This is a genomic window from Winogradskyella eximia (genome assembly GCF_003386165.1).
GTDB lineage: Bacteria > Bacteroidota > Bacteroidia > Flavobacteriales > Flavobacteriaceae > Winogradskyella > Winogradskyella eximia.
The window spans coordinates 1-57,671 of sequence record NZ_QRDV01000003.1 but is presented as its reverse complement, the minus strand read 5'-3'; the positions used below and the strand labels follow the sequence as shown (position 1 = coordinate 57,671).

Annotated in this window: 42 protein-coding genes (1 of these 42 running past the window's edge); 34 read left to right on the top strand and 8 right to left on the bottom strand. The window is 32.7% G+C overall.

The genetic code is table 11. The features are described from left to right. The 5 genes from DFQ10_RS08415 to queG all read left to right on the top strand — a co-directional run. On the top strand, positions 1-242 hold the 3' end of the coding sequence (locus DFQ10_RS08415) for a cytochrome c oxidase subunit II (protein ID WP_115816976.1). The gene continues 817 nt to the left of window position 1, outside the view; only the last 242 of its 1,059 coding nucleotides appear in the window; the start codon falls outside the window, past its left edge; it ends in the stop codon at positions 240-242. A gap of 35 nt (positions 243-277) precedes the next feature. Continuing rightward, positions 278-2,074, top strand: coding sequence for a cytochrome c oxidase subunit I (locus DFQ10_RS08410; RefSeq protein WP_115816975.1), 1,797 nt, complete (start codon positions 278-280; stop codon positions 2,072-2,074). A gap of 172 nt (positions 2,075-2,246) precedes the next feature. Next, a complete protein-coding gene (gene ruvB / locus DFQ10_RS08405) occupies positions 2,247-3,269 on the top strand; it encodes a Holliday junction branch migration DNA helicase RuvB (RefSeq protein ID WP_115816974.1) in 1,023 nt (340 codons plus the stop codon). Positions 3,270-3,278: 9 nt separating this feature from the next. Then, the gene (locus tag DFQ10_RS08400; RefSeq protein ID WP_115816973.1) at positions 3,279-4,613 is read left to right on the top strand and encodes a cytochrome P450; all 1,335 of its coding nucleotides are present in this window, start codon (positions 3,279-3,281) and stop codon (positions 4,611-4,613) included. Next, on the top strand, positions 4,613-5,539 hold the full coding sequence (gene queG / locus DFQ10_RS08395) for a tRNA epoxyqueuosine(34) reductase QueG (RefSeq protein WP_115816972.1): 927 nt from the start codon (positions 4,613-4,615) through the stop codon (positions 5,537-5,539). The genes DFQ10_RS08400 and queG overlap by 1 nt, the downstream gene beginning before the upstream one ends. On the opposite strand, the gene DFQ10_RS08390 is transcribed toward queG, so the two are convergent. Then, the gene (locus tag DFQ10_RS08390; protein ID WP_115816971.1) at positions 5,536-6,564 is read right to left on the bottom strand and encodes a LacI family DNA-binding transcriptional regulator; all 1,029 of its coding nucleotides are present in this window, start codon (positions 6,562-6,564) and stop codon (positions 5,536-5,538) included. The two genes, queG and DFQ10_RS08390, sit on opposite strands and share 4 nt — an antisense overlap. Before the next feature lie 164 nt (positions 6,565-6,728). Between DFQ10_RS08390 and DFQ10_RS08385 the strand changes: the two genes are divergently transcribed. From DFQ10_RS08385 to DFQ10_RS08370, 4 genes are all read left to right on the top strand, one after another. Then, complete coding sequence (locus tag DFQ10_RS08385; protein WP_115816970.1) at positions 6,729-9,359, top strand: TonB-dependent receptor; 2,631 nt, start codon at positions 6,729-6,731, stop codon at positions 9,357-9,359. Positions 9,360-9,506: 147 nt separating this feature from the next. After that, on the top strand, positions 9,507-10,841 hold the full coding sequence (locus DFQ10_RS08380; RefSeq protein WP_115816969.1) for an MFS transporter: 1,335 nt from the start codon (positions 9,507-9,509) through the stop codon (positions 10,839-10,841). A 14-nt stretch (positions 10,842-10,855) separates the two neighbouring features. Further along, positions 10,856-11,794 (top strand): carbohydrate kinase family protein, encoded by a 939-nt coding sequence (locus DFQ10_RS08375; RefSeq protein WP_245940658.1) that lies wholly within the window; start codon positions 10,856-10,858, stop codon positions 11,792-11,794. A gap of 12 nt (positions 11,795-11,806) precedes the next feature. Continuing rightward, positions 11,807-13,546 carry an alpha-amylase family protein gene (locus tag DFQ10_RS08370; RefSeq protein ID WP_115816968.1) on the top strand — a complete coding sequence of 580 codons (1,740 nt, stop codon included), beginning with the start codon at positions 11,807-11,809 and terminating at the stop codon, positions 13,544-13,546. 2 nt (positions 13,547-13,548) lie between these two features. Here the strand turns inward: DFQ10_RS08370 and DFQ10_RS08365 are convergent, their stop codons facing one another. Further along, positions 13,549-15,882, bottom strand: a complete 2,334-nt coding sequence (locus DFQ10_RS08365) for a DUF5686 family protein (RefSeq protein ID WP_181897609.1) — start codon at positions 15,880-15,882, stop codon at positions 13,549-13,551. Positions 15,883-16,021: 139 nt separating this feature from the next. Here DFQ10_RS08365 and DFQ10_RS08360 point away from each other — a divergent pair, with 139 nt between their 5' ends. The 23 genes from DFQ10_RS08360 (at position 16,022) to tsaB (ending at position 44,802) form a co-directional block, all read left to right on the top strand. Further along, positions 16,022-18,304 (top strand): NADP-dependent malic enzyme, encoded by a 2,283-nt coding sequence (locus tag DFQ10_RS08360; RefSeq protein WP_115816966.1) that lies wholly within the window; start codon positions 16,022-16,024, stop codon positions 18,302-18,304. Between the two features lie 77 nt (positions 18,305-18,381). Then, a complete protein-coding gene (gene ruvA, locus DFQ10_RS08355; protein ID WP_115816965.1) occupies positions 18,382-18,963 on the top strand; it encodes a Holliday junction branch migration protein RuvA in 582 nt (193 codons plus the stop codon). Between the two features lie 5 nt (positions 18,964-18,968). Continuing rightward, a complete protein-coding gene (gene sov / locus DFQ10_RS08350; protein ID WP_449489486.1) occupies positions 18,969-26,396 on the top strand; it encodes a T9SS outer membrane translocon Sov/SprA in 7,428 nt (2,475 codons plus the stop codon). Between the two features lie 60 nt (positions 26,397-26,456). Then, on the top strand, positions 26,457-26,837 hold the full coding sequence (gcvH, locus tag DFQ10_RS08345) for a glycine cleavage system protein GcvH (RefSeq protein WP_115816963.1): 381 nt from the start codon (positions 26,457-26,459) through the stop codon (positions 26,835-26,837). A gap of 10 nt (positions 26,838-26,847) precedes the next feature. Next, entirely contained in the window at positions 26,848-27,192 is a 345-nt protein-coding gene (locus DFQ10_RS08340; protein WP_181897608.1) for a VanZ family protein, read from the top strand. Between the two features lie 65 nt (positions 27,193-27,257). Beyond that, complete coding sequence (locus DFQ10_RS08335) at positions 27,258-27,986, top strand: energy transducer TonB (RefSeq protein ID WP_115816961.1); 729 nt, start codon at positions 27,258-27,260, stop codon at positions 27,984-27,986. Between the two features lie 116 nt (positions 27,987-28,102). Then, positions 28,103-28,900: an energy transducer TonB gene (locus DFQ10_RS08330; protein ID WP_115816960.1), complete on the top strand. Its 798-nt coding sequence runs from the start codon at positions 28,103-28,105 to the stop codon at positions 28,898-28,900. 124 nt (positions 28,901-29,024) lie between these two features. Continuing rightward, complete coding sequence (locus DFQ10_RS08325; protein WP_115816959.1) at positions 29,025-31,133, top strand: gliding motility protein RemB; 2,109 nt, start codon at positions 29,025-29,027, stop codon at positions 31,131-31,133. A 155-nt stretch (positions 31,134-31,288) separates the two neighbouring features. Continuing rightward, positions 31,289-32,182, top strand: a complete 894-nt coding sequence (cyoE, locus tag DFQ10_RS08320; RefSeq protein ID WP_115816958.1) for a heme o synthase — start codon at positions 31,289-31,291, stop codon at positions 32,180-32,182. Continuing rightward, positions 32,183-32,782 carry a cytochrome c oxidase subunit 3 gene (locus DFQ10_RS08315; protein WP_115816957.1) on the top strand — a complete coding sequence of 200 codons (600 nt, stop codon included), beginning with the start codon at positions 32,183-32,185 and terminating at the stop codon, positions 32,780-32,782. A 37-nt stretch (positions 32,783-32,819) separates the two neighbouring features. Next, positions 32,820-33,821, top strand: coding sequence for a cytochrome c oxidase subunit 3 (locus DFQ10_RS08310; RefSeq protein ID WP_115816956.1), 1,002 nt, complete (start codon positions 32,820-32,822; stop codon positions 33,819-33,821). Positions 33,822-33,841: 20 nt separating this feature from the next. Further along, on the top strand, positions 33,842-34,288 hold the full coding sequence (locus DFQ10_RS08305) for a cytochrome C oxidase subunit IV family protein (protein ID WP_115816955.1): 447 nt from the start codon (positions 33,842-33,844) through the stop codon (positions 34,286-34,288). A gap of 144 nt (positions 34,289-34,432) precedes the next feature. Further along, a complete protein-coding gene (locus tag DFQ10_RS08300; RefSeq protein WP_115816954.1) occupies positions 34,433-35,152 on the top strand; it encodes a hypothetical protein in 720 nt (239 codons plus the stop codon). Then, positions 35,145-35,912, top strand: coding sequence for an SCO family protein (locus tag DFQ10_RS08295; protein WP_115816953.1), 768 nt, complete (start codon positions 35,145-35,147; stop codon positions 35,910-35,912). The genes DFQ10_RS08300 and DFQ10_RS08295 overlap by 8 nt, the downstream gene beginning before the upstream one ends. A 2-nt stretch (positions 35,913-35,914) precedes the next feature. Beyond that, the gene (locus DFQ10_RS08290) at positions 35,915-36,460 is read left to right on the top strand and encodes a DUF420 domain-containing protein (RefSeq protein WP_115816952.1); all 546 of its coding nucleotides are present in this window, start codon (positions 35,915-35,917) and stop codon (positions 36,458-36,460) included. 51 nt (positions 36,461-36,511) lie between these two features. Next, positions 36,512-36,745 carry a hypothetical protein gene (locus DFQ10_RS08285; protein WP_115816951.1) on the top strand — a complete coding sequence of 78 codons (234 nt, stop codon included), beginning with the start codon at positions 36,512-36,514 and terminating at the stop codon, positions 36,743-36,745. Positions 36,746-36,868: 123 nt separating this feature from the next. After that, a complete protein-coding gene (locus DFQ10_RS08280) occupies positions 36,869-37,570 on the top strand; it encodes an ABC transporter ATP-binding protein (protein WP_115816950.1) in 702 nt (233 codons plus the stop codon). Beyond that, the gene (locus DFQ10_RS08275) at positions 37,563-38,807 is read left to right on the top strand and encodes an ABC transporter permease (RefSeq protein WP_115816949.1); all 1,245 of its coding nucleotides are present in this window, start codon (positions 37,563-37,565) and stop codon (positions 38,805-38,807) included. Before DFQ10_RS08280 ends, DFQ10_RS08275 begins: the two co-directional genes overlap by 8 nt. A 1-nt stretch (position 38,808) precedes the next feature. Continuing rightward, positions 38,809-40,068: an ABC transporter permease gene (locus tag DFQ10_RS08270; RefSeq protein ID WP_115816948.1), complete on the top strand. Its 1,260-nt coding sequence runs from the start codon at positions 38,809-38,811 to the stop codon at positions 40,066-40,068. Between the two features lie 45 nt (positions 40,069-40,113). Beyond that, a complete protein-coding gene (locus tag DFQ10_RS08265) occupies positions 40,114-41,271 on the top strand; it encodes an efflux RND transporter periplasmic adaptor subunit (RefSeq protein ID WP_115816947.1) in 1,158 nt (385 codons plus the stop codon). Between the two features lie 53 nt (positions 41,272-41,324). After that, positions 41,325-42,767 (top strand): TolC family protein, encoded by a 1,443-nt coding sequence (locus DFQ10_RS08260; protein WP_115816946.1) that lies wholly within the window; start codon positions 41,325-41,327, stop codon positions 42,765-42,767. 2 nt (positions 42,768-42,769) lie between these two features. Then, positions 42,770-44,080: an efflux RND transporter periplasmic adaptor subunit gene (locus tag DFQ10_RS08255; RefSeq protein WP_115816945.1), complete on the top strand. Its 1,311-nt coding sequence runs from the start codon at positions 42,770-42,772 to the stop codon at positions 44,078-44,080. Positions 44,081-44,130: 50 nt separating this feature from the next. Then, positions 44,131-44,802, top strand: coding sequence for a tRNA (adenosine(37)-N6)-threonylcarbamoyltransferase complex dimerization subunit type 1 TsaB (tsaB, locus tag DFQ10_RS08250; protein WP_115816944.1), 672 nt, complete (start codon positions 44,131-44,133; stop codon positions 44,800-44,802). Here tsaB and DFQ10_RS08245 read toward each other — a convergent pair. The 6 genes from DFQ10_RS08245 to DFQ10_RS08220 form a co-directional block, all read right to left on the bottom strand. Continuing rightward, on the bottom strand, positions 44,799-45,611 hold the full coding sequence (locus tag DFQ10_RS08245; RefSeq protein WP_115816943.1) for a mechanosensitive ion channel family protein: 813 nt from the start codon (positions 45,609-45,611) through the stop codon (positions 44,799-44,801). The genes tsaB and DFQ10_RS08245 overlap by 4 nt on opposite strands. An 84-nt stretch (positions 45,612-45,695) precedes the next feature. Then, a complete protein-coding gene (locus tag DFQ10_RS08240) occupies positions 45,696-45,896 on the bottom strand; it encodes a dodecin family protein (protein ID WP_115816942.1) in 201 nt (66 codons plus the stop codon). Positions 45,897-46,010: 114 nt separating this feature from the next. Next, positions 46,011-46,709, bottom strand: coding sequence for a hypothetical protein (locus DFQ10_RS08235; RefSeq protein WP_115816941.1), 699 nt, complete (start codon positions 46,707-46,709; stop codon positions 46,011-46,013). Between the two features lie 78 nt (positions 46,710-46,787). Next, complete coding sequence (locus DFQ10_RS08230; protein ID WP_115816940.1) at positions 46,788-47,486, bottom strand: hypothetical protein; 699 nt, start codon at positions 47,484-47,486, stop codon at positions 46,788-46,790. A 146-nt stretch (positions 47,487-47,632) separates the two neighbouring features. Next, positions 47,633-48,535: a NifU family protein gene (locus tag DFQ10_RS08225; RefSeq protein ID WP_115816939.1), complete on the bottom strand. Its 903-nt coding sequence runs from the start codon at positions 48,533-48,535 to the stop codon at positions 47,633-47,635. 85 nt (positions 48,536-48,620) lie between these two features. Further along, a complete protein-coding gene (locus tag DFQ10_RS08220; protein ID WP_115816938.1) occupies positions 48,621-50,372 on the bottom strand; it encodes a tetratricopeptide repeat protein in 1,752 nt (583 codons plus the stop codon). Between the two features lie 338 nt (positions 50,373-50,710). Here DFQ10_RS08220 and DFQ10_RS08215 point away from each other — a divergent pair, with 338 nt between their 5' ends. Both DFQ10_RS08215 and DFQ10_RS08210 read left to right on the top strand, forming a co-directional pair. Then, positions 50,711-53,776 carry a T9SS-dependent choice-of-anchor J family protein gene (locus DFQ10_RS08215; RefSeq protein ID WP_115816937.1) on the top strand — a complete coding sequence of 1,022 codons (3,066 nt, stop codon included), beginning with the start codon at positions 50,711-50,713 and terminating at the stop codon, positions 53,774-53,776. Between the two features lie 127 nt (positions 53,777-53,903). Beyond that, on the top strand, positions 53,904-57,671 hold a 3,768-nt coding region (locus DFQ10_RS08210; protein WP_181897607.1), incomplete at its 3' end, for a choice-of-anchor L domain-containing protein.

Genomic DNA, 57,671 nt, shown 5'->3' with positions numbered 1-57,671 from the left:
TGCGCGAAAATGCAGACATGGTTGAGAAGGTGAAAAATATTAATACTCTGAGATTAGAACGAAAAGCTGAGATTGAAGAATCTGGGCAAGAGTTAATTTACGAGTTTGACTACTTATTACTATGTAATAAAATCTGTGGGACTTCCCACTACAATATGCAGATGAAGATTATTGTTGAAACACAAGAGGAGTTTGATGCATGGATGAAAGAGCAGAAAACCTTTCCAAATTCATTAAATTAATATAATTTTTTTTAAGAAATAGATAATTATAGATTATGTCAGCAACTATAGATACACACGGTCACGAAGAAGATCACGACGTACATCATCATAAAGAAACTTTTATTACTAAATACATATTTAGTATAGATCATAAAATGATCGCAAAGCAGTACTTAATAACAGGTACTATAATGGGAGTTATAGGTGTTTTAATGTCTATAATGTTTCGTATGCAAATCGCTTGGCCAGAGAAGCCTAATCTTTTATTTGAGGCTTTATTAGGTAAATGGGCACCAGATGGTGTTATGGACGCTGATATTTATTTGGCTTTAGTAACAATTCATGGTACAATAATGGTATTCTTTGTACTAACTGCAGGATTAAGTGGTACGTTTAGTAATCTATTAATTCCATTGCAAATTGGAGCAAGAGATATGGCTTCAGGATTCCTTAATATGGTTTCTTATTGGTTATTCTTTTTATCTAGTGTTATAATGGTTTGCTCTTTATTTGTTGAGGCTGGACCAGCAGCAGCAGGTTGGACAATTTATCCACCATTATCTGCATTGCCAATGGCATCAGGAGGTTCAGGTTTAGGTATGACCATGTGGTTGGTTTCTATGGCAATATTTATTGCATCGTCTTTATTAGGTTCGTTAAATTACATTGTCACCGTAATTAATTTACGTACTAAAGGTATGTCTATGACAAGATTGCCACTTACTATATGGGCATTCTTTGTAACAGCGGTTATTGGTGTGGTTTCATTCCCAGTATTATTGTCTGCGGCGTTATTATTAATTATGGATAGAAGTTTTGGAACATCATTCTTCTTATCAGATATATTTATTCAAGGCGAAGTATTACACTATCAAGGTGGATCACCAGTGTTATTTGAGCACTTATTTTGGTTCTTAGGTCACCCTGAAGTATATATTGTAATCTTACCTGCAATGGGATTAGTGTCTGAGATAATGGCATCAAACTCTCGTAAGCCAATCTTTGGATATCGTGCAATGATTGCTTCTATTTTAGCGATTGCATTTTTATCTACGATAGTTTGGGGTCACCATATGTTTATTTCAGGTATGAATCCATTTTTAGGATCTGTATTTACATTTACAACATTATTGATTGCAATTCCTTCTGCGGTTAAAGCCTTCAACTGGATAACGACCATTTGGAAAGGAAATCTGCAAATGAATCCGGCAATGCTATTTTCAATTGGTTTTGTGTCTACCTTTATTACAGGTGGTTTAACAGGAATTATCTTAGGTGATAGTGCTTTAGATATCAATGTTCACGATACTTATTTTGTAATTGCACACTTCCACTTAGTAATGGGTATATCTGCTCTTTACGGTATGTTTGCAGGGATTTATCATTGGTATCCTAAAATGTTTGGTCGTATGATGAATAAGAATTTAGGTTATTTACATTTCTGGATAACTGCTATTTGTGCTTATGGAGTATTTTTTCCAATGCACTTTATAGGTATGGCAGGTTTACCAAGACGTTATTATACCAATTCTAACTTTCCATTATTTGACGATTTAGCAAATGCAAATGTTATCATTACTTTATTTGCTATTGTAGGTGGTATTGCACAGATTGTATATTTATACAACTTCTTTTCTAGTATGTTCTTTGGAAAGAAAGCAGAACAAAACCCTTGGAGATCTACAACATTAGAATGGACGACTCCTGTTAAGCACATACATGGTAACTGGCCAGGTGCTATTCCTCATGTTTACCGTTGGTCTTATGACTATAGTAAACCAGGACATGATGTAGATTTTGTGCCACAAAATGTACCTTTAAAAGAAGGTGAAGAGGAATTACAACACTAAATAATATGCCTTTTAAAAAAGGGATCTCATAATAGAGACACACAATAACAAAGCCTTTCACTTATACTGAAAGGCTTTTTCATTATATTTGTTTTGACTTGTTTGTCATTCTGAATTGTATTCGGAATCTTTATAATAATCTAATAATATTCCTGCTTTTGTAGGAAGTAATATGAACGAAAATCTAAATCCAAATAACGATAATTTCACACCTGAAGAAATCGATGTTGAAAAGAAATTAAGACCTTTAACATTCCAAGATTTTACAGGTCAAGATCAGGTATTAGAAAATTTACTCGTTTTTGTTCAAGCTGCCAACTTAAGATCAGAAGCTCTAGATCATACGTTATTTCATGGACCTCCGGGTTTGGGAAAAACAACGTTAGCTCATATTTTAGCTAATGAGTTAGAAGTTGGTATTAAAGTAACATCAGGACCAGTTTTAGACAAACCAGGAGACCTAGCTGGTTTACTTACTAATCTTGATGAACGTGATGTCCTTTTTATTGATGAAATTCATCGTTTAAGTCCTATTGTAGAAGAATACTTGTATTCTGCTATGGAGGATTATAAGATTGATATAATGATTGAATCTGGTCCAAATGCTAGGACAGTTCAACTTAACTTAAATCCATTTACATTAATTGGTGCCACTACGCGTTCAGGATTGCTTACAGCTCCTATGAGAGCTCGTTTTGGAATTCAAAGTCGTTTACAATATTATAAAACCGAATTATTAACCACCATAGTGCAGCGTAGTGCGTCCATATTAAATATGCCAATTTCTATGGAAGCAGCTATAGAGATTGCGGGTAGAAGTAGAGGTACACCTCGTATTGCTAATGCTTTATTACGACGTGTTAGAGATTTTGCGCAAATAAAAGGGAACGGTAAAATTGATATTGTCATCGCCAAATTCGCATTAAAGGCACTTAATGTAGATGCCTATGGCTTGGATGAAATGGATAATAAAATCCTAACCACTATCATCGATAAGTTTAAAGGAGGACCTGTTGGTATTAGTACTATTGCAACGGCCGTTAGTGAAAGTACAGAAACCATAGAAGAGGTTTATGAACCTTTTTTAATTCAACAAGGCTTCATTATGCGGACTCCTCGTGGACGTGAGGTTACAGAACAAGCGTATAAACATTTGGGCAAAATAAAAGGACCAACCCAAGGAGGTTTGTTTTAACTTAAGCATATGAGTCTAAAACAAAATATACCCACGGTTCCTTTAAGCCGATTTATTAAACATTCATTAGAAATTCTAAAAAATCCTCTGCCATTTCATCATAAAAATTTTGAGGAGCAAGGAGATGTTTTCAAGTTAAAAATTGGATTTAAAAATAGCGTTGTTTTTATTCGTGATGCCGCATTTGCCGAATATGTTCTTCAAAAGAATCAGAAGAACTATACCAAGTCTAAGATACAAACGGAAGATTTAGTGAAGTATGTTGGTAAAGGCTTGCTTACCTCAGAAGGAGAACATTGGAAAAAACAGCGTAAACTCATTCAACCCGCTTTTCATAAAAAGCAATTAGCAAATCTTTTAGAAAGTATTAAAAATGCAATTCTTTTAGAATACGGAAAAATCACATCGAATGAAGTGATAGATATCTTTCCTATTTTAAACGATTTGGCATTTCAAACGGTGGTGAAATCCTTGTTTAGCAGTGCCGCAAATCAAGAAGATATTAATCGCCTTCAATATATTACAGAACAGGCTCAAAAAATGTTGGTAAAAGAATTACGTCAACCATATTTGGGTTGGTGGTTTAATTTGAGTGGTGAAATTGAAAAACATATCGAACTCACCAACGAAGCACGTCAAATATTAAAACGCATTGTTAACGAACGAAGGGCTTCAAACATAAAAGCAGATGATTTGTTAGATATGCTTTTAGAGGCTAGGTATGACGATGGCAATGCTATGGAAGAAGAACAGCTCATTGATGAAATCTTGATTCTATTTACAGCAGGACACGAAACCACATCAAATGCACTTACAATTACGATGCAATTATTAGCATTGCATCCAGAATGGCAAGATAAAATTTATGAAGAACGTCTGGCATTAAAAAGTGAAAGCGATGACTTAATGGATTTGGTAACAAAGTCTAAAGTTTGCCAGCAGGTTTTAGAAGAAGCTATGCGATTGTATCCTCCAGCGTATTTTATAGATCGTGTAAATAAGGCACCAGATACTTTTAATGGGATGGATTTTGAAGCCGGATCTAACTTATTATTTTCGGTATACGAAATACATCGTCACCCTAAACTATGGGACCAACCTAATGAATTTTTACCAGAGCGTTTTAATGAAGGTGGTCGTAAATTCTCATCACAATATTTTCCTTTTGGAGCTGGCCCACGAAAATGTATTGGAAATAATTTTGCGATGTTCGAAATGATCATTGCCGTTTCAGAGTTAGTTTCAAACTATAAAATGCATCCTGAGTTTAACACCATAGATATTACTCCTTTGATTACTTTAAAACCAAAGAATGCATTTTTAAAGTTTGAAAAAAGAAATTAGTGATAAACAACACTTCCAAATACAGTAAAATCATTAAAGCTGAAGCAAAACGCCTTGGTTTTTTGTCTTGTGGTATTAGTAAGGCTGAATTTCTAGAAGCAGAAGCACCACGATTAGAAACTTGGCTAAATAAGAACATGAATGGTGAAATGCGTTACATGGAAAACCATTTCGATAAACGTTTAGATCCAACCTTATTAGTTGAAGGTTCAAAAAGTGTGGTGTCTTTATTGTTGAATTATTTCCCATCAGAAACTCAAACGGACGATTCATATAAATTGTCTAAATACGCTTATGGTAATGACTACCATCATGTGATAAAAAATAAGCTAAAATCATTGTTGTATTTTATTCAAGAAGAAATAGGCGAGGTTGGTGGACGCGCCTTTGTTGATTCCGCACCAGTGCTGGATAAAGCTTGGGCAGCAAAATCGGGTTTGGGATGGATAGGAAAGCACTCTAATTTATTAACGCAACAAGTCGGTTCGTTTTATTTTATAGCCGAATTAATCATCGATTTAGAGTTAGAATACGATTACGCCACAACAGATCATTGCGGCACATGTACAAAATGTATTGACGCCTGCCCAACCGAAGCCATTACAGAACCTTATGTGGTAGATGGTAGTAAGTGTATCTCGTATTTTACTATTGAACTCAAAGAAAACATTCCAACAGAATTTAAAGGTCAATTTAACGACTGGATGTTTGGTTGCGATATCTGCCAAGACGTTTGCCCTTGGAATCGATTTTCTAAACCACATAAAGAACCCTTATTTAATCCGCATCCTGAATTGTTGGATATGTCCAAAAAGGATTGGGAAGAAATTACTGAAGATACGTTTAAAAAAGTGTTTCAGAAGTCGGCTGTTAAACGGACTAAATTTTCTGGTTTAGAGAGGAATATTGAGTTTTTAAAACCTTAATTTCTAGTTGATGCTCTTTTAATGAGTTTTGTTTCTAACTCTACGGTTTTAAATTTTATTGGTAAATTTTCCTTTCGTCTTTTAATTTCTTTATATAAAAGTTTGAAGGCTTCCTTACCCATTTCATAACCTGGTTGATCAATTGTAGTCAATGTTGGAGATATTACTGAAGACATGAACCAATTACTAAAACCAACAATCGATATATCCTCAGGAATTTTAACACCAATTCTATGAAATTCTGTTATAGCTCCAATGGCTACCAAATCTGTATTAATAAAAATGCCATCGACATCATTATGATCCTCTAATAATTTATGCGCATTTTCCTTTCCTTCTTCAAAACTCCTTTCGCCACATTCGCAAATATAAACTAGAGAAGGATCATACGGGATATTGTTATCTGATAATGCTTTTTTATAACCCAGAAACCTATCTATTGAATTTTGAGGCAATAGAGGTCCTCTAAAATGTGCTATGCGTTTACAGCCAGAATCAATTAAATATTTAGTTGCCGTGTACGCAGCCATCCTATCATTAATTATAACTTTTGAGCAATTTACTATTTTGGCAATTTTATCAAACATTACAAGAGGTACTTCTTGGGATATTAAATCATCAAGATGTTTAAAATTAGCCGTACCATTAGCTAGGGACATAAGAATGCCGTCTACTCTCTTACTTAACAATAAATCTAACTGCTTTTTTTCCATTTCGTAAGATTCACTTGACTGCAGAATAATAACCAAATATCCTTTTTTTTCAGCCCTAGCAATGATTCCTTTTATAACACTTGAAAAAAAATGATGTACGACTTCCGGAATTATAAGACCGATAGTTTTTGATTCCTTAGTTCTGAGATTAACAGCAAATGCATTGGGCTTGTAATTCAGAAGTTCCGCTGTTTCTTTAACTAATAGTTTCGTTTTCTTACTTACATCTGGATAATCTTTTAAAGCTTTAGAAACGGTTGCGATAGAAATATCAAGAGTTTCGGCTATTTGTTTTAATGTTACAGGATTCATTTTGTTTAATTTAAGATGCTAAAAATATGAAGAAAGTTTGAAATCGAAAACGTTTTCGTTAAATCGAAAACGTTTTCGATATGAATTTTTCATTTTTTTAGCATCTTAAATGTAAATTCGATAAATAATCAACGATAATAATACTAATTAAACAACAACAAAAAATGAAATCAATTAAAAACAAGTGGAGTTTACTTTTACTTTTTACCATGATTACTGTCATGGTATCTGCACAAAGTAGTGTCTCTGGTAGTGTAAAGGATACAGAAGGTATGCCTTTATTAGGTGTTAATGTAATTATAGAAGGTACAACTAAAGGTGCTGTTTCTGATTTTGATGGTAATTATGTAATTACAAATATTGAAAACGGAACTTATACTTTAGTAGCTTCGTATCTCGGTTTTGCAACATTTAAAAAAGAAGTCACTATAGATGGTGCTGATGTTACTGTAGATGTTATAATGGCAGAAGATTCTGAATCTTTAGATCAAGTGGTAATAACAGGAGTTGTAAACCCTAAATCTAAATTAGAATCAAGTGTATCTGTCTCTACAATGGATGCTAAACTTATAGAGCAAGCAGCACCAAGAAGTGCAGGTGAGCTTTTTAGAAATATTCCAGGTATACGTGCAGAATCTTCGGGTGGTGAAGGAAACGCTAACTTTAATGTTCGTGGAGTTCCAGTTTCTTCTGGAGGGTCAAGATATTTTCAAATTCAAGAAGATGGCTTGCCATTAAATTTATTTGGTGATACGTCTTTTGGAAATTCTGATAACTTTTTAAGAATTGACTCTAACATTGGTAGAGTTGAAGCTATAAGAGGTGGTTCAGCATCTACACAAACATCTAATGGTCCAGCAGGTATCATTAATATGATTAGTAAAACAGGTACTACTGAAGGCGGTTCAATAGCGACTACATTTGGTTTAGATTATCAAACTAGTAGATTAGATTTTGAATACGGAATGCCATTAGGTAATGGACTTTCTTATCATCTAGGTGGTTTTATGAGAAATGGTGAAGGGCCAAGAGAAATTGGATACCAAGGAAACAAAGGTGGTCAGTTTAAAGCAAATATTACAAAAAGATTTGACAGTGGTTATGTGCGTGTTTATGCGAAATTTTTAAATGACAAGTCAGTAATGTATTTACCAATGCCAATGTTATTAGAAGGTGGTAATGATGATCCTACTTTTTCTAATCTTCCAGGATTTGATATTACTTCAGATTCTGCACATTCAGCATATTTGCAACAAAGCGCTGGTACATCTCCTTTTACTGGGGAAAATCACACGAATGATGTTAGAAATGGTAATAACCCAATCTCAAAATCTTTAGGAGCTGAATTTTCATTTGGTTTACCTAACGATTGGAAATTATCAGGAAAAGCAAGATACTCTAGCAATAGCGGACAATGGGTTGCCCCATTTACTGCTGCTGTTGGTACAGTTGCTGAAATTGAAGCAATGGCAAGAGATGCTGCAGGAGCTGGTGCTGAACCATTAGTTTATGCAGATGGTGCTAGAGAAGCTTTTAATCCTTCAAATGATTTGGCTCAAATTATTCATATGTTTGATGTAACAGTAGAAGATTTAAGTAATTTTTTTAGTGATGTAAAAGTGTCTAAAAAGCTTGGTGATAACGTTGGTGTTACTGCTGGTTTATTTACGGCCACTCAAAACACTAAAATTGGATGGCAATGGAGCTCTTTTCTTTCTGAGGTTAAGGGAGGCGGAGAAGCTAGACTAGCTGATTTTGATGGTTTTTCAAGAAACGGCCAATTTTCTTACGGTACTCCGGTTTGGGGTAACTGTTGTCAACGTAAATACAATACAGTACATACAGTAAACTCTCCTTACGTTGGTGTTGATGCTGATATTACTGATAAATTAAATTTTGATGGAAGTGTACGTTTTGAGAACGTTAAAGTAAATGGTAACATAGCAGCTGGACCAACAAGCCAAGACGAGTATGATTATAATGGGGATGGTATAATACAAGGTATTGAGCAAGTTGTACCAATTATATCAGGTGCAGACGGTCAAATTATTAATGATGATTATAATTTTGTTTCATATTCTGCGGGTTTAAATTATAAAATTAATGATGGTTCGGCCGTATTTGCAAGATATAGTTCAGGTGCGTCAGGTAGAGCAGCAGATCGAAACAGTTATGGTACAGATGGTAAAGCAGACGTTCAATTTGATGAATTGTCACAATTTGAAGCAGGTTATAAGAAAAGACTTAAAAATGGAGTACTTAATCTAACAGGTTTTATGAGTAAAACAGAAGAAGGATTAAGTAATGAATTAAATAGAGAAGTAGGTAATCCATTTAAAGCCATAGGTATTGAAGCAGAAACAGCTTTAGCTTTTGGTAATAATTTTTCTGTCAATGGTTCTTTAACTTGGACTAAAGCTGAAATTGATGGTGGAGATAACAAAGGCAATACTCCAAGAAGACAGGCAGACTTTGTTTATAATTTAGCACCGTCATATAATTTTGGTAATAATAGTAAGCACTCTGTAGGTTTAAGTGTATTAGGTACCTCAAAGTCTTACGCTCAAGATGATAATGATTTAGTTATGCCAGGATATGCATATTTTAATTTAATCGGTAGAGCTGGTTTAACAGAAGGTTTATCTTTAGTGTTAAGTGTAAACAACTTATTTGATACCGTTGGTATTACAGAGGTTGAAGGAAATGGGGATGGTGCATACGGTAATAATCGTTTAGTAAGAGCGAGGTCAATTAGTGGTCGTTCTTCTACATTGTCTCTTCAATATAAATTTTAATTAAGTATTAATATTTGAGTAAGTTAATTTTTAAGATTGATTGATTGGTAAAAGAGTTGGTGTTGATATTTTATCACTGACTCTTTTTTTCTTAAAACGGTTCATTTTGAAATTAAGTAAATAATACATTTAAATAAAGTAAGGCTAATGTTAAAGAAAAAACCACGTTTAAGTTTCTGGCAAATTTTTAATATGAATGTAGGATTCCTTGGAATTCAGTTCAGTTTTGGTTTGCAACAAACAGCAGTTAATCCTATTTTTTCTTTTTTAGGAGCACTGCCAGAAGATTTGCCTTTATTAAACTTAGCAGGACCTGTAACAGGTTTAATTGTACAACCTATAATTGGTGCAATTTCAGATAAGACATGGTCGCCACGTTGGGGAAGAAGAAAACCCTTTTTCTTAATAGGTGCGCTTATAGGTAGTTTGTGTTTGTTTGCTTTTCCTTATAGTCCAACATTATGGTTTGCAGTTGGTTTATTATGGATTTTAGATGTTGGTAATAATATGGCAATGGAGCCTTATAGAGCTTTTGTTGGAGATAAATTACCAACTAAGCAATTAAGTTTTGGATATCAGATGCAAAGTTTATTTGTTGGTGCTGGTATCGTTTTAGCCAATGCTTCTATTTTTCTTTTTCAAGATTGGTTTGGAGGACAAGAAATTGTTGATGAAACGGTAAAATCTATTCCTAATTGGTTATACTATTCATTTTTTATAGGTGCAATTTTATCCGTGATTACCATACTTTGGTCAGTTTTAAAAACACCAGAAATTCCTCCACAAGCTGAAGAGTTAGAAGAAATTAAAAAACACAAAGCCTTACCTTTTTTACAACGTGTACAAACTCCTTTCATAGAAATATGGGAAGCTATTAAGGATATGCCAAAATTTATGTGGAAGCTGGCAGGTGTTTATTTATTTCAATGGTATGCGCTTTTTATATATTGGCAATTTATTTCGCCAATGTTTGAGGAAAGTATTGGTTTTAATAAATCACAAGCATTGAGTCAGGCGGCTAAAATGAATACAACTTATAATATTTCCACTATAGTTTTTGCATTAGCATTAGTGCCTTTAGCTTTAAAATGGGGTGGAAAAAAAGTGTATGTCTTAAGTCTGTTCTTAACAGGAATAGCGATGTTATCAATTCCGTATATAAAAGATCCAATGTTAGTGCTAATACCAATGATTTTATTTGGGATTGGTTGGGCGGCAATGATGGGAATTCCATATACTATGGTTTCTAAAATTGTACCTCAAGAGAGACGAGGTGTTTATATGGGGATTTTAAATATGATGATAGTAATTCCAATGGGAATACAAACTGTAACATTTGGACCTATAGTAAAGAATCTTTTAAATAATAGTGCTGTAAATGCGATATTATTTGGAGGAGTATTTTTTCTTATTGCGGGAGTATTAGCAATTCGCCTTAAGCAGCCAAAAGATTATGTACAAGAAAATCTTATTGATAATTAAGAATTAAATTTATTGTGAAAAATAGTATTAAAAATATAGATATCTTGTGTGTTGGAGAGGTATTGATTGATTTTATCGGGCATCAAAAAGATGTTCTTATTAACAACACAAGAGATTATCACAGGTATTTAGGAGGTTCACCCACAAATGTGGCCATGAATTCGGCAAGGTTGGGGTTAAATTCTAGAATGGTAGCCAGTATTGGTGATGATGGCTTTGGTGAATACGTTTTTGAACGATTAAATGAAGTTGGTGTTAATACAGAATCGATTTTTAAAATTGATAAAACGCCAACTAGTGTCATATTTGTATCGAGAACTCAAAGTACGCCAGATTTTATACCTTATCGAGAAGCGGATTATCGTATCTCAGAAAGCCAAATTCCAACAGAATTATTATCGGTAACAAATATTTTTCACACTACTTGTTTTGCACTGAGTAAAAATCCAGCGCAAACAACTATTTTAAAAAAGGCAGAAGAAGCCTTTAATTTAGGTTGCCAATTAAGTATAGACATTAATTATGCAGATGAACTTTGGGAAAATAAAGAAGAAGCGCTAAGTATAATTAAAGCTTATTGTAAATTTAATCCTTTAATTAAAATTAGCGAAGATGATATGTTACGACTTTTTGGGAGAACATTGCCTCATAGCGAAATCTTTGATTTTTTTCATAATGAAGGTGTTGATACAATATGTTTAACATTAGGAAGCAAAGGGGTTAAACTTGCCGAAAAAGAAAAAGAAACTATTCAGATGCCAGCAATTAAAGTTGAAAATGTTATGGATGCAACTGGAGCTGGTGATGCATTTTGGTCAGGATTTTTGTTTGCTTATATAAAAGAAAAACCAACAAAAGAATGTTTAGAAGTCGCTTTACAATTAGCAGCTTTAAAACTTCAAAATGTAGGAAGATTGCCTGACAATATCGATATTTTATCTAAACTATTATAGTAAGAGACTGCCATGCATAAAAAAGATAACCGTGAGATTTTTAATGGTGTAATGCTTAATGCTTATCCAGATAGTATAGGACAAAAATTAAGTGATACTATTAAAATGCTTAAAATGCCAGAGTTTAAAGATGCCTTTTCTTTATTCTATGTGTTACCTACATTTTTTAATAGTGATTTAGATCGAGGATTTTCTGTTATTGATTATAACCTCAACAAAGAACTTGTTTCAGAAGAAGATTTAGAAGCATTAGAAGCTCTCAATATCTTATTGAAATTTGATATTGTTCTAAACCACTTATCAGTCGCTTCACCACAATTTAAGGATTTATTAGAGCATGGTAACGATTCTAAATACAAAGATTTTTTTATTAACTGGAATACCTTTTGGGAAGGTCATGGTGTAAAAAATAAGGATGGAATTGTAATTCCTCATAAAGAATTTCTTGATAAATTATTTATGAGAAAATCGGGTTTACCTATATTAAAAGTCCCATTTCCAGATGGTTCAAAACAGCCATATTGGAATACGTTCTATCAGCAAATTACTTATAATAAAATATCTATAGCTGATTTAGAGAACATCAAAGAATTTAATAATGTCAACAAAGTAGTAATAGTAGAAAAAGTCAATAAGGCTATAGATGAAAATCTAAAGATAAACACCATTGACTTTGGAGAAAACAATCATTTGAAATCCGAAATATCAAAAGTTGTAGATAGAAATTGCACCTATTTAGGGCAGATGGATGTTAATGCAAATTCTGAATTGGTTTGGGATTTTTATGAAGAAACCCTAGCTAAAGTAAAAAGCTTTGGGTGTAAAATTCTAAGACTAGATGCTTTTGCTTATTTACATAAAGAAATTGGGGAATCTAATTTTTTTAATAAACCAGGAACATGGAATCATTTAGAACGTATTAACCAAATAGCGCAGAAAAATGATCTTATACTTTTACCAGAAATACACGCAGAATACGGATTAAACTTGCATGATGAGGTTGCGAAAAAGGGATATCAAATTTACGATTTTTTCTTGCCAGGATTAGTAATTCATACCTTAGAGAAAGGTACAAATAAAGCCATTTTAAAATGGGCTAAAGAAATCATCGATAAAGGTTACAAAACCGTTAATATGTTAGGTTGCCATGACGGCATTCCTGTTTTAGATTTAAAAGGAAAAGAAGTTAATGGTAAATATAATAAAGGATTACTTGAGGATGATGAGATTGAGGACGTTATGAATATTGTTTTAGAGCGAGGTGGGCGTGTAAAAAACCTTTACGATCCGTCTGGAAATAAAATCTCGTATTATCAAGTTAATGCAACGTTTTTTAGTGCTTTAGGTGAGGATGATCAAAAATTATTGTTGGCAAGAGCAATTCAATTATTTATGCCTGGTATTCCACAGATATGGTATCTCGATATTTTTGCTGGAAAAAACAATTATAAAGCTGCGGACGAAGGCGGTACAGGTGGTCATAAAGAAATAAATAGAACAACATTATCACCAAAAGATATTGAAGACGGACTTAAAACAGATATTGTTAAAAATCAACTTAAACTCATTAGGTTAAGAAATACTTCTAAAGCATTTTCAGGAATTGTAAAAATTAATAACTCATTAGATAATGAAATAGATATCAAATGGTCTAATTATGGAGATTTTGCTCAATTACAAGGGGATCTTAAAACTTATAAGTTTACTATAACATATAATGAAGGAAATGAGAATAGAGTTATGAGTTTTTAATTCTACTTAAAAGTAAATCCAACGGAATATTTTAGAGCAAAATTATCACTAGACTTCTCAAGATTGTGATAACCATAGCGATAGAAAGCACCAAAGCCCATTCCTAAATAACCTAAATTCTGAAATGGTACCTTTATTAAATTATGAAGTTCTAAACCTGTTTCTAAAAATAAGTGGTTTTTAGTTTTAAATTCAATATTTTGGTGATATTCATTATGGTCTAAATCACCAATTCCCACATTATTATAAAGCAAAATATCAGGTTGAAAATAACCTTTATTATTAAATAGTCTTCCAAAATTATGAGTAATAAATAAGTGTGCATACCTATCGGATAAAAACTCATAAGGTGTTACTGTTTGAAAATAATTTTTAACCACAAAGGGTATTTGTCGGTCTAAAGTCCCTTCTCCGGTAAATAGTAATCCATAAGGTAATGCAGTATCTATATAGCCTAAATCGAGTCGATAAGTTGTTCGGCCAACACCTTTAGTCATAAAACTATGGTCTAACGTAAAACGCAGTTTGTTGTAACTAAAATTAGATTCAAAAGCACCTTCTAATCCTCTAGAATAAATAAGTTTTAAAACTGGAGCGTCATTAGCAAGTCTAGTTGTAGCACCAAAAGAATTAATTAGTTTTTCATTGACATGGTAACCAACACCAATGGTAACTTCAGAATTATTATAACCAGTTACCGAATTATTATTTTGAATAAATTGGTAGTTGTACAACGGATTTATTTTAGCAGTATTAAAACCCAAAAACCAGTTGATGTTTCTCAATAACTTCATGTCTGTTCTAATACTGTAAGATTCAATGGCATCCATTTGGCTCGCTATAATATTACGTGATACAAATGGATTGTTAACTCTGTTTCCAGAATAGGTGCCAACCTCTCTAATGCTATTTTCATATTTTAGATTAAAGGAAATATCTTTTTTTCCTGGCACATCAATCTCTAATTCTCCTCCATATTTCCATGCATCATCTTTAAATCCATAACCAGCAAATGCACCTAAGGAAACATTTTTAAGAATGTCGTCATTAGTGTAAAAACCAGCACCTAATCTTGTGCCTTCATATTTATTAAACCTTACGATGTTTAGTAAGTCTATATCAACATATTTTAAAGGATATTTTCCTTCAAATAACTTTTGAGGAATTGATAAATATTTATCGAGATTTATTTTGTCTCCAATACTATCAATCAGTGCATAGGTTCGCAGTTCGCGTTTGTCTAAAGCATCTTTTCTGTAATCATCCCAGTATTTCGAATCTCTTCCACCTACATTTTTAGGCAATGTGAGCGATACAAACGGAAAATCTTTCTTTTCCAATGTCGCATTTGGTGTAATTTCAGAAAGGTAACTTTTGCCAACATATTTAAAACTACCAAAACCTTGTCCCAAAATAATGACAAAATTCAACTGTTCAGGAAACCAATATTGATTATTTATAAATTTATATTTCTGTTGAATAGTAAAATCAATTTTTCCAGAGTTAAATGTAGAAGCATCGACGCTTTCCACTGCATATCTGTTAGAGTTGATGTAAAGTAACCCCTTTAAGCCTTCAAAATTTCTATTTGTCTTTGGTTCAAAAGAAATAACAAAAACTGTATCCTTACCTTTTAGGTATTCTTCTTTTAACCTGAATTTATATTTTTTTGTACTCCCTTTAGAAATCGGATTAAGGTAAGGCGTTTCAAAAAGTTCAATATGTTCATTATAAAATGAAAAAGGCTGAAATGCATTTGCCAGAACGGCAAAATTAGGATCTTTTAAACCAGATGTTCTTATCGCAATAATGCTATCTTCACTAAATCGTGGTTTTAAATATTTGTGTTTAGCGATGGTTTCTGTTATAAAAAAGTAAGAGTCCTTTAAAAATGTTTGAGTCTCCTTTAAGGAATCATTCATTGGTTTACTATCATCTACATCTACAACAATTTTATCATAAGACTTGTAAGTGTAAGATTCTAAATTTTCCGGATTATTAATAGCTTTATAAGCAACTGCATTTCTAATAATACGATGCGCTGGGTTTTCTCCATCGATAACAACTTCATCTAATTCGCTAAATTTTGATTTAAGTCTTATGATTTGAGAATTAATTTCGTCTAGTTTTATTTCCTTTGTTTCATAACCAACATAGCTTATTGTTATTATTTTGACGGTATTAGATACATAAAAAACCCCATCAATATCAGTAGACGTGCCTTTATTTTCTAATTCGCTAAAAAGTACATTTGCAAAAGGTATAACCTGTTCTGTTGTGTCATCAATAAGTATAAATTTTATATTAGTTTGACTAAAAGCTTCAAAATTTATCAAAAGAAAAGTAAGTAGAAACAAGTACCTCATCGTGTTACATCTGTTAGAAGTTACTAAATATCGGAATATTTTTTAGATCACTTGTTATTTATAACAAAGATTCAAAATCATTATCTTTGCGTCTTATTCCATTCAGATTATGAGCAAACAAAGTAAACGTATAGAAGCCTTAGTATATCATGCCAAGCCTACTCCTGGTAAAATAAAAGTAGTTCCAACTAAAAAGTATGCCTCTCAGCGCGATTTGTCTTTGGCATATTCTCCTGGTGTTGCAGAACCTTGTTTAGAAATTGCTAAAGACGTAGATAATGTATATAAATACACAGCCAAAGGTAATTTGGTGGCAGTTATTTCTAACGGAACCGCAGTTTTAGGTCTGGGTAATATTGGGCCAGAAGCCTCTAAACCAGTGATGGAAGGTAAAGGATTGTTGTTTAAAATATTTGCTGATATTGACGTGTTTGATATTGAGGTCGATACAGAAGATGTAGAAGCATTTATAGCTACTGTAAAGAATATTGCACCAACATTTGGAGGTATCAATCTTGAAGATATAAAGGCTCCAGAAGCTTTTGAAATTGAACGTCGTTTAAAGGAAGAGTTAGATATTCCTGTGATGCATGATGATCAGCATGGAACAGCGATTATTTCTGCTGCAGCATTAATTAACGCTTTAGAAATTGCAAATAAAAATATTGAAGAGGTTAACATTGTAGTTAGTGGAGCAGGAGCAGCCGCAATTTCTTGTACAAGATTGTATCAAGCATTTGGTGCTAAGCGCGAAAATATTGTAATGCTCGATAGCAAAGGAGTTATTAGAGATGATAGAGATAATTTAACACCAGAGAAAGCTGAGTTTGCTACACATCGTAGAATAGACACTTTAGATGAAGCCATGAAAAATGCAGATGTATTTGTAGGCTTATCGCAACCAGATATTGTTACTCCAGATATGCTATTATCCATGTCTGCAAACCCTATTGTGTTTGCTATGGCAAATCCTAATCCTGAGGTGAATTATCAAGTAGCCATAGATACTAGGGACGATATCATTATGGCAACTGGTCGAAGTGATCATCCTAATCAAGTGAATAATGTACTTGGTTTCCCTTTTATTTTTAGAGGTGCGTTAGATGTGAGAGCGACAAAAATTAACGAAGCTATGAAAATGGCTGCGGTTAAAGCCTTGTCTGAATTAGCAAAACAACCGGTGCCAGAACAAGTTAATATAGCGTATGCAGAAACACGTTTAACTTTTGGTAAAGATTATATCATTCCAAAACCATTTGATCCAAGGTTGATTGCAGAAGTGCCACCAGCTGTAGCAAAAGCAGCAATGGAAAGTGGAGTTGCTAAAGAACCTATTGAAGATTGGGATCGCTATAAGAATTCTTTATTAGAGCGTTTGGGTAACGACAATAAGTTAGTCCGCATGCTTTTAAGTAGAGCTAAGACAAATCCTAAACGTGTGGTTTTTGCTGAGGCAGATCAACTTGATGTGCTAAAAGCCGCACAGATTGCTTACGATGAAGGTGTAGCATATCCTATTCTATTAGGTCGTAAAGAAGCCATTCTTGCCTTAATGGAAGAGATTGAATTTGATGCTGATGTGCCTATTATTGACCCAAAATCGGATGAAGAAACGGATCGTAAAAATCGTTACGCTAAAGCGTATTGGAAGAAACGTAAACGCCAAGGAGTGACTATATATTCCGCAGAAAAAATAATGCGCGAGCGTAATTATTTTGCAGCCATGATGGTAAATGTTGGTGATGCAGATGCACTTATTACAGGTTATTCTCGTAATTATCCTTCGGTAGTAAAGCCTATGCTAGAGTTAATTGGTATGGCAGATGGTATCACTAGAGTAGCCACAACTAATGTTATGATGACCCAACGTGGCCCAATGTTTTTAAGTGATACCTCAATTAATATTGACCCTACAGCCAAAGATTTAGCGAAGATTGCAAGAATGACTTCTAGAGTGGCTAAGATGTTTGGTATTGAGCCTGTAACTGCAATGATTTCTTATTCTAATTTTGGTTCTTCAGAAAATCCTAGAGCTGAAAAAGTGAGAGAAGCTGTGGCTTATTTGCATAAAGGATATCCAGAAATGATTGTTGATGGTGAATTACAAACAGATTTTGCACTAAATTCAAAATTATTACAAGATATTTTTCCATTTTCAAAGTTAGCAGGTCGTAGAGTGAACACGCTTATTTTTCCTAATTTGGATGCCGCAAATATTACGTATAAGTTATTGAAAGAATTAAATAAGACCGAATCTATTGGGCCAATTATGATGGGAATGCGTAAACCTGTGCACATTCTACAATTAGGATCAAGTGTGGATGAAATTGTAAATATGACAGCAATTTCTGTTATCGATGCACAAGAACGAGAGCGTAAACAGCAGAAATAGTGATTTTCTTAGTGTTTATCTAAGGTCTTTAATGAAAATAATTTTATTACATTTGGTTTTTTAACTTTTCGTTATAAATGATTACACATATAGAAGGCAAACTTGTTGAGAAAAATCCAACTGACGTTGTAATAGATTGCAATGGTGTTGGGTATTTTATCAACATATCGTTACATACATATTCTCAAATTCCAGATAAAGAGCATTTAAGACTTTACACGTATCTTCAAGTGCGAGAAGATTCGCAGAGTCTTTATGGATTTTCATCTAAAACAGAGCGCGAAATTTTTAAATTATTAATTTCAGTTAGTGGTATCGGAGCCAATATTGCGCGTACTATGCTATCCTCATTAACTCCAGACCAAGTAAAAGAAGGTATTGCAAGTGGAGATGTTGGCCTAATTCAAAGTGTTAAAGGTATTGGAGCTAAAACAGCCCAACGTGTTATCATAGATTTAAAGGATAAAGTGTTAAAAGTATATGGTATAGACGAACTTTCTTTAATACCAAACAATACACATAAAGAAGAAGCGTTATCTGCTTTAGATGTTTTAGGATTTAATAAGAAACAATCAGAAAAAGTTGTCGATAGAATTTTACAAGTCCAACCAGATGCCCTTGTAGAGCAAATTATTAAAGAGGCTCTAAAAAACTTATAATGCAATTGAATATAACTCCTCATAATCAACACTATACTATTCGGTTTTATTTCGTATTAGCTTTTATGATGCTAATAGGTAATACCGTTTTGGCACAAGAAACTGAAACTGAAACAGAACAAGACTCAACTAAAACAACGTATGCTTTTGGTAAATTAAATATGCCTAATCCAAATAGCATTGTTACAAAATATACCTACGATCCTATTTTGGATCGCTATATCTACACAGAAAAAATAGGGAAGTTTAATATTAATTACCCTTTAATTTTAACTCCAGATGAATTTCAAAAGCTGGTATTACAAGAAAAATTAAAAGCGTATTACAAGAGAATGGCTGATGCCCAAGCTGGTCAAAAAGAAGGGTCAGAGGAAGATCAGAAGAATTTATTACCAGAATTTTATGTGAATTCAGGATTGTTTGAAACTATTTTTGGAGGAAATACTATCAATGTTGTTCCACAAGGTTCTGTAGAAGTCGATTTAGGAGTATTGTTTTCTAAACAAGATAATCCTGCGTTTTCACCAAGAAACAGAACCAATTTTACATTTGATTTTGATCAGAGAATTAGTCTCAGTTTGTTGGGTAAGGTAGGAACTAGGTTACAGGTAACAGCAAATTATGATACAGAAGCCACATTCGATTTTCAACAGGTTGTAAAATTAGAATATACACCAACAGAAGACGATATCATTAGAAAAATTGAAGTTGGTAATGTAAATATGCCATTAAATAGTTCATTAATAACTGGAGCGCAAAGTCTTTTTGGTGTTAAAACCGAATTACAATTTGGTAAAACTAAAGTGACAGCAGTATATGCAGAACAACAGTCTCAATCAACATCTGTGGTTGCAGAAGGTGGAGGTACCGTTGAAGAATTTGAGTTTTTTGCTAGAGATTATGATGAAAATAGGCACTATTTCTTAGCGCATTACTTTAGAGAAAATTATGACAAAGCTCTAAAACAATACCCTTATATAGACAATCAAGGACTTCAAATTACAAGAGCGGAGGTTTGGGTAACCAATAGAAATAACCAAACAGAAAATGTAAGAAATATTGTTGCATTTCAAGATTTAGGAGAATCTGAGACAGAAAATATTGGTATAAATCCACTTCCAGCCAACTTTGTTAATAGTCCAGGAGCAAAACCTAATAATAAAAATAATGATTTTGACCCTACTAATATTGGAGGGCCAGGTTCATTATTAAATGAGGGAGTAAGAAATATTACAAATATACAAGGAGGAGTAAATGTAAACGTCAATGAAGGTTTTGATTATGGCAAATTAGAATCGGCAAGAAAATTAACAGAAGGTCAAGAGTATATTTTAAATTCAGAATTGGGTTATATCTCTTTAAGTCAACGTCTACAAAATGATGAAGTTTTGGCTGTTGCATTTCAATATACCATAGGAGGTCAGGTGTTTCAAGTTGGTGAATTTGCCAATGATGGTGTAGAGGCAACCGACGTAGAAGAAAGTGTAACAGGAAATCAAATCATTAATAATCAAAGTTTAATCTTAAAAATGCTGAAAAGTACAGTTACCGATGTAAGTCAGCCAATTTGGGGTTTAATGATGAAAAATATCTACGATACTGGAGCGTTTCAACTTAGCGCAGAAGATTTTAAACTTAATATATTTTATACTGAATCTTCTTCTTTAAACTATATAACACCAGTTAACGAGGCTGCTGGTTTTGGTGTAGATGTTAATGGTGATCTTATAACACCTACTACAGAGGAGGGAGATTTAATTCAAGGTACTCCGCTTATTCGGTTGTTTCATTTAGATCGCTTAAATTTTAATAATGATCCACAAGAACGTGGTGATGGTTTCTTTGATTATGTTGAAGGTCAAACAGTATTATCACAAAATGGTAAGATAATTTTTACCAAAGTAGAACCTTTTGGACGTTATTTATTCGATGTTTTAGATAATGATAATAACCCAAGTAATAACGATCAGGATTATGAGGATATTGCTGATACTCAAATTGGATTTAACGAAAATCAAAAGAAATACGTTTACGATATACTTTATAAATCGACTAAAACAGCAGCATTAGATGAGGCTGAAAAAAATAAATTCCAAATAAAAGGGCGTTTTAAAAGTAGTGGAGGAGATAGTGGTATTCCTATAGGTGCTTTTAATGTGCCAAGAGGTTCAGTTGTGGTTACTGCAGGTGGACGTACACTTGTGGAGGGTGTAGATTATACGGTTAATTATCAATTGGGACGCGTAGAGATTTTAGACGAAGCATTAAAAGCGTCAAATACTCCAATTAATGTTTCTGTAGAAAATAACGCTGTTTTTGGTCAACAAACTAAGCGTTTTGCTGGGATTAATGTAGAGCATCAATTTAATGAGAATTTTGTAATTGGTACAACCTTATTAAACCTTAATGAGAGGCCTATTACTCAGAAGGCGAATTATAACTCTGAACCTATTAATAATACTATTTTCGGTTTCAATGGAAATTACTCAACGGAAGTTCCATTTTTAACAAGAATGGTAAACAAACTACCAAATATAGATACAGATGTCCCTTCAAATTTATCTTTAAGAGGTGAATTTGCTTATTTATTTCCTGGATCTTCAAAAGGTGCAGATTTTAATGGTGAAGCAACAGCCTATATTGACGATTTTGAAGGTACCCAAGGAGCCATTGATTTATTAAGTCCATTATCTTGGTCGTTATCTAGTCGTCCTGTAGATAGAGGTGAGGTTTATGTAGGCTTTGATGATGAAGATAGTCCGGGAATTCAAAATGGTTTTGATAGAGCACTTTTAAACTGGTACACTATTGATCCTATTTTTTATAGTAGCCAAAGCCCAAGTGGTATTAGTGACGATGATATTTCAGATTTATATACACGTCGTATTTTTATTAATGAAATTTTTGATCAAGATATTGTACAAGGACAAACAACAGTTATAAATACCTTAGATTTAACTTATTACCCTACAGAACGTGGTCCTTATAATTTTGATCCAGCAGCTGCTAATGGAAATCCTTTAGATCCTAATTCAAGTTGGGCAGGTATTACAAGACAGATTACATCTACCGATTTTGAACAAGCGAATGTAGAATACATAGAATTTTGGGTTCAAGATCCGTTTTTAGATAATCCAAGTAGTACAGGTGGTAAATTATTTATTAATCTAGGTAACATATCTGAAGATGTATTAAAAGATGGAAAAAAGCAATATGAAAATGGTTTGCCAGACGATGGAGATATATCAACAATTCAGCTAGCTCCTTCAACATTATCAAATCCTTATATAGTTCCGCAAAGCCAATCTTTAATCTATACGTTTGCAACAACGGGTGATGAAAGAACCAATCAAGATGTTGGGTTAGATGGTTATGATGATGCAGACGAAGCACAAATGTTAACGACTCTTTTTGGTTCTAATAATTTTGGTGAAGATCCAGCAAATGATAACTATAGCTATTATTTAAATACGGATGGTGATATTTTTGAGCGCTACAAAAAGTATAATGGATTACAAGGTAACACACCAGATACGTTCTCTGATACCAATAGAGGTTCTACAACACAACCAGATGTAGAGGATCTCAATAGAGATAACACAATGAATACAATTGATAGTTATTTTGAGTATGAAATAGATATAAGACCAAATGTGCTTAACATTAACAATCCAATAATTAATGATGTACAACCAAGATCGGTAACATTACCAAATGGTACTCAGAGGGATGTAACATGGTATCAATTTAGAATTCCGATAAACGAAGAAACACAACGTGTAGGTGGTATTTCAGATATACGTTCAGTTCGTTTTGCTCGTTTATATGTATCGGATTTTACAGAAAAAACAGTATTGCGTTTTGCAACGTTAGATTTAGTTCGTAGTGATTGGAGACGTTACACCTTAGATTTAGATAATGATACAACTAATGATAGTCCAAATGCAGAATTTAATGTAGGTGTTGTTAGTGTGCAAGATAATGCCGGTTATGAAATTCCACCAGGAGTTGCTCAAGAGGAACTTAATAATAATAATAGTATTATAAGACAGAACGAACAATCTTTAGTGTTACAAGCATGTGAGTTAGAACCAACAGATTCGCGTGGTGTGTATAAAAATATTAATGTAGATATGCGTCAGTACAAGAAACTACGCATGTTTATACATGCTGAACCTCAAGATGGAGCTCAACTAGATAATGGAGAAATGGTTGGATTTATAAGAATGGGTAATGATTTTACTCAGAATTATTATCAAATTGAAGTACCATTATTAGTTTCAGCTAATACAGGATCTACTGCTTCTCCAGAACAAGTATGGCCAGATGAAAATGAGATAGATATACCTTTAGAGTTTTTACAAAAAATTAAAGCACTTGGTATTTCTGCTGGAACTTTAAGTGATGAAAATCCTACATTTTATAATGTGTTGGATGGAGAACTTAATGAAACTGGGTTTACAAATCCACAAGAAATACCTTACAATGATATTGAAACAAGCGCTAAACAACAACGTATTGCTATAAAAGGTAATCCAAACTTTGGAGATATTAGAGTGTTAATGATTGGTGTTAAAAATAGTAATCTTGCAGTAACTCAAGAAAACGTTTGTGGTGAAGTTTGGTTTAACGAGTTGCGAATGTCAGACATGGAAAATGAAGGAGGTTGGGCAGCAGTAGCCAGTGTGGACACTAGAATTGCCGATTTTGCAGATATTAGTGCTACAGGAAGACGAAGTACTATTGGTTTTGGAGGTATAGAACAAGGACCAAACGAACGTAGTTTAGAAGACGTAAAACAATATGATGTCGTTACTAATGTACAGTTAGGACAATTATTACCAAAAAGATGGGGAGTTCAGATTCCGTTTAATTATGCACAAAGTGAAGAGTTGGTAACACCAAAATTCGATCAGTTTTATAATGATCTTACTTTAGAGTCTCGAATAGATGCGGCCAGCTCAAGTGAAGAAGAAGATAGAATAAGAGAACAATCTGAGGATTACACTAAGCGTCAAAGCATTAATTTTATTGGAGTTAGGAAACAAAAAGCAAGCGATTCTAAAAAGCATTTTTACGATGTAGAAAACTTAACATTAAACTATTCTTATAATAAGGTAGAACATCGTGATTTCGAAATTGAAAACGCCTTAGATCAAACGGTTAGGGCAGGTGCTAATTATAATTACGCTTTTGAACCTTTAAAAATTGAACCTTTTAAAAAGAACGATTCTCTTTTTACAGGTAAACATTGGAAAATTTTAAAAGATTTTAACCTTAATTTATTACCATCTAGTTTTTCGATTAATTCAGACATAAACAGACAGTTTAGTAAACAGAAATTCAGAGAAGTAGAATTAGGCGGTAGTAATATTGGTATTGAAGAATTATTTAGAAGAAATTATACTTTTGATTTTCAGTATGCCATAAATTATAATATTACAGATGCCTTAAGTTTAAACTTTACGGCAGCCAATACTAATATTGTTCGTAATTATTTTATTGATGATCGCATTAGCGGACTTCAAGATCCAGACCTGAATGTTTGGGATGGCTTTTTTGATTTAGGAGATCCAAATTTTCAAACACAACAGCTTCAAGTAAATTATGAATTGCCTTTATATAAAATCCCAGCATTAAGTTTCTTAAAAGCTACATATTCTTATAATGGAACATTTCAATGGCAAAAAGGTTCTGATTTAAATGAAGGACTTGAGATTGAAGTTGATTTAGATGACGATCCAACAACACCAGATGTATTACAGACATATAACTTAGGGAATTCTATTCAAAATTCTAATACACATAGTATTAATTCTACGCTAAACATGGAGACTCTATATAAAACTCTAGGTTTAGTTAAAAAAGGTAAACAAAATACAAGAGGAAGGGGTAGAAGTGCAGCAGCATCAAGACGTTCTGCAACACCAGATCAGTCAATTGAAGATAAAGAAAAAGCTAAAGATCCAAACAGGTTAAGTGCTGGTAAAAAGGCTTATAATACTGTAATAGATATTGTGACCATGGTAAAACGTGTGCAGTTAAATTATACTGAAAACAATGGAACTTTTCTTCCAGGTTATCTACCAACACCTGGTTTTATTGGAACATTAAAGCCAACAGTTGGCTATACTTTTGGTGCACAAGGTGATATTAGAGGGTTGGCAGCGAGAAACAATTGGTTAACAGATTTTCCAGATTTTAATGAGCAGTATACGGAAGTAAGAAATACATCTTTAAATTATGCCATTAACGTTGAGCCAATGCGCGACTTAAAAATAGATTTTACGGGTAACAGAACTTATGCTGATAATTATACCGAAAACTTTAGAGCAGGAGATTATTTAGATGCAGATGGCAATGATGTAGGATATGGTAATGGAGATGGAATAAATGAATACCAGGCATATACACCAAATTCCTTTGGAAACTTTAGTATCTCTACAGCAATCATTAAAACTGCTTTTAGTAAAAGTGATGAAAATCAATCTGCTGCTTTTGATGATTTTAGAGCCAATAGATTGGTAATTGCTAATCGTTTAGCTAGAGAGTTTTATGGAAATTCAACATATAATACAGATGAAGATGGTTACCCAGAAGGTTTTGGGAAAAATAGTCAACGCGTATTATTACCAGCATTTTTATCAGCTTATCATGGTTCAGATCCAGAAAAAGTAAGTACTGGTGCATTCCGAGATATTCCAATTCCGAATTGGACATTAAAATATACAGGCTTAATGAAAATTCCATGGTTTAAGAAAACCTTTAGACGTTTTTCTGTTCAGCATGGTTATAGATCTAATTATACCATAAATCAGTTTAGAACTAATTTAGATTATGATAATTCGATTGATAATTTGGTTGTTGATTCAAGCACAGGTATAGGTTCAGTAAATACTGAAAATCAAGATTTAAATGGAAATTTAAAAAACAAAACGCTATTCAGTAATATTAATTTAGAAGAGCAATTTAGTCCTTTAATTAGATTAGACTTTGAAATGAAAAATTCAATAAAAGTCTTAGCAGAAATTAAAACGGATAGAACCTTATCCTTAAGTTTTGATAATAATTTAATGACTGAAATTCAAGGAAAAGAATATACACTTGGTTTGGGTTATCGTTTTAAGGATTTAAGAATTCGTTCACAACTTGCAGGACCAAAACAAATTATTGTTAGTGATTTAAACATGCGAGCAGATGTTTCTGTGAGAGATAATAAAACTATTATTAGATATTTAGATCTAGAAAACAATCAAATAACCGCAGGTCAGACCATTTGGGGAGTAAAGTATACTGCAGATTATGCTTTTAGTAAAAACCTAACTGGTATTTTCTATTTTGATTATACATTTTCAGATTTTGCAATTTCAACCTCATTCCCACAAACCTCTATTAGGTCTGGAATAACATTGCGTTATAATTTTGGGAATTAAGTTTGAATTGAAACTATTAAAAAATTACATTTGCGTTATTAATAATATATCACGTTAAAGATGAATACACCATCAGAATTAAAGTACACTAAAGATCACGAATGGATTAAGATTGAAGGAGATATTGCTACCATCGGTATTACAGATTTCGCTCAAAGCGAACTTGGAGATATTGTTTACGTAGAAGTAGATACCTTAGATGAAACTTTAGATATGGAAGAAGTTTTTGGTACTGTAGAAGCAGTTAAAACAGTTTCAGATTTATTTTTACCATTATCGGGAGAAATTATTGAATTTAATGAAGGTTTAGAAGATGAGCCAGAAAAAGTAAATTCAGATCCATACGGAGATGGTTGGATGATTAAATTAAAATTCTCTGATGCTTCGCAAATAGATAAGTTATTATCTGCAGACGATTATAAAGCACTAATTAGTGGTTAAAAAAATTCTATTGCTAATAGCGGTAGCTTATACATTAGCCTTAGTTGTTGCGAGTTTAATCAGTTTAAATGGTGTGCCTAGTTTAGGGTCATCATTCGATGATAAAATATATCATATTGTGGCTTATTTTGGTTTAGCCCTATTATGGGTATTTTACTTTAAGCCCTTTAATACAAAGTATACTCCAGTATTAATTTTTCTTGCAGCTGCTTTTCTTGGTTTTATTTTAGAGTTGTTACAGTATTTGGTTAGTTCTAATAGAACCTATGATACTTATGATATGATAGCCAACAGTATAGGAGCAATTTTTGGTACATTATTTGCAACTAAAATAAATGTAGATAAATTAAATTAACTTAAAGCCTTGTTTTTTTTACTATTATTTAGTTAAATTAGCGATGTTATAATAAAAAAAAATTTATGGAACCTAAAAAGAATCCGAAATCGGACGTTAGTCGTAACAGCTCATTATACTTTGCTGTTGGTCTTGCCTTAATGTTAGGCATTACTTATATGGCTATCAATTATAAGACTTATGATCCTGCAGATATTATCGCAGACTCACTTAACTTAGATGATGAGTTAGATGAAGAAGTGCCAATTACTGAACAAATTGTTACTCCACCACCTCCACCTCCACCACCACCTTCTGCTCCAGAAATTATCGAAGTTGTAGAAGATGAAGTAGAAGTAGAAGAGACCGTTATTGAATCTACAGAAACAGAAATGGAAACTGAAATTGTTGAAGTTGAAGAAGTTGAGGTAGAAGAGGTAGAAGAAGATATAGAAGTACCTTTCTCTGTGATTGAGAATGTGGCTGTTTTTCCAGGTTGTGAAAAAGAAAAAGGAAATGCTGCCAAGAAAGATTGTATGAACGAGAAGGTAAATAAATTTATCGGTAAAAAGTTTAATACAGATTTAGCAGGTGATTTAGGATTACCTCCAGGTAAAAAAAGAATCTTCGTTCAATTTAAAGTAGATAAATCAGGTAACATTACTAGCATTGGAGCTCGTGGTCCACATCCAGGATTAGAGAAAGAAGCAAAAAGAGTAATTGGTTTATTGCCTAAAATGAAACCAGGAAAACAAAGAGGTAAGCCAGTGGTTATGCCATTCTCTATTCCAATTGTATTCCAAGTACAAGATTAAGAATTAGATAAAATTTTCTTATATATAAAAATCCCGTTCAAATTATTGAGCGGGATTTTCGTTTTGGTATGCTTATTGTGACTTTGACATAATATTAACATTTAAATAATAGTATTATGAAAAATTCTAAAAATGACTTCGGTATTGCTGGTCAGAGCAATGTTGAAGTAAAGAAATCACAAAAGCATGATGCAAATTTACAAAAAAACTCAATCCTTTATTTCCAAATAGGGTTGATACTTTGTTTATTGGGCACTTATGCACTGTTTGAAATGCAGTTTCAAGAGACTAAACTCAATCTTGTTGAAGATACTGCACTCGTAGACCCAATTTCTATTGACTACGTAGAGCCTTTTGAAGTTGAGGTTATTAAACCAACGGATCCAGAACCTATACCAACTTCAGATTTGCTAGATGTGTTTATAGAGGTTGAAGATGATGTACCAGTTAAAGAAATTATTATTAAAACACCCGAAGAGCCAAAGGTTACAGATAAGCCAGTTGCTGATGTTGGAGATATTTATGATGGTCCAGATGAACCAGTAGAGGCGATTATTGTGCCTTTTTCAAGAATAGAAAAAGTACCTGTGTATCCTGGTTGTGAAAAAAAGAAGACCAATGATGAACGAAAAAAATGCATGTCAGACAAAATCATAAAATTGATTGGCAAAAAATTCAATACAGATATTGGTGCCGATTATGGTATTTCTGGAAAGCAAAGAATTCATACTCAGTTTACCATTGATAAAAATGGCAATGTTACAGATGTTAAAATTAGAGGTCCTCATCAAGCATTAGAGAAGGAAGCAAACCGTGTTATTAATCAAATTCCTAAAATGGAACCTGGTTTGCAACGTTTAGTTCCTGTAGGTGTTGTTTATACATTGCCAATTGTATTTGATGCTAGAAATTAAATCACATCTTCAAAATTATTATCAAGAACCGTTATTTTTAAAATAACGGTTTTTTATTGTGTAATTTCAATTTAAGGTTACTAAAAAAATTAAGTATCTTTCGTGCATTAAAAATTAGTCTTATATGAAGCGCATAGTGCTATTTGCTATTCTATTATCAACCGCTATTGGTTACACTCAAACGACATTAACGTACGAAAAGCCTCCGGTTTTTAATGAATGTGATTCAGAAGCTATAGATCAATTAAAATCGTGCTTTAATTTTAAGTTAAATACATTTATCTACGAGAATTTTGAAGTGCCTCAGGTTGTTACAGATGAATCTTACAAAGGTGATGTTCAAGTATTGTTTGAGGTTAATAAAGAGGGTGAGTTCAAAGTAATTTATTTAGATGCTATATATGATGCATTAAAAGATGAAAGTAAACGTGTTTTTGATTTGCTTCCTAAGATAACACCAGCAACCTATAATGGAAATCCAACATTTGTTCAGTATAGTATTACAATAGCGATACCTTTAGTTGAGCCAATAGGAAAAGCAGATAATGCAACGGACGGAGTTAAACTCACAGAAAAAGATAGTCTTAATGCGACATTATCAAATGAATTTGATAATGTAAATAAGGAATTAAAGAACTTTGAGAATCTAGAATATAGTAGCGAATTAAATGTACCATTTACACATGCTTACTATGCGCGTTTTGATGCAGAAATGAATGCTATTGGTACTAATAGTCATACAGCGGCAAAACCATTTGTTTATAGTGATGTTGCAAGATATTATGATATTAAAGCTGAAAAAGAGAGTTTAGCCATTAACGGTGATACTTGGTTGGGTAGAAAATTGTTTAATGAGCATTTAGTGCAAGTACAAGGAAAAGACTATTGGTTTACGGTAGATCCTATTTTAGATTTACAAGTAGGAAAAGATAGTGAAGCAGAATTTAATTCTACATATAATAATACTAGAGGTATATATATACAAGCAGGTTTAGGTAAACACTTTAATTTAACCACTTCGGTTTATGAGAGCCAAGGACGTTTTGCTGATTATTATAATCATTATGCAGAAAGTTTAAAAGCTTTTGGGCCAGATCCAGCGATTATTCCAGGTCGTGGCATAGCGAAAAGATTTAAAGATAATTCTTATGATTATCCTGTAGCAGAAGCTTATTTGTCTTATACACCAGCAGATTTCTTAAACGTTCAGTTTGGTCATGGTAAGAATTTTATTGGTGATGGTTACCGTTCATTGTTTCAAAGTGATGTCGCTAGTCCTTATCCATTTTTAAAGTTGAATACAACTTTCTGGAAAATAAAGTATACAAGTACATGGATGTGGCTAAAGGATGTGAGACCAGAAGTAGTGGTTGATAAGGCTTTTTTAACCAAGTATATGGCAAATCATTATTTAAGTTGGAATGTTTCGAAACGCTTAAATGTTGGTTTGTTTGAATCTGTAATGTGGGCAGATACAAACGGAAGAGGTTTTGATATTAATTATTTAAATCCAATTATCTTTTTTAGAGCTATAGAATTTGAAACAGGTCAAGGAGCAGGAAATGCAATTTTAGGATTAAGCTCTAAATACAAATGGAATAATAAGTTGAACCTTTATGGCCAATTTATATTAGACGAATTTTCATTAGGTGATGTAAAAGCGGGAGATAAAAGTTGGAAAAATAAGTTTGGCTTTCAACTAGGAGCAAAATACTTTAATGCCTTTAAGGTTGATAATTTATTGCTTCAAGCAGAATATAATCGTGTTAGACCTTATACATATTCACATAATACTCAAATTCTTAATTATGGTCATTTTAATCAACCAATGGCGCATCTTTGGGGAGCAAATTTTAGAGAATTAGTGTTAATTGGTCGTTATAATTACAAAAGATGGTCTGCGGATGCTAAATTTATAATTGGACAACGAGGTTTTGACTTTAATACGGATGAGGATAGTTTTTCTTATGGAGGTGATATTTATAGAGATTATAATGATCGTAATGCAGATACAGGTATAGAAATTGGACAAGGCAATAAAACCAATAGTTTTATGACAGAAGTACAAGCTAGTTATTTAATCAATCCAGCGACCAATCTAAAAATATTTGGCAATATTATTTATAGGGATTTTAATCCAGATACAGTAACAGCTTCAACTACAGATTCTAATACTGTTTGGGTGAGTTTTGGTGTAAGAACAGACTTGTTTAACTGGTATAAGGATTTTTAAGAAATAGATTTTATTAGCCTTAGAAAAGAATGATGTATTCTTTTAAATTATCGCAACTCTTGTTCAATAAATATAAAACTAAAGTTTAACGTTGGTCAGAATCATTTTTCAATCTATCTTTACACTCGCTTTTAAAAGAACAAAAATAGTATAGTTTGAGTAGCACAAAATCATCGGTATCAACAGCTTCTGTTGTAACAGATTTTAAGGAAATCACTAAAATGGGATTATCCCTAAGTGTTGTGTTTTCCTCACTTGCTGGTTATTTTCTAGGTGCAGAAACCATAAGTTTTACAACACTTCTTTTATTAGCCTTTGGAGGTTATTTTATGGTTGGAGCATCAAATGCATACAATCAAATAATTGAGCGCGATTTAGATGCGCTAATGGATAGAACCAAAAATAGGCCAATTCCTGCAGGTAGGATGTCGGTAAATACCGCGTTTATAATCGCGACATCTTTTACAATTTTAGGATTAATTACCTTATATATTATTAATCCTAAAACAGCAATGTATGGTGCAATATCTATATTTTTATATACCAGTGTTTATACTCCTTTAAAAACCAAAACGTCATTATCCGTTTTTGTTGGTGCATTGCCAGGTGCTATACCATTTATGTTAGGTTGGGTTGCAGCAAGAGGTAGTTTTGGTATTGAACCGGGAACATTATTTGCTATTCAGTTTTTTTGGCAATTTCCGCATTTTTGGTCTATAGGTTGGTTTTTACATGAGGATTATAAAAAAGGAGGTTTTCATATGTTACCAACAGGTAGACCAGATAAGGGAACAGCTGTACAAATTATTATGTATAGTGTTTGGACAATTATCGCATCTATAATTCCTGTTTTTGGATTCACTGGAGATTTAAAATTATCTATTGTTGGTGCTATTCTCGTTTTTATACTTGGTATGGTAATGTTGTTTTATGCATTAAGATTATTTAAACTTCGTAGTATAAAAGCGGCAAAACAACTCATGCTATCAAGCGTATTTTATATCACATTATTGCAAATTATATATGTTGCAGATAAATTTTTGAGATAAATGGATTTAACACAAGGAACACAACAAGAAAAAACAGCCAGATCTAAAAAGATGATGCTGTGGTTTGGCATTGGTTCATTAATTATGTCTTTTGCTGGCTTAATAAGTGCCTTTATTGTAAGTAGTAAACAACGACTTAATGAAGATTGGTTAGTTGATTATGAATTGCCAAACGCATTTTTAATAAGTTTAATACTTATTTTATTGAGTAGCTTAACGTTTATCCTAGGAAAACAAGCACTTAAACAAAATAATAGAAAAATGGTAACCTTATGGTTATTAGTAACATTAGGTTTGGGTGTGGCCTTTGTGTATAGTCAATTTGTAGGTTTTGGTGAGATTATTAGAACAGGATATAATTTCACAGGCCCAACGAGTAATATTACAATGTCTTACATCTATGTGATAGCTGTATTGCACATAGCGCACGTTATAGCTGGGTTAATATGTCTCATTGTCGTAATTTATAATCATTTTAAACAAAAGTATAACTCCAACAATATGTTGGGTTTTGAACTAGCAGCCAATTTTTGGCATTTCGTAGATATGCTTTGGCTTGTGCTCTTTTTGTTTTTATATTTTTTTAGATATATAATTTGATTATTTTTGTCCAATCTTAAAAATTTAAATAAATTCTATGGATTCTACAGTAGCTAGTACTGGTACAGAAGAAAAAACTTGGGGAGGAGGCAATCAGCCACTTAAAGCAAGTTACGGAAAAATGATGATGTGGTTCTTCATTGTATCTGATGCATTAACATTTTCAGGCTTCTTGGCAGCTTATGGTTTTTCGAGATTTAAGTTTATCAACGAATGGCCAATTGCTGATGAAGTGTTTACTCACGTACCGTTTTTGCATGGTCAAGAATTGCCAATGATATATGTGGCATTTATGACCTTTATTCTTATTATGTCTTCAGTAACTATGGTATTAGCCGTAGATGCAGGTCATCATATGAATAAAGCCAAAGTAACTATATATATGTTCCTTACCATTATTGGTGGAGCAATTTTCGTTGGTTCTCAAGCTTGGGAATGGGCTACCTTTATTCAAGGAGATTATGGTGCAGTACAAACAAAAGGTGGAAACATCTTGCAATTTGGAGAATATGTTACCGTAGATGGTGTTGAGAAATTTAAACGCGTATCAATTGAAGATTTAGCAATAGCACAAGCAAGTGAGCGTACTGCACACGAGCGTAAAAACGGGCTTTGGTTTACAGAAGAGGCAACATTACCTCCTTATACTGTAAATGAAATCTATGCTGGTTTAGTGGCTAATGAGAATGTTTTAGTAAGAAATCAACTGCTTGATGAGAATGGTCATAAGACGGTTTTGTCTAGAGCAGAATCCTTATCGCAAATCAAAGAGAATGGTAAACTAGTTGTAAAGGGAGCTAATCTTCAGGTAAACGAATACGGAACAACGTTGTTTGCTGATTTCTTTTTCTTCATTACTGGGTTTCACGGATTTCACGTACTTTCAGGTGTTATTATAAATATCATTATATTCTTTAATGTTATACTTGGTACTTACGAGCGAAGAGGAAGTTATGAGATGGTAGAGAAAGTTGGATTATACTGGCACTTTGTCGATTTAGTATGGGTATTTGTATTCACATTCTTCTATTTAGTATAAAAAGAAATTAAGATTAAGTTATGGCACACGAGCATAAATTAGAAATATTTAGAGGTTTAGTTAAGTTTAAATCTAACACAAGCAAAATTTGGGGAGTTTTAATATTCCTAACCATAGTTACAGCAGTTGAAGTTGTTTTAGGTATCTATAAGCCAGATATGTTTATGCATACTTGGATGGATCCTTTTGAAGGTGGATTCTTTGCTACTATAGGTAACATTATATTATCTCCAATTGTATACATGAAGCCGTTGAATTTTATATTTATTGCTTTAACTATTGTTAAGGCTTACTATATCACTTGGGATTTTATGCACATGAGAGATGAAACGGGTAGCATGAGAAAAATGGTCGTATGGACTAGTGTTTTCTTAATTTGTTATTTGATTTTTATCTTATTACAAGAGGGTGGTTATGTTTTTAGCGTTTACAATGGCGCAGACGCTTTAATTAAGAAAGATTTTTAAATAAATATATCTCGTACTGGACACAGTCCGAGTGTTAAATACAATTAAAAGGTGGTTTTTCTAAACCACCTTTTTTATTTTTGCATTTTAAATTAAGGGTTAATAAAACTAACAAAAAAGACCAGAATTTTTATTTCATAGAAAATGAAAACAACAAAAATAAAACGTTATGTAGTTCTGGGAATATTATTCTTCTTGCCAGTAGCCTTCTTACTAATGCTCTATCCTGCAAAGCACAATTATGAACCTCTAAACATTGTAAATAAGAATGTTTCTGATATTGAAAATTTCACCTCAGACGGATCAGATAGTTTGCGCTTAAAAGATCATATTTCAGTATTGGGATTTTTAGGGAAAACACCACTAAAAAAATCAATTGCAGCATCAAACCTTAAAGAATTGGTATATGATAAATTTAAGGGATTTAAAAATTTTCAAATTGTAATTGTAGTTCCAATAGGATCAGAAGAAGAAGTGAAAGCTCTCAAAAATGAAATAAATACATACGAAGATTTAAAATATTGGCATTACGCTTTCGCTACTGATGGCGAGATAAAAATGCTTTTTAATACTTTAAATTCATCCGAAGTTTTAGCTGATGATCTTTCATTAAATAGTGTATTTATTATAGATAAGGATTTAAATCAACGTGGTAGAATTGATGGCAGATCAGAACGGGAAATAGAAGATAAAAAACCAGCATTTAGTGTGGTTTCTTACAATACAATAGAAGTTGCTGAGATTAAAAATATGATGAGTGACGATGTTAGAATTTTATTTACAGAATACCGTCAGAAACGAAAAGGTAATTTTGACGATTCTAATACAAGAAGAAACAAAGAATTAAAAGGAACTAATGAGTAAAAAATCAAATTATTCGTACGTTGGTATTGCATTTATTATTCTTGTTTTCGGAATTATAGTTGTTCCGAGAATTATAGATCGGGTTAATCAAGACGATGTTACAAGAGATGAAAGTCGAAGCAAAGATGTTTCTACTTCAATTATAGAAGATAAGCAAAAGGCGCAAAACAAAAGTGATTTATTGTATTTAGAAATCAATGGTGCGCCTAAAAAAGTACCAGCCTTTAGTTTTACAAACCAAGATGGAAAAACAATTACCAATGAAGATTATTTAGGTAAAGTGTATGTTGTAGAGTTCTTTTTTACAACATGTCCAACAATTTGTCCAATTATGAATCGGAATTTAGTAGAGGTTCAAAATCAATTTAATGGTTTTGAAAATTTTGGAGTAGCTTCATTTACAATTACACCAGATATTGATACACCTGAAGTTTTAAAAGCCTATTATGAGCAACATAATATCACAAATCCTAATTGGAATTTTTTAACTGGTGAAGAAGCAGCTATATATAAACTTGCTAATGAAGGATTCAATTTATATACGGCAAAAGACGCTAGTGTAGAAGGTGGTTTTGAACATTCAGGTAATTTTGCTCTAATTGACAAAGAAGGATTTATAAGATCTAGAAAAGATAATTTTGGTAATCCAATGATTTTTTATAACGGTTTAATTCCCGAGGCCGTTGGTGTAGATGAAGATGGTATTCCGCAAGAAATAACTATATTAAAAGAAGACATTGCTAAATTGTTAAAAGAATAATTATGAGTGCTGTAAACATAGAAAAAGAAAAACAATATAATAAATGGATTATTGCTTTGGCAATTATTATACCAGTTGTAGTTGCTATTTTATCTAGAGTTAAATTACAAGATTTTGGTATTGAAGTAGAGCCTTTTAGTTTTTTGCCACCAATTTACGCCTCAATAAACGCTTTAACAGCAATTGTTTTAATTTGGGCTGTTATTGCAATTAAAAACAAAAATAGAAATCTGCATGAACGTTTAATGAAACTCGCGATACTGCTTTCTCTAAGTTTTTTAGTGATGTATGTGGCCTATCACATGACGAGTGATTCAACTAAGTTTGGAGGAGAAGGGGTAATTAAGTACATCTATTATTTTATTCTTTTTACACATATTGTACTGTCAATTGTTGTAATTCCATTTGTATTAATCACCTATGTAAGAGGTATTACTAATAATATTGAGCGACATAGAAAGATTGCTAAAATTACATTTCCGTTATGGCTCTATGTTGCTGTAACAGGTGTTGTAGTATACTTAATGATTTCGCCTTATTATTCTTAGATATTACAATCCTAAGTGTTAAGGTCTAATAAGTTTTTAACTCATTATAATATGAAACCTAAATTCTTTATTCTTCTTATTTTTCTTTTCTTAATTATAGATGCCAATGCACAATGTGCTATGTGTAGAGCTGTTTTAGAAAGTGGTGAAGACCAATCTGCAGCAGAAGGAATTAATGATGGTATTATGTTTTTAATGGCTGTACCTTATATTTTAGTCGCTACAATCGGTTATATTATCTACAGAAAATACAATAAACCTAATAAGACAGAAAGTACTGATTAATAACTGTAACATTCTTTTGTTTTAAGAGTCTTAGTTGTAATGGCTTATTAAAGGTATTAACAATTTGTTGGCATAAAAACCTATCAGATTTCCTTAAAATTGCATCAACTAACTAACTACACTATGATTCAAATAAAGAATTTACACAAGTCTTACCATATGGGAAGCAATTCGCTTCACGTACTCAAAGGGATTAATTTTGATGTAAAAGAAGGGGAGTTAGTGTCTATAATGGGGTCTTCCGGTTCTGGAAAATCTACATTATTAAATATTTTAGGAATGTTAGATGAAGCTGATTCTGGCGAATACATTCTCGATAATGTTCCTATTAAAAATCTTAATGAAAAGATAGCAGCAAAATACAGAAATGAATTTCTTGGATTTATTTTTCAATCATTCAATTTAATCAACTATAAAAGTGCTTTAGATAATGTTTCTATGCCTTTGTATTATAAAGGTATCAAGCGGAAAGAACGTACTGAGAAAGCGATGCATTATCTAGAAAAAGTAGGATTAGCAGAATGGTCGCATCATTTACCAAGCGAACTTTCTGGTGGACAAAAACAACGTGTGGCAATTGCAAGAGCTCTGGCTAGTGATCCAAAAGTGCTATTAGCAGATGAGCCAACAGGTGCTTTAGATACCAAAACCTCTTATGAGGTTATGGAATTGATTCAAGGTATAAATGATGATGGCAAAACGATCTTAGTCGTAACACACGAAGATGATATTGCACATATGACAAAGCGTATAGTTAATCTTAAGGATGGATTAATTATTGATGATAGTCCTGTACAACAAGTAAGAGCATCAGTCCATGTTTGATTTAGAACGTTGGCAAGAGATTTTTGAAACCTTGCAGAAAAATAAGCTTCGAACATTCTTAACAGGTCTCTCTGTAGCATCTGGTATATTCATTTTAGTGATTCTTCTTGGTTTTAGTAAGGGTATAGAAAATGGTGTAAAATCTCAGTTTGAACGCGATGCAACTAATCGAGTTTCAGTATGGACAGGAGTTACTACAAAAGGTTATAAAGGTTTAAATCCTGGTCGTTATATTCAACTTAAGAATTCAAGTTTTGATGCTGTTGAAAATAAATATGATGATTATCTAGAATACCGAACTAAAGATTATGCTATTTGGGGAGCTACAGTTTCTGTTAATAACGAAACCGGTAATTACCGTGTTCGTGGTACTTTACCAGATAATCAATTTATAGAAAATGCAGATATAGGTTTTGGTCGTTTTATTAACCAATCTGATGTAGATGGAAGCAAAAAGGTTGCAGTCATTGGTAACAAAATAAAGACAGATATTTTTAAAGGAGAAGATCCTATCAATCAGAATATTCAAATTTTCGGAATGAATTTTAAGGTGGTGGGTGTTTTTTATGATCCAGGAGGAGATAGGGAAGAAGGACAAGTTTACATTCCGGTATCAACAGCTCAAAAAGTATTTAATGCTGGTGAGAATATAAGAAACATGACATTTACCGTGAAAATGGCGGATAATTTTGATCAAGCGGTTGAGCAATCTAATGCTATTGCATTGGGAATAGAACAACAACTTAAAGAAATTCATGTTGTTGCGCCAGATGATGTAAGTGCTGTACGTGTTTTTAATACACTTGAAGAAGCTCAAAAAATATATTCATTGATTGCAGCAATAAGTGGAGTGTTTTGGTTTGTTGGTATAGGGACAATCATTGCTGGGATTGTTGGTGTCGGTAACATTATGTTAATTATAGTAAAAGAACGGACTAAAGAAATTGGTATAAGAAAAGCATTAGGAGCAATGCCTATGTCTATAGTAGGAATGATTTTACAAGAAGCTGTTTTTGTAACTATGTTTTCTGGTTTGTTTGGATTAATACTTGGTCTTGGTCTTTTAGAATTGGTTGGGCCACAAATAGAGAGTGATTTTATTAAGTATCCTCAAGTAGATTTTAATATAGCACTAACAACTGTGTTTTTGTTAGTATTTGCAGGTGCTTTAGCAGGTTTTATTCCTGCATATAGAGCAGCAATGATTAAACCAATAGACGCATTAAGAGACGAATAATATGTTTAGTAGAGACCGTTGGGATGAAATATTAGAAGCCTTAAATGCTAACAAATTTAGAACCTTGTTAACAGCATTTGGTGTGTTTTGGGGAATAACCATTTTAGTACTGTTGTTAGCACTAACCAATGGACTAAAGAATGGCGTAACTGCAGATTTTGGTGATTTTGCCACAAACTCTATGTTTATGTGGACGCAAGGTACATCTAAACCATACAAAGGCCTTCCGAAGGGACGTTATTTTAATTATAAAGTGGATGATATTGCGGCTTTAAAATCTGAGATTCCTAATTTAAAATATGTGTCGCCAAGAAATCAATTAGGAGGCTATAATGGTGCCAACAATGTAGTAAGAGGAACAAAAACAGGAGCATTTGAAATTTATGGAGATTATCCAGAATATATTAAACAGCAACCTATGGATATTCTTCAAGGGAGATTTATAAGTTATTCAGATATTGAAGCGAAACGTAAAATTTGTGTCATTGGCACTGGTGTTGTAAAAGGATTATATGATAAAGATGAAGATGTTTTAGGTACATATATTAAAGTTAATGGAGTAAACTTTTTGGTTGTCGGAACCTTTAAAATGAGCAATAGTCAAGGTGATGGAGAGCAAGATGCGAGTACTATTTATATGCCGTTCTCAACATTTGGTCAGGCTTTTAATAGAGGAGATAATGTGGGTTGGATGGCAATTACAGCTATAGATGGTGTGTCTATAACTACATTAAAACAACAGGTTTTCGATTTAATGAAATCGAGGCATAAAGTACATCCAGATGATGATCGTGCTATTGGTCACTTTGATTTGTCAGAACAATTTGAACGTATAAATGGGTTGTTTTCTATACTAACACTAGTAGGTTACTTTGTTGGCGCATTAGTATTAATGTCTGGTATTATTGGTATAAGTAACATTATGCTTATTGTAGTAAAAGAACGTACAAAAGAAATAGGAGTAAGGCGAGCGTTAGGAGCAAGTCCATGGTCTATTAAATCACAAATTTTACAAGAAAGTTTAATACTTACTATACTATCTGGTATGTTAGGGATTTCATTTGCAGCTTTTGTTATTTGGATTATGAATACTATTTTAGATAATGCTGGTCCTGTAGAAAACTTTGCAAATCCGAGTGTAAGCATGCAAGTTGTATTCACGGCTTTAATAATATTAGTAGTGTCAGGAGTATTAGCCGGCTTAATTCCTGCTAATAGTGCTACAAAAATGAAACCTGTAGACGCCTTAAGAATAGACTAAAATAAATGTAATAACAACCATCAATCAAATAATAATCATTTAGTAATGAAAAGAACAAAAACCATCATTTTCTTAATATTAATCGTCGTTGCTTTTGGAGGAGCGTTAATGTACTTATGGAATAAGAACCAAGAAGATCCTATAACTTACACTTCAGAAAGTCCAGAAGAACAAACCATAGTCGTTAAAACTGTAGCAACAGGAAGTATTGTGCCTAAAGAAGAAATTTTAATTAAGCCAAATATTTCTGGTGTCATAGAAGAAATTTTTATCGAAGCTGGCGAATACGTAAAGCAAGGTGATTTAATTGCTCAGATTAGAGTAATACCTAATGTGTCTTCTTTAACAAGTGCTAAAAATAATATTGCATCAAATCAAACAGCACTTCAAACTGCTAAAATTAATTTAGAAACGCAACAAGCAAATTACGATAGACAAAAAGCTTTGTTTGATAAAGGTGTAATTTCTGCTAATGATTTTGAAGGTGTAAAAAATTCATATCTTCAAACAAAGCAAAGTGTAGAGCAGGCAAAAATAAATGTAAACTCTGCTAATCAGAATTATGATATTATAAAAACAGGAACAACTTCTGGTTTAGGCAACATTGCACAAACACAGGTAAGAGCTACAGTTTCAGGGATGGTATTAGATGTGCCAGTAAAAGCAGGAAACCAAGTTATTGAGGCCAATAATTTTAATGAAGGTACGTCAATAGCATCTTTAGCAGATGTAAAACAAATGATTTTTGAGGGAAAAGTTGATGAAAGCGAAGTAGGAAAAATAAAAGAAGGTTTACCTCTTGAAATTACAGTTGGTGCTATTGAAGATAAAAAATTCGATGCCGTATTAGATTATATTGCACCAAAAGGTGTAGCAGAAAATGGAGCTATTCAATTTGAAATAAAAGGGTCGCTTAAAAAAATGGATTCTACATTTATTAGAGCAGGTTTAAGTGCAAATGCTTCAATTATATTAGAAAAAGTTGAAAATGTATTAGCAATTAAGGAGGCTTTAGTTCAGTACGATACTGAAACCAAAAAACCATACGTAGAAGTTGAGGTTGGTGATCAAAAATTTGAAAGAAAAGATGTGGAGTTAGGTATTAGTGATGGTATTTTTGTAGAAGTAAAAAGTGGCATTTCTAAAGACGATAAAATAAAAGTTTGGAATCAAGTACAGGGTGTTCCTAAATATGCACAATAAATTATTACATAATTAATGTAACACTTTAAGTTTTACATAGACAAATAGACATCATGAAAAAATCAATCATCATAGTTTTACTTCTTTGTGGAGTTTTAGCACAAGCACAAAATAAAAAATGGACACTCAAGGAGTGTGTGGTATATGCTTTAGAAAATAATATTTCTGTAAAACAGAGTGAGTTAGATGTAGAGGCTGCAGATATAGATAAACTTACTGCTGTTGGAGGTTTTCTTCCAAGTTTAAGTGCTGGAGCAGGAGTTTCAGAAAACACTGGTCTAAGTTTTAATCCAATAACAAATAATGCAGAAACCACAACTTTCTTATCTGCTAGTGGTAATATTAATATTGGTTACACTTTATTTGACGGTTTAAGAAATATTAGAACGGTTCAACGTGCAGATATATCTAAACTAGCTAGTCAGTATCGTTTAGATAAAATGAAAGATGACATTTCTCTTTTTGTAGCTAATGGTTATTTACAAGTAATTTTAAATAAAGCAAATCTTGAAGTTTTAAAATCTCAAAATCAAGTTACCCAAGAACAAATTGAACGAACAAACCAATTGGTAGACGCAGGTTCATTACCAAGAGGTGATTTGCTTGAGATACAAGCGACAGATGCTAATGAAAAGCAATCAATTGTTAACGCTGAGAATTCAGTTCAAATTTCATTAATTAGTCTTGCGCAGTTATTATTAATTAAAGATTATGCCAATTTTGATATAGAAGATGAGGGTTATGATATTGTTGATGAAGGTATCTCAAGCAAATCTGCTGATGATATAATCACTGGAGCTATGGAAAATAGATCTGAAATCAAAATAGCAGAATCAAATGTAGAATTAGCTGAAAAGGATCTTCAAATAGCAAAAGGAAGTCGTTTTCCGACACTTTCCGCTTTTTTTGGATATAATACTAGATATTCAAACACTAAGTCTTTTATACAAGAAGTTGACCCTAATAACCCATCATCAATTCAGCAAATCGGAACTGTGCAAAATACCGGAGAGGTTGTCGTTGGTGAATTCCCAAATACATTCGCAAGGGAAGTTGGTGCAGATCGATTTATAGATCAATTATCTCAAAACGACGGTATTTCTTATGGTCTTTCTTTAAATATTCCTATTTTTAATGGGTTTTCAACAAGAGGAAATATTCAAAGAAATAAGATTAATTTAGAGCGTTCTAAGTTTCAATTAGAGCAGGCAGAATTAGATTTGGAATCTACGGTTTATCAGGCTTATGTGGATGCAAAAGGTTCTTTAAAATCTTATGAAGCTGCTAAAACAGCATTAGAATCACAACAATTGGCTTATGATTATGCTAAAGAGCGTTATGATGTGGGTTTAACAAATGCATTCGATTTTAGCCAATCTAAACAAAGATTTGATAACGCTAGGATTCAATTGAATCAAGCGAAATACGATTATATTTTTAAGTTGAAGGTTCTCGAGTTATATTTCGGTATACCAGCAACTGAATTAAAGTTTTAATTATGAGCAAAACAGTAAAAATTATCATCTCAATAGGTGTTGTGGTACTATTAATTTTAGTTGCAGGATCTAAAATGGGATGGTTTGGAGAAAAAGGAGACTTTAAAGAAGTTACGGTAAAAGAAGTGACTCTAAAAGATATTATTGAAACGGTTTCTGCTACAGGAAAAATTCAACCAGAAGTTGAGGTTAAAATATCTTCTGAAGTATCTGGTGAAATTCTTGAATTACCTTTTAAAGAGGGTCAAGAAGTGAAAAAAGGAGATTTATTAGTTCGTGTAAATCCTGATTTAATTCAGTCTGCTGTTAATCGTTCGCAAGCTTCTTATCAAAATGTAAGAGCTGGTTTAGAGCAAGCAGAAGCCAATTTAAAACAAGCAAAAGCTGATTATGATAGAAATAAATCACTTTTTAATAAAGGTGTGATTTCTAAAGCAGATTGGGATAGATCTATTGCAACTTACGAGACTGCTGTAGCTGGAAAGAGCTCTGCGTATTATAGTGTGCAAAGTGCAGCGGCAACTGTAAATGAAGCTAAAGACAACTTAAATAGAACTACAATTTATGCGCCAATGAGTGGTACAATTTCACGTTTAAATGTAGAGTTAGGTGAGCGTGTTGTTGGTACGCAGCAAATGGCAGGAACTGAAATTTTAAGAGTAGCCAACTTAAATAATATGGAAGTTGAAATCGATGTTAATGAAAATGACATTGTAAAAGTGAACATAGGTGATTCTACAATTGTTGAAGTAGATGCTTACTTAAAGAAAGAATTTAAAGGAATAGTTACTGAGATTGCTAATTCTGCGGCAGGTGATTTAGCTGCAGATCAGGTGACAAACTTCAAAGTTAAAGTTAGAATTTTAGAGGAATCATATAAAGATTTAACAGAGGGTAAACCATTAACTTTTTCCCCTTTTAGACCAGGAATGACGGCTACTGTAGATGTGATTACAAAAACAAGAAAAGATGCGATTTCTGTACCCATTAGTGCTATTGTTATTAAGACTGATACAAGTTCTACTAAGAAACTATATGGGGAAAATTTAAAAATGGAAGAAGTTGACTCTGATCTAATTGAAGAAAAGTTTGAATGTGTATTTGTAAATGACGGAGGCACGGCAAAATTAAAAGTGGTAAAAACAGGTATTCAAGATGATACTAATATCGAGATAGTTTCAGGGTTAAGTAAAGATGATGAAATTATTACAGGACCTTATAATGTAGTTTCTAAAAACTTAAATCCAGGTGATTTGATTAAAGTTAAAAACAAAAAGCCTGAGAATACTTCAGAAGAAAAAAATCAAGATTAAATAAATTATTGAAGTCTTAATAGCCTTTTGGGCTAAAAACTGATAACTAAATGGCATTAGTGCTAAATATAGAAACAGCAACAACAAATTGTTCAGTCTCTCTATCTAAAGATGGAGAGACTTTAGTTTTAAAAGAAGATAATAGTCTTGGCTATTCGCATGCAGAAACGTTACATCTTTTTATTGATGAGGTTTTTAAAATTTCGAAAATAAATCCATCAGAAATAGATGCTGTCTCAGTAAGTAAAGGACCTGGTTCTTATACAGGTTTGCGTATCGGAGTATCGTCTGCAAAAGGTTTGTGTTTTGCATTGAATAAACCGTTGATTTCTATTTCAACTTTAGAAAGTTTAGCTCATCAAGTAAAACATAAAGATGGATATATAATACCGATGCTAGATGCAAGACGTATGGAAGTGTATTCTGCAGTCTATAATTCAAATCTAGAATTGCATAGAGAGATAAGAGCTGAAATTCTCACGGAGGAAAGCTACAGCGAGCTTTTAGAGCGTAGTAAGGTTTATTTTATAGGTAACGGTGTAGAAAAAACTAAGAGCTTAATCCAGCATCCTAATGCTGTTTTTATAAATGAAAAATTGCCTTCCGCAAATGAAATGTCACTTTTAGCGGAAGCTAAGTATAAAAAAAGCGACACCGAAGATGTCGCTTATTTTGAGCCTTATTATTTAAAGGATTTTGTAGCCTTAAAAAAGAAAGCTTAATTTTCTTTATGTATTTCAACTTGATGCGGATAAGGTATTTCAATACCAGCAGCATCTAATGCTTCTTTTATTTGCTCTGTTACTCCAAAGTATACATCCCAATAATCGTCTGTAGTACACCAAGGTCTAACTACAAAATTAATTGAACTATCCGCAAGTTCAGAAACTGCTATAGTTGGTGCAGGATCTTTTAATATTTTAGGATTAGCCGCTAATACTTTACTAAAAACTTCTTTGGTTTTTTTTATGTCAGAATCATAACCAACACCAAATACTAAGTCAACTCTTCTAGTGCCTTCAGTACTAAAGTTTATAATATTTCCATTAGATAATGCTCCATTAGGAATTATTATTTCTCTATTAGATAAACCCGTTAATTTGGTAGTAAAAATTTCAATCTCTTTTACAACACCTATTTCACCTTGTGCTTCAATTAAATCTCCAATTTTAATAGGTTTAAAGATCATAATTAATACACCACCTGCAAAATTACCTAATGATCCTTGTAGAGCTAAACCAATAGCTAAACCAGCAGCAGCAATTATAGCAGCAAACGATGTTGTTTCAACACCAACGGTACCTAATACAACAATAATTAAAAGAATTTTTAAAGCCCAGCCAATAAGATTTAATAAGAATTTTTTTAGGCTCTCATCATAATTTCCTTTATTCATTGCCTTTTTTACTCCTTTAAGTAGCATTTTAATTATCCAGCTACCTATTATCCATATTAGAATAGCTCCAATAACTTTTGGTCCATATTCAATTAAAAAGTTATAGCCTTCGTTAATCCACTTTTGTGTATCCATAAAAATTTATTTAATTTAAGTTTTAATAAAAAAAACTCGGCTAGTTTTAGACCGAGTTTATGATTTGTATAGAGGTAAAAGCTGTTATTTAACCTCAAAAGTTAATTTTAATGCAACTCTAAATTCAGTGACCTCGTCATCTTTAACAATAGCACTTTGATCTTGTACGTATACAGAACGGATATTTTTCACAGATTTAGAAGCTTCTTTTACTGCTTTCTTTGTTGCGTCTTCCCAGCTTTTGTCTGAGTTAGATAATACTTCGATTACTTTTAATACTGCCATAATATTTAGATTTTTAAGTTTATACCTTTTAGAAACAAAAATTACCAATTGGTCACTTTACCATTTGTGTTTTTAAAAAATGGAAGTATAAATTATTGGTTTTTAATGTAAGAGTTATAGCGTTTCTAGATATTGAAATAGAGTTATTAAATCATCCTCTTGTTTAAAATTAATTTTATTCTTCTTTATAAATACCTCTAAATCTTTTGAGTGTTCAGGGAACAACTTTATAAAATCTTTCCGTTTTTGAGGTAATACTGAAACATGTTCGCCTTGTCTGTAGTAGTAGATATCTTTTGTTCTTCTGTATTCTGCGGGTTTTGCTTTATCATAACCGTTAGTTGATGGTTTTTCTTCATAAAATCTAATTACTTCTTCCTTTAAAACAGCTAGTGAATGGGTTTCATTTAAAACAACAAGAAAGCCTCTTTTTGTAATCCCATTGTTATCTACATAACTATGTGTTTTATATATTTTATCACTTAAGATAAAGGTAACTTCAAAATTTTCAGTATTATTTAGAGCTATAGTATCATTTTCACGCATAATCTGCATTTCACCCAGATTAGCATCGTATCTACCAGTAAAAGATTTATCTCCAAATCTTTTAAATTTTACTACTTGAAATACATCGTTTATATACGGAGAACCTTTAATGTTCTTGTTTTTATCACGATTATGATCTATAGTGCTAATCATTTTATTTAGTTGTTCTTGGGTTTCTCTAATGTTTACATCTTGAAATGCATAGCTTATTTTTGATGTACCCAAACTTATTAAAACTAAAAAGATGCAGTATTTGATATTTAACATATATTATAAATGGTTTAAAAATTTAAAATTATTTAACTTCAGAAAAAAGTATATTTAATTGAGTTTGAAAGCTGGATTTTATAAGGTGCCTATGTGTTTGAATAAACTTATTAGGTCGTCTTCTTTTTTAAGACTTATTTTATTTTTCTTAATAAAAACCTCCAATTTTCTTGAATGCTCAGGAAACAATTTTGTAAATTCTTTTCGTTTTTGAGGTAATACAGAAACATGCTCTCCGATTTTATAGTAATAGGTGTCTTTTACTCTTTTGTACTCAGCAGGCTTTGCTTTATCATAACCATTAGTTGATGGTTTTTCTTCATGGAATTTAATTACTTCTTCTTTTAAAAGAGCTATTGAATCAGTTTCATTTAAAACAACAAGAAAGCCTCTTTTTGAAATTCCATCATTATCTATATAACTTAAGGTTTTATAGGTCTTATTGCTTGAAACAAAGGTTATTTCAAAATTTTCATTGGCATTAAGAGCTATGGTATCATTTTCACGTCTAATCTGCATTTCTCCAAGATTAGCATCGTATCTGCCTGAAAAAACCTTATTACCAAACTTTTTAAACTTTAAAACTTCGAAAGTTTCATTTATGAATGGCGAACCTTTTGCGTTTTTGTTACTATTATGATTATTTTTTATGCTGTATTGCATTACGTCCAAACTAGCTTGTGTGTTTCGCTGATTGTAATCAATTTGTGCATTACAGACATATGGTACACTACAAATGATGAAGAATGTGACCATATAGAATTTTAAAGTGTTCATATTAATTAGTCTTAGAAATATTAAATTAGTCTACTGAAAAGTTAATTTCACTTTATATTCTGTAGTGTCATCAACATTTTAAAATATGACTTTGTTTATTTACATTAACAGATTTTATTTTTTTATAGTATTACAAGTTAATCAATTTATCCATTAATTGCATTAACAGTTATAGAATTATCATTTAGCATTTCTCTTAACATACTTTCAATTCCATTTTTTAAAGTAAATGTAGAGGATGGACAACCGCTACATGCACCTTGTAATAAAACCTCTACTTTTTTAGTGTTTTCATCGTAAGATTTAAATTCAATGTTGCCACCATCACTCTCAACAGCTGGTTTTATATATTCTTCAAGGATATTTATTATATTTTTAGAGATGTCATCTAAAGCTTCAAATTTTTGCTCAACAGCTTCTTCTGTCTTATTCAATTTCTGCGGAGCATCATCGTTAAGTATGGTTTTTCCTTCTTCAATATAAGATTTTATAAATTCCCTAAGTTGAAGTGTTATTTCTTCCCATTCAATAATATCAAACTTACTAATAGAGATAAAATTCTTTTCCATAAATACATTTTTTACAAATGGAAATTGGAATAATGCAGTAGCAAGAGGTGAGGGTTTTGCAGCTTCAATTGATGTAAACTCAAATATACTTGGCACTAATACCTTATTGCATACAAATTTTAAAACACTAGGGTTAGGTGTGCTTTCAGCATAAACCGTAACGGCAGCCTTAGGTTTAATAGCGTCTTCGGTAACTACAACGCCATCATTAGATAAATAGTCTTCAATTTGAGTTGCAACTTCGTTTTGTACATCTTTCCATTCTACGATGTTATAACGTTCAATGGCAATAAAGTTTGAAGCGATGTATACTTTCTTAACAAAAGGTAGGTAGAATAATTGTTGTGCTAAGGGTGAGTGTTTAGCATCATCAATATTATTGAATTCAAAACTGTTGTGGTTTGTTAAAAATCGGTCTGCTTCAAATTTTAATATTGTTTCATTTGAAGTTGGAATTATAGAAATTTTGGTCTGTGCCATCTTTTATTTACAAAAATATGAAATATCATATTGAAGTGATTAGACTTTTAACTAAGTTTTAATTAGATATCATATTTAAAATTAATTACTCTTTTGCTAATTGATCTAGAAATAACTTAAATGACATTTCTGGTGGTATATCTAGTTTCTTTTTTAGTCTGCTTCGAGCTACTTTTACGGTATCTGGAGTGACGTTTAGAATGCTAGCTGTTTCTTTTATTGATAAATTTAATTTTGTCAACAGGCAATATCTTATCTGTGTGTCTGATAGGTTAGGATATCTTTCTATTAATTTTGTAGTCATAGTTGGATATTCTGATTCTATCCGTTTTGTAATAATAGACATGTCTGAAGCAGATCTAATGAGGTCATTTATTTTAGTTTTTGCTTCTTCTAGTTTTGGTATTTTAGGTTGTTTAATAAAATCTAGTTCTTCTTTTATTGTGTTTAATGTTTCTAATCGTTGGGTTACCGCTATTGCAGACGCTTCTAATTGATTCTCCCTAAGGGTTATTTTTTCTTCTAATAATTTTTTTTCATTAGTTTTCAGTACCTCAATAACTTTTTCTCCTTTCCTATATTTTCTATATAGTAGTATGCTACTTAATAATGTAATAATAGTCATTAAGGCTATGCTAATACTAAAAAGATAGAGTTTCTGTTTCTTATTTTTTTCTTCTAACAGCTCAACGTTAAATTGCATTTGCTGACTTTTTTGTTTCTCTTTTAATAATTTTACATTAGACTCAATGTAGTTGGTGACGGCCTTTTTTTCATTAGACCTTATACTATCAATTATGCTGTTCTTTTTTTTGTAGATATCTATAGCATTTGTATACTTTTTATTTTCAGTGTAATATATAGCTAACCGGTCATATACGTCTTTCTTGGTTTCTAGTCCTGAAGAATATTGTATGGCTTCTTTTCTATATGCAATTGCTTTTTTTAAATTCCCTATAGCATGATAGAAGGTGCTTAAATACACAGTATTATTGAAAATAAGTTGATGGTCATTGTTCTCTAAGCAATATTTTCTTACAACTAAAGCCGAGTCAATGGCTTTTTTTGGGTTTCCTAATCTAAAATAATCATTTGTTAATCTGTTTTTAATCCACCAGATTTCGTTAATGTCATTATCTTTTATGGCTAAGTTTAATATTTCTTTATGCAAGGGATAACTTTTCTCAGCCATATCTTTTTGCACATAATTAGCTGAAATATTTTTTAGTAATCTTTTTTTTGTGAAAGAGCCTATGCCTATAGTATCTTTTAAAAGAGGAGTAAGTACTCTAAGTGCTTTATCGTATTGAAATTTTTGATAGTAAATTTCGGCAATTGATATATTATAAGCGATAGATAATTTTGTATCTCCCTTTGGAATTAATGGATAGACTTTAAAATAGCTTTCTAATCCTTGTTCTGGTAAACCGAAAGCATTAGATAATAATTGTCCCTTATTAAGGTAGTATTGTGGGAGTTCTACGAATTTAATTAATAATGAATCACTCTTTGTATTAAATGTTGCCACTTTAGACTCAAACAAATCAGCATAATGTAAAACACTATCTAAATTCGAATTTTTGTTTACACCGTGGTACCACATTAGTGACTTGTATGCAGAAGCAATGCCTTTTGGATATTGCATCTTTATAGATTCTCTTAAGTTTTTATGATGAGCTATATAGGCGTCTTCAGAATGTTTACCATAGTAAAGCTTATTTAGGCTATCTACTTCTCTTAGGTCAATTAAGACTTCATTGTTTTGTGCGTAAAACAGATTATAACATAATAGAAAGACGATCCAGGTAAGTAAGTTTTTTGATTTAGTTAAAGACATATGTGATTGGTTATTTCTCTAAATGCAATTTTAATGTTTTAGATTCAGCTTTTTTTTTGTGCTTTTTCCGTAATTATTATCGTGATAATGTGATAATACTGAGGCTATATAGGTCAATTGTTGTTGATTTTTCGATTTTTGTGTTAAAATATTAATCCCTGACTATTAGTGTTTTAGTTACTTTTTTTTGCGGTGATTACCTTTTGATAACCCTTAAAAAATTGAAATATAAAACATAATGTCCAACTTTAGCTTCATAAGTTTTAAAATATTTAACTCTATTATAGGAGATTAGGTTTTTTAACTATTAAAACACTAACCAATTAATTCCAAAATTTATGAAAAAAATTACTTTACTATTTTTAGTAATGATTGCTTTTTGTTGGCGATCTAATGCACAATTTACTGAGAGCTTTGAAACAGAAATACCTGCAACTTGGACTATTTTAGATCTTGCTAGTACAAATTCGTGGGAGTGGGATGATACACCAGAGGGTGAAGGTGCTCAAGATGGTATAGCTGTTGCAAGGATTGAGTCAGGCTATCCTGAAGCTAACGATGATTATTTAATTACACCTCAAATTACAGTAACTTCTGGTTTAAACGATAGATTAACATTCTATATAAAATCAAGAAGTGGTGCGTTTTTGGAGCCTTATGAGATTTTGTTGTCTACAGCTACAACTGTTGCTGCAGATTTTACTGTAGTTCTGCAAGCAGAAAGCAATGCCCCTTCTGCTTGGACTAAAGTAACTTTAGATTTATCTGCTTATAATGGTCAATCAGTTTATGTTGCCGTTAGGTCAACCTCACAAGATGAATGGGAATTGTTTGTAGATAATTTTATAAACGACACATTTCCGGCATGTATGGAGCCTACGGATTTAACCGTGATAAATACATCTAATATCACGGCAGATTTAACATGGACAGAAAATGGTACGGCAACATCTTGGAATTTGGAAGTTGTTGATATTACTGCAGGTGGATCTGTTACTGGTGCTTCAACTGTTAGTGGTGTTACTAACCCTTATACTTTATCTGGTTTAACATCTAACAATGATTATGAATTTTATGTACAAGCTGATTGTGGCACAGAAGGGCCATCTATTTGGGTAGGTCCAATGTCTTTTAGGACATCTTGTGATGCGTTTACAGCTCCTTACATACAAAATTTTGAGAACGCTGGTGATATTCCAGATTGTTGGACAATGTCTAGCGATTCAGGAGAAGAAGATTGGTTTTTTAACGAATCTGGTCCAAGTCATGTTGGTGATGGTGGAGACCTTTCAGGCAGTACATTATCAAATGGCTATTATGCTGTTTGTGATGCGTCGAGTAACCATGGTCCAAGATATTTAATGAGTCCTTTAGTGGATGTAAGTACATTATCGACACCAGAATTACGTTTTTATGAAATAAGTAATGCTGAGGATTCAGATAATGCACAATTAGATGTAGAAGTTTGGGATGGTGCGGCATGGAATCTTATGGCGACCTATAATACAAATACAGCTGGTTGGGAATTGAAATCTATAGATATAAGTGGTTTAGTATATACAGGACCTGCACAAGCTCGCTTTACTTTTTCTGAACCTAACGGTGGCGGTGATGATGATATTGCTATTGATGATGTCATTTTTGATAACCCTATAGCTTGTATTTTTCCAGCTGATTTAACAGTTGCAAATGTTACGGCTACAACAGCAGATTTAGCATGGACAGAGACTGGTACTGCCGTAGCTTGGAATATTGAAATAGTTAATATAACAGCAAGTGAAACAGTAACAGGTGTCGCAACACTGTCTGAAATTACTAATCCATATACGGTAACCGGTTTGTTACCAAATACTGAGTATGAATATTATGTACAGTCAAATTGTGGTACAACTGATGGTAATTCGTTTTGGGTGGGGCCAGTGGCTTTTCAAACAGATTGTAATCCGCTTACGGCACCATATACAGAAGGTTTTGATAATGGAGGTGCCATACCAGATTGTTGGAGAATATATAGCGATTCAGGAGAAGAAGATTGGATTTTTGAAGCATCAGGATTGAGCCATGTTGGAGATGATGGATTAATTACAGGAAGTACGGCAACTGGTGGTTTCTATGCAGCAGCAGATGCGTCTCAAGATCATGGTCCTAGATATTTGGTGAGTCCTTTTGTAGACGTTACTGCACTCACAACACCAGCATTAAGTTTTTATGAAATAAGTAATTCAGAAGATTCAGAAAATGCACAATTAGATGTGGAAGTTTGGGATGGTGCTGCTTGGAATCTTGTGGGAACATATAACACAAACACAGCGGGATGGGAATTAAAGACTATTGATATTAGTGGTCTAACTTTTACAGGACCAGCACAAGCACGTTTTACATTTTCTGAAGTGATTGAGCCAGGTGATTTTGATGATGATATAGCGATTGATGATGTTACTTTTGATGAGGCTCCTTTATGTATGTCTCCTACAGAGTTATCTGTAACAAATATTACGACTACAACAGCAGATTTAGAATGGGCTGCTAACGGTACTGCTACAACTTGGAATATTGAGATTGTTGATGTTACTGGAGGTGAAACCGTAACAGGAGTAGCTACAATTTCTGGGGTTACAAATCCATATTCATATACAGGCCTAACAGATGATAACCATTACGAATTTTATGTGCAATCCGAATGTGGCGTAAATGGTGTTTCTTCGTGGGTTGGTCCATATACATTTGCAACCGCAATAATTCCTCCGGCTTGTGGAGGTGTATTTGTTGATGGAGGAGGTAGCCATGCTGCTTATTCAGAGTCTGAATTTTCGTCTACAACAATACTTCCTGATTCTGCAGGAGAATCAGTAACAATTACGTTCACACACGTTGATTTAGAAGTTGACACCTTTGGTTCTGGAGACCAAGATGGCTGTTACGATTACTTAACTATTTATAATGGACCAGATAATACATATCCTGTTTTAGCACAAACATTGTGTGGACAAGACAGTGGAAATGGTGATAATACTATAGTAGCAAGTAGTGAACTTCATATTGGAGATTTTTTCACATCTACAGATCCATCAGGAGCCTTAACTATTGAGTTTAGATCAGATGCTGGGTATAACCTAACAGGGTGGGAAGCAACAGTGACTTGTGCTACTTTAAGTATTGATGATTTGGTTAACAAATCTGCATTTACTTATTATCCTAATCCAGTTAAAAATACGTTGTCATTAAATGCTCAAAAAAGTATAGAAACCATAACGGTGTATAATATGTTAGGTCAAGAAATGTTTAGAACAGCTCCTAGCAGTATCTCTAGTGAGTTAGATATGTCTAACTTAAGTATTGGAACTTATTTTGTTAAAGTAACTATTGAAAGTGTTACAAAAACGATACGAGTAATTAAGCAATAAATTTGCTTTAAAATACAAAAGCCACTCAATTTTACTTTGTGGCTTTTGTTGTTTTTTAATGTAGGATTTAACAGGATTTCTGTTTAAAAATCACCTATTTTTTTTCACCGAATAAATAAAAATTGAAATGAATAAGAAAATCTTCAAACTAACCTTTTTAGCTTTCTGTTTGCTTGGGAGTTCAATAGCTTTATCTCAAACAATATCTCCACCTATTGGAGTGTCTTGTCCTTCTAACAACTCTACGTTTGTATTTACAGCAGAATTTGATGATTCTGATGGATGGATCGGAGATATAACAACAAATAATATTGGTGGTAATTGGGAAGTGCCAGGTAACTCAGATAGTAGCTCTACGGGTCCAAATTCAGCCTTTAGCGGTTCTCATTATATGAATTATGAGGCTTCGGGTAATGTTAATCAGCTATCAGCTTCAATTATTAGTCCTGTTATTGATCTTACTACAGCCACAGATGGAGCTGAACTGTCTTTTTATATGCATGCTTATGGTGATAATATGGGGCAGTTAGAAGTTGGAGTTTCTAATTCAATTTCTGGCCCATTTACAAATGTATTTACATGGGCTGGTCAATTACAGACGTCTAGTTCTGAAGCATGGGTGCCAGTAGGTATAAATTTAGATGCTTACCTCGGACAATCTATATATCTTGAATTTAAGAATACGCGAGCAACTTTTAGTAGCAGAGCAGATATGTCTATTGATTTGGTACGTGTAGAAACTTGTGGAACATTTTGTATTTCACCAACGCTATCTCTTAATTATGTAAATTCTAATGATACAAATGCTTTTGCTAGTTTTTCTTGGGTAGCTAATGATAGTGAAACGTCTTGGGAGTATGTTGTGATTCCCTCAGGAACTAGCATTCCAACATCTGGTACATTATCTTCAGTTACAAGTATTGTCGAGAATGGCCTATCGTTTGGTGCTGAGTATGATGTATATGTAAGAGCAAATTGTACAAATGGCAATAGTATTTGGGCAGGCCCTCTTACTTTTACAACACCAATACAAACAGACTTTATTATTGATTGTAGTGTAGGTCCATTGGTTGAGTCTATGTGTTATGGTGATAATGGAGTAGTAAATCCCGAAGTATTTACTTATACAAGTACAGATGGTACGCCTTTAACTTTAACTTTTCAGTCTGGTTATGTTCAAGAAGGATGGGATCCATTAGTTGTTCTTGATACAGATGGTTCTTCTATTGTTGCATATACTGATTATTTTTTTGGTAATGAAGGTGATCTTACAGGTGTTTCTTATACATCTAGTGGTAATAGAATATCATTTTATATTGCTTCAGATGATTTTTTGCCATCGAGTTGTGCTAGTGGTGACTTGCCTATGAAAGATGGTATTAATTATACAGTTTCTTGTGCTACCTGCACAAATTCTGAGTCAACGTTCGCTTTTGTGGATGATTGTGATAATGGTGATCAATACTTGTTGGATGTTAGTGTTACGTCATTAGGTAGTGCAGCTTCATTAACCTTATCTAACAATATAGACTTAAATACAACTAGTATTACTTCCGTTGGGACATATCAAATTGGTCCATTTCCATTTAATATAGACGTTATATATACGTTAAGTAATGATCAAGATTTTAATTGCGTGTTCAATAGTTTGCCTATACAGTTAATGGCTTGTATTCCTGAAAATAATGACTGTTTAAATGCTACAGTTGCAGTTGTAAATACAGATGAGAGTTGTGCTCAATTAACAGCTGGTACGCTTTTATCGGCTACTCCATCTGGTGTTGCTTCATCTTCTTGTTCAGGTGATTCTGATGATGATGTATGGTTTCAGTTCATAGCTTTAGATGATAGCCAAATAATAACATTCGAAAATATAGTTGCCAATGACAATGCGTCTGGTATTAATCATGCTGTTTATGAGGGGAGTTGTGGAAATCTTAACGAATTATATTGCATAGATAGTACTACTAGTATAACACCACAGTTAGTAATTGGTAATACCTATTTTATAAGGGTGTTCTCTGAGGGTTCGGATGATGAAGATGTTACTTTTGATTTATGTATTAAGCCAGGTTTTAATAGTATAGAAGTAAGCGATACTTCACATACCGTTGAAGAATTGATACAAGATATATTGTTTGGAAGTGATTGTGCCAATGTATCAAATATTACATTTACAACAGGTACAAGTTTTAGTGATACTCAGCCAAATGGAATTGGTTATTTTACAATGGACGGAGAAGAGTTTCCTTTTAGTGAAGGGGTTTTAATGACTACTGGACATGCAATAGCAGCAGCTGGTACAAATAGTAATTTAATGAGTGCAGGAGGAAGTGCATGGCCTGGTGATAACGATTTAGATACTAATTTTGGTGTGGATTCTAGAAATGCGACTATAATAGAGTTTGATTTTGTTCCCTATTCACCAAATATAAGCTTTGATTTTTTAATGGCGTCAGAGGAATATACTGGAGCTATTGGTGGTACTGATGAATGTGATTTTTCAGATGCCTTTGCTTTTTTCTTAACAGATTCAAATGATAATACGACGAATCTAGCAGTGATTCCAAATACAAATACTCCAATATTAACAACTAATATTCATCCTGAAAATACATCTTGTTTCGCTATTAACGAAGAGTACTTTGGGGAATATATAACTGAAAATTTACCACCAATGAATTATAATGGTAGAACAGTTGTATTTACGGCGCAATCTCCAGTAAATATTGGTGAGACTTATCATATAAAACTCGTTGTTGCTGATGATAGAGATTCGCAATATGATACTGGTGTTTTTCTTAAAGCCGGTAGTTTCGATATCGGAGAATTGAGTTTAGGAGAAGATATTACTATAGATGCAGGCACGGCAACTTGTTTAAACGAGCCTATAATCCTAAACACTTTTGCGCCTGATTTTCCACATGTTTGGTTTAAAGATGGGTTTGCTATTCCAGGTGAAACGTCATCTACATTAACTGTTACTGAGCCAGATTTTTATGAGGCTCAAGTTATTTTCTCAGGCAATTGTATGATTTTTGATAGCATACTTGTTGAATTTCTAGCTGTTCCAACAGCCAATCCTGCAGTTGATTTATCTGAGTGCTCTACTACAAATCAAGCTGTCTTTAATCTTAATGAGAATGATAGTAATATTTTGGGTGATCAAGATGCTTCTAATTATACAATAACATATCATAGTTCTGAACAGGATGCTTTTGATGATTTAAGTGCGTTGCCAACTACGTACACTAATGTTTCAAGTCCTCAAATTATTTATGCAAGAATAGAAGACAATAATTCAGGTTGTTATGCTACAACATCATTTTTGTTGGTTATTACTCAGCCATCTCACACAGCAGAAAGTGTGGATTTAATAGGTTGCGATTTTGATGACGATGGTGTGGCAAGTTTTGATTTAGCGAGTCATGATATTGCTATTCTTAATGGTCAAGATGCGTCGCTATTTAATGTATATTATTATGCTTCTGAGGCAGATGCAATGGCTGATTCAGGTGCTTTGCCAAATTCTTATGATAGTTCAGGGGAGACTTTATTTGTAAGGGTTGAGTCTGTTGATTATGCAAATTGCTATGTAATCAACAATTTTAATTTGATTATTGGTAATGAGCCTTTTACTAGTTTTTCTTCAGATTCTAATTATGAGGTATGTCCTAATGCTTCAAGTCCAATAATAATCGAAGCAATTCCAGAAAATTATGCTACATCTGAAGTGTATATTACTTGGTATCGTGACGGAGGTATTATAGAGGGAGAAAATAGTTTGAGTTTAACTGTTTTAGAGGCTGGTTTGTATGAGGTTGAGGTTGAGTTTAATGACACAGGATGCATTGGTGTTGGTCAGCAATTAGTTTCTGAGTCTGCTAGTTGTGTC

Bases quoted from the DNA above. Each gene is read 5' to 3' on its own strand.
- DFQ10_RS08330 (WP_115816960.1), top strand. From the start codon at position 28,103: ATGAAAAATTCTAAAAATGACTTCGGTATTGCTGGTCAGAGCAATGTT.
- DFQ10_RS08360 (WP_115816966.1), top strand. From the start codon at position 16,022: ATGAGCAAACAAAGTAAACGTATAGAAGCCTTAGTATATCATGCCAAG.
- DFQ10_RS08305 (WP_115816955.1), top strand. From the start codon at position 33,842: ATGGCACACGAGCATAAATTAGAAATATTTAGAGGTTTAGTTAAGTTT.
- DFQ10_RS08215 (WP_115816937.1), top strand. From the start codon at position 50,711: ATGAAAAAAATTACTTTACTATTTTTAGTAATGATTGCTTTTTGTTGG.
- DFQ10_RS08260 (WP_115816946.1), top strand. From the start codon at position 41,325: ATGAAAAAATCAATCATCATAGTTTTACTTCTTTGTGGAGTTTTAGCA.
- DFQ10_RS08325 (WP_115816959.1), top strand. From the start codon at position 29,025: ATGAAGCGCATAGTGCTATTTGCTATTCTATTATCAACCGCTATTGGT.
- DFQ10_RS08235 (WP_115816941.1), bottom strand. From the start codon at position 46,709: ATGTTAAATATCAAATACTGCATCTTTTTAGTTTTAATAAGTTTGGGT.
- DFQ10_RS08240 (WP_115816942.1), bottom strand. From the start codon at position 45,896: ATGGCAGTATTAAAAGTAATCGAAGTATTATCTAACTCAGACAAAAGC.
- DFQ10_RS08290 (WP_115816952.1), top strand. From the start codon at position 35,915: ATGAGTGCTGTAAACATAGAAAAAGAAAAACAATATAATAAATGGATT.
- DFQ10_RS08410 (WP_115816975.1), top strand. From the start codon at position 278: ATGTCAGCAACTATAGATACACACGGTCACGAAGAAGATCACGACGTA.
- DFQ10_RS08270 (WP_115816948.1), top strand. From the start codon at position 38,809: ATGTTTAGTAGAGACCGTTGGGATGAAATATTAGAAGCCTTAAATGCT.
- gcvH (WP_115816963.1), top strand. From the start codon at position 26,457: ATGAATACACCATCAGAATTAAAGTACACTAAAGATCACGAATGGATT.
- DFQ10_RS08295 (WP_115816953.1), top strand. From the start codon at position 35,145: ATGAGTAAAAAATCAAATTATTCGTACGTTGGTATTGCATTTATTATT.
- DFQ10_RS08400 (WP_115816973.1), top strand. From the start codon at position 3,279: ATGAGTCTAAAACAAAATATACCCACGGTTCCTTTAAGCCGATTTATT.
- DFQ10_RS08230 (WP_115816940.1), bottom strand. From the start codon at position 47,486: ATGAACACTTTAAAATTCTATATGGTCACATTCTTCATCATTTGTAGT.
- DFQ10_RS08220 (WP_115816938.1), bottom strand. From the start codon at position 50,372: ATGTCTTTAACTAAATCAAAAAACTTACTTACCTGGATCGTCTTTCTA.
- tsaB (WP_115816944.1), top strand. From the start codon at position 44,131: ATGGCATTAGTGCTAAATATAGAAACAGCAACAACAAATTGTTCAGTC.
- DFQ10_RS08285 (WP_115816951.1), top strand. From the start codon at position 36,512: ATGAAACCTAAATTCTTTATTCTTCTTATTTTTCTTTTCTTAATTATA.
- DFQ10_RS08310 (WP_115816956.1), top strand. From the start codon at position 32,820: ATGGATTCTACAGTAGCTAGTACTGGTACAGAAGAAAAAACTTGGGGA.
- DFQ10_RS08275 (WP_115816949.1), top strand. From the start codon at position 37,563: ATGTTTGATTTAGAACGTTGGCAAGAGATTTTTGAAACCTTGCAGAAA.
- DFQ10_RS08315 (WP_115816957.1), top strand. From the start codon at position 32,183: ATGGATTTAACACAAGGAACACAACAAGAAAAAACAGCCAGATCTAAA.
- ruvB (WP_115816974.1), top strand. From the start codon at position 2,247: ATGAACGAAAATCTAAATCCAAATAACGATAATTTCACACCTGAAGAA.
- DFQ10_RS08335 (WP_115816961.1), top strand. From the start codon at position 27,258: ATGGAACCTAAAAAGAATCCGAAATCGGACGTTAGTCGTAACAGCTCA.
- DFQ10_RS08300 (WP_115816954.1), top strand. From the start codon at position 34,433: ATGAAAACAACAAAAATAAAACGTTATGTAGTTCTGGGAATATTATTC.
- DFQ10_RS08245 (WP_115816943.1), bottom strand. From the start codon at position 45,611: ATGGATACACAAAAGTGGATTAACGAAGGCTATAACTTTTTAATTGAA.
- DFQ10_RS08280 (WP_115816950.1), top strand. From the start codon at position 36,869: ATGATTCAAATAAAGAATTTACACAAGTCTTACCATATGGGAAGCAAT.
- DFQ10_RS08225 (WP_115816939.1), bottom strand. From the start codon at position 48,535: ATGGCACAGACCAAAATTTCTATAATTCCAACTTCAAATGAAACAATA.
- DFQ10_RS08255 (WP_115816945.1), top strand. From the start codon at position 42,770: ATGAGCAAAACAGTAAAAATTATCATCTCAATAGGTGTTGTGGTACTA.
- DFQ10_RS08370 (WP_115816968.1), top strand. From the start codon at position 11,807: ATGCATAAAAAAGATAACCGTGAGATTTTTAATGGTGTAATGCTTAAT.
- ruvA (WP_115816965.1), top strand. From the start codon at position 18,382: ATGATTACACATATAGAAGGCAAACTTGTTGAGAAAAATCCAACTGAC.
- DFQ10_RS08265 (WP_115816947.1), top strand. From the start codon at position 40,114: ATGAAAAGAACAAAAACCATCATTTTCTTAATATTAATCGTCGTTGCT.
- DFQ10_RS08380 (WP_115816969.1), top strand. From the start codon at position 9,507: ATGTTAAAGAAAAAACCACGTTTAAGTTTCTGGCAAATTTTTAATATG.
- DFQ10_RS08385 (WP_115816970.1), top strand. From the start codon at position 6,729: ATGAAATCAATTAAAAACAAGTGGAGTTTACTTTTACTTTTTACCATG.
- DFQ10_RS08390 (WP_115816971.1), bottom strand. From the start codon at position 6,564: ATGAATCCTGTAACATTAAAACAAATAGCCGAAACTCTTGATATTTCT.